Origin of the sequence: Leifsonia araucanica (genome assembly GCF_051161895.1) — a bacterium.
In the GTDB taxonomy this organism is placed as follows: domain Bacteria; phylum Actinomycetota; class Actinomycetes; order Actinomycetales; family Microbacteriaceae; genus Leifsonia.
Map to the genome: position 1 here is coordinate 3,430,255 of NZ_JBMBTW010000002.1, position 56,545 is coordinate 3,486,799.

At 70.0% G+C, this 56,545-nt stretch carries 52 protein-coding genes (2 of these 52 running past the window's edge); 32 read left to right on the plus strand and 20 right to left on the minus strand.

Annotation, left to right across the window (positions count from 1 at the left end):
* Positions 1–1,255, plus strand: the 3' portion of a protein-coding gene (locus ACN6M5_RS16605; protein WP_434951528.1) for an SdrD B-like domain-containing protein. Its footprint begins 2,573 nt before the window's first position; the window shows 1,255 of its 3,828 coding nt (coding positions 2,574–3,828); the start codon falls outside the window, past its left edge; the stop codon is at positions 1,253–1,255.
* Between the two features lie 98 nt (positions 1,256–1,353).
* On the opposite strand, the gene ACN6M5_RS16610 is transcribed toward ACN6M5_RS16605, so the two are convergent.
* On the minus strand, positions 1,354–2,871 hold the full coding sequence (locus ACN6M5_RS16610) for a PucR family transcriptional regulator (RefSeq protein WP_434951530.1): 1,518 nt from the start codon (positions 2,869–2,871) through the stop codon (positions 1,354–1,356).
* Between the two features lie 94 nt (positions 2,872–2,965).
* Between ACN6M5_RS16610 and gabT the strand changes: the two genes are divergently transcribed.
* Positions 2,966–4,321, plus strand: a complete 1,356-nt coding sequence (gabT, locus tag ACN6M5_RS16615; RefSeq protein ID WP_434951532.1) for a 4-aminobutyrate--2-oxoglutarate transaminase — start codon at positions 2,966–2,968, stop codon at positions 4,319–4,321.
* A complete protein-coding gene (locus ACN6M5_RS16620; protein WP_434951534.1) occupies positions 4,318–5,811 on the plus strand; it encodes an NAD-dependent succinate-semialdehyde dehydrogenase in 1,494 nt (497 codons plus the stop codon). The genes gabT and ACN6M5_RS16620 overlap by 4 nt, the downstream gene beginning before the upstream one ends.
* 85 nt (positions 5,812–5,896) lie before the next feature.
* On the opposite strand, the gene ACN6M5_RS16625 is transcribed toward ACN6M5_RS16620, so the two are convergent.
* From ACN6M5_RS16625 to ACN6M5_RS16650, 6 genes are read right to left on the minus strand one after another with little or no spacing between them, the layout of a single operon-like run.
* Positions 5,897–7,069 (minus strand): glycoside hydrolase family 1 protein, encoded by a 1,173-nt coding sequence (locus tag ACN6M5_RS16625; protein WP_434951536.1) that lies wholly within the window; start codon positions 7,067–7,069, stop codon positions 5,897–5,899.
* Between the two features lie 12 nt (positions 7,070–7,081).
* The gene (locus ACN6M5_RS16630; RefSeq protein WP_434951538.1) at positions 7,082–7,945 is read right to left on the minus strand and encodes an alpha/beta fold hydrolase; all 864 of its coding nucleotides are present in this window, start codon (positions 7,943–7,945) and stop codon (positions 7,082–7,084) included.
* Positions 7,942–9,630 (minus strand): ABC transporter ATP-binding protein, encoded by a 1,689-nt coding sequence (locus ACN6M5_RS16635; RefSeq protein ID WP_434951540.1) that lies wholly within the window; start codon positions 9,628–9,630, stop codon positions 7,942–7,944. Before ACN6M5_RS16635 ends, ACN6M5_RS16630 begins: the two co-directional genes overlap by 4 nt.
* Complete coding sequence (locus ACN6M5_RS16640; RefSeq protein WP_085368684.1) at positions 9,627–10,580, minus strand: ABC transporter permease; 954 nt, start codon at positions 10,578–10,580, stop codon at positions 9,627–9,629. The genes ACN6M5_RS16635 and ACN6M5_RS16640 overlap by 4 nt, the downstream gene beginning before the upstream one ends.
* A complete protein-coding gene (locus ACN6M5_RS16645) occupies positions 10,577–11,557 on the minus strand; it encodes an ABC transporter permease (RefSeq protein WP_085368683.1) in 981 nt (326 codons plus the stop codon). Before ACN6M5_RS16645 ends, ACN6M5_RS16640 begins: the two co-directional genes overlap by 4 nt.
* Positions 11,558–11,561: 4 nt before the next feature.
* Positions 11,562–13,229: an ABC transporter substrate-binding protein gene (locus ACN6M5_RS16650; protein ID WP_434951543.1), complete on the minus strand. Its 1,668-nt coding sequence runs from the start codon at positions 13,227–13,229 to the stop codon at positions 11,562–11,564.
* Positions 13,230–13,524: 295 nt separating this feature from the next.
* Between ACN6M5_RS16650 and ACN6M5_RS16655 the strand changes: the two genes are divergently transcribed.
* The gene (locus tag ACN6M5_RS16655) at positions 13,525–13,956 is read left to right on the plus strand and encodes a hypothetical protein (RefSeq protein ID WP_256921888.1); all 432 of its coding nucleotides are present in this window, start codon (positions 13,525–13,527) and stop codon (positions 13,954–13,956) included.
* A gap of 107 nt (positions 13,957–14,063) precedes the next feature.
* Here the strand turns inward: ACN6M5_RS16655 and ACN6M5_RS16660 are convergent, their stop codons facing one another.
* A complete protein-coding gene (locus ACN6M5_RS16660) occupies positions 14,064–15,167 on the minus strand; it encodes a LacI family DNA-binding transcriptional regulator (protein ID WP_434951546.1) in 1,104 nt (367 codons plus the stop codon).
* A gap of 82 nt (positions 15,168–15,249) precedes the next feature.
* On the opposite strand from ACN6M5_RS16660, the gene ACN6M5_RS16665 reads away from it, so the two are divergent.
* Both ACN6M5_RS16665 and ACN6M5_RS16670 read left to right on the plus strand, forming a co-directional pair.
* Complete coding sequence (locus ACN6M5_RS16665; RefSeq protein WP_085368679.1) at positions 15,250–15,957, plus strand: PhzF family protein; 708 nt, start codon at positions 15,250–15,252, stop codon at positions 15,955–15,957.
* Positions 15,954–16,859: a Vgb family protein gene (locus tag ACN6M5_RS16670; RefSeq protein WP_434951548.1), complete on the plus strand. Its 906-nt coding sequence runs from the start codon at positions 15,954–15,956 to the stop codon at positions 16,857–16,859. Before ACN6M5_RS16665 ends, ACN6M5_RS16670 begins: the two co-directional genes overlap by 4 nt.
* 121 nt (positions 16,860–16,980) lie before the next feature.
* Here ACN6M5_RS16670 and ACN6M5_RS16675 read toward each other — a convergent pair whose 3' ends face one another.
* From ACN6M5_RS16675 to ACN6M5_RS16690, 4 genes are all read right to left on the minus strand, one after another.
* Complete coding sequence (locus tag ACN6M5_RS16675; RefSeq protein ID WP_434951550.1) at positions 16,981–18,474, minus strand: catalase; 1,494 nt, start codon at positions 18,472–18,474, stop codon at positions 16,981–16,983.
* A 13-nt stretch (positions 18,475–18,487) separates the two neighbouring features.
* Positions 18,488–18,934, minus strand: coding sequence for a Fur family transcriptional regulator (locus ACN6M5_RS16680; protein WP_434951552.1), 447 nt, complete (start codon positions 18,932–18,934; stop codon positions 18,488–18,490).
* 91 nt (positions 18,935–19,025) lie between these two features.
* The gene (locus tag ACN6M5_RS16685) at positions 19,026–20,765 is read right to left on the minus strand and encodes a cation:proton antiporter (protein ID WP_085368674.1); all 1,740 of its coding nucleotides are present in this window, start codon (positions 20,763–20,765) and stop codon (positions 19,026–19,028) included.
* Between the two features lie 50 nt (positions 20,766–20,815).
* A complete protein-coding gene (locus tag ACN6M5_RS16690; RefSeq protein ID WP_168688621.1) occupies positions 20,816–21,379 on the minus strand; it encodes a TetR/AcrR family transcriptional regulator in 564 nt (187 codons plus the stop codon).
* A 132-nt stretch (positions 21,380–21,511) separates the two neighbouring features.
* Here ACN6M5_RS16690 and ACN6M5_RS16695 point away from each other — a divergent pair, with 132 nt between their 5' ends.
* Both ACN6M5_RS16695 and ACN6M5_RS16700 read left to right on the plus strand, forming a co-directional pair.
* Positions 21,512–22,993 (plus strand): MFS transporter, encoded by a 1,482-nt coding sequence (locus ACN6M5_RS16695; protein ID WP_434951555.1) that lies wholly within the window; start codon positions 21,512–21,514, stop codon positions 22,991–22,993.
* 52 nt (positions 22,994–23,045) lie between these two features.
* On the plus strand, positions 23,046–23,663 hold the full coding sequence (locus tag ACN6M5_RS16700; protein WP_168688623.1) for a hypothetical protein: 618 nt from the start codon (positions 23,046–23,048) through the stop codon (positions 23,661–23,663).
* Here ACN6M5_RS16700 and ACN6M5_RS16705 read toward each other — a convergent pair.
* Positions 23,660–24,343, minus strand: coding sequence for a GntR family transcriptional regulator (locus ACN6M5_RS16705; RefSeq protein ID WP_168688624.1), 684 nt, complete (start codon positions 24,341–24,343; stop codon positions 23,660–23,662). The genes ACN6M5_RS16700 and ACN6M5_RS16705 overlap by 4 nt on opposite strands.
* Before the next feature lie 257 nt (positions 24,344–24,600).
* Between ACN6M5_RS16705 and ACN6M5_RS16710 the strand changes: the two genes are divergently transcribed.
* From ACN6M5_RS16710 to ACN6M5_RS16780, 15 genes are read left to right on the plus strand one after another with little or no spacing between them, the layout of a single operon-like run.
* Entirely contained in the window at positions 24,601–25,875 is a 1,275-nt protein-coding gene (locus ACN6M5_RS16710) for a Gfo/Idh/MocA family protein (RefSeq protein ID WP_434951558.1), read from the plus strand.
* Positions 25,876–25,930: 55 nt separating this feature from the next.
* Positions 25,931–27,175 carry an extracellular solute-binding protein gene (locus ACN6M5_RS16715; protein WP_434951560.1) on the plus strand — a complete coding sequence of 415 codons (1,245 nt, stop codon included), beginning with the start codon at positions 25,931–25,933 and terminating at the stop codon, positions 27,173–27,175.
* 58 nt (positions 27,176–27,233) lie between these two features.
* A complete protein-coding gene (locus ACN6M5_RS16720; RefSeq protein WP_247597281.1) occupies positions 27,234–28,196 on the plus strand; it encodes a carbohydrate ABC transporter permease in 963 nt (320 codons plus the stop codon).
* A complete protein-coding gene (locus tag ACN6M5_RS16725; RefSeq protein ID WP_085368666.1) occupies positions 28,193–29,062 on the plus strand; it encodes a carbohydrate ABC transporter permease in 870 nt (289 codons plus the stop codon). The genes ACN6M5_RS16720 and ACN6M5_RS16725 overlap by 4 nt, the downstream gene beginning before the upstream one ends.
* A gap of 26 nt (positions 29,063–29,088) precedes the next feature.
* Positions 29,089–30,111 carry an NAD-dependent epimerase/dehydratase family protein gene (locus ACN6M5_RS16730; protein ID WP_434951562.1) on the plus strand — a complete coding sequence of 341 codons (1,023 nt, stop codon included), beginning with the start codon at positions 29,089–29,091 and terminating at the stop codon, positions 30,109–30,111.
* A gap of 1 nt (position 30,112) precedes the next feature.
* A complete protein-coding gene (locus tag ACN6M5_RS16735) occupies positions 30,113–31,189 on the plus strand; it encodes a dihydrodipicolinate synthase family protein (protein ID WP_434951564.1) in 1,077 nt (358 codons plus the stop codon).
* Positions 31,189–32,208, plus strand: a complete 1,020-nt coding sequence (locus tag ACN6M5_RS16740) for a hydroxyacid dehydrogenase (RefSeq protein ID WP_434951566.1) — start codon at positions 31,189–31,191, stop codon at positions 32,206–32,208. Before ACN6M5_RS16735 ends, ACN6M5_RS16740 begins: the two co-directional genes overlap by 1 nt.
* The gene (locus ACN6M5_RS16745) at positions 32,205–33,131 is read left to right on the plus strand and encodes a Gfo/Idh/MocA family oxidoreductase (RefSeq protein ID WP_434951568.1); all 927 of its coding nucleotides are present in this window, start codon (positions 32,205–32,207) and stop codon (positions 33,129–33,131) included. The genes ACN6M5_RS16740 and ACN6M5_RS16745 overlap by 4 nt, the downstream gene beginning before the upstream one ends.
* Positions 33,128–34,084, plus strand: coding sequence for a GNAT family N-acetyltransferase (locus tag ACN6M5_RS16750; RefSeq protein WP_434951570.1), 957 nt, complete (start codon positions 33,128–33,130; stop codon positions 34,082–34,084). The genes ACN6M5_RS16745 and ACN6M5_RS16750 overlap by 4 nt, the downstream gene beginning before the upstream one ends.
* Entirely contained in the window at positions 34,081–35,460 is a 1,380-nt protein-coding gene (locus tag ACN6M5_RS16755; RefSeq protein WP_434951572.1) for a hypothetical protein, read from the plus strand. Before ACN6M5_RS16750 ends, ACN6M5_RS16755 begins: the two co-directional genes overlap by 4 nt.
* Entirely contained in the window at positions 35,457–37,649 is a 2,193-nt protein-coding gene (locus ACN6M5_RS16760; RefSeq protein ID WP_434951574.1) for a peptidase C14, read from the plus strand. Before ACN6M5_RS16755 ends, ACN6M5_RS16760 begins: the two co-directional genes overlap by 4 nt.
* A gap of 19 nt (positions 37,650–37,668) precedes the next feature.
* Positions 37,669–39,837: a peptidase C14 gene (locus ACN6M5_RS16765; RefSeq protein WP_434951576.1), complete on the plus strand. Its 2,169-nt coding sequence runs from the start codon at positions 37,669–37,671 to the stop codon at positions 39,835–39,837.
* Between the two features lie 59 nt (positions 39,838–39,896).
* A complete protein-coding gene (locus ACN6M5_RS16770; protein ID WP_085368660.1) occupies positions 39,897–40,670 on the plus strand; it encodes an SDR family NAD(P)-dependent oxidoreductase in 774 nt (257 codons plus the stop codon).
* Positions 40,667–41,788, plus strand: coding sequence for a mandelate racemase/muconate lactonizing enzyme family protein (locus ACN6M5_RS16775; RefSeq protein ID WP_434951579.1), 1,122 nt, complete (start codon positions 40,667–40,669; stop codon positions 41,786–41,788). Before ACN6M5_RS16770 ends, ACN6M5_RS16775 begins: the two co-directional genes overlap by 4 nt.
* On the plus strand, positions 41,785–42,570 hold the full coding sequence (locus tag ACN6M5_RS16780) for an SDR family NAD(P)-dependent oxidoreductase (RefSeq protein ID WP_434951581.1): 786 nt from the start codon (positions 41,785–41,787) through the stop codon (positions 42,568–42,570). The genes ACN6M5_RS16775 and ACN6M5_RS16780 overlap by 4 nt, the downstream gene beginning before the upstream one ends.
* On the opposite strand, the gene ACN6M5_RS16785 is transcribed toward ACN6M5_RS16780, so the two are convergent.
* A complete protein-coding gene (locus ACN6M5_RS16785) occupies positions 42,560–42,895 on the minus strand; it encodes a nuclear transport factor 2 family protein (RefSeq protein ID WP_434951583.1) in 336 nt (111 codons plus the stop codon). The genes ACN6M5_RS16780 and ACN6M5_RS16785 overlap by 11 nt on opposite strands.
* A gap of 46 nt (positions 42,896–42,941) precedes the next feature.
* Positions 42,942–43,691 carry an SDR family NAD(P)-dependent oxidoreductase gene (locus tag ACN6M5_RS16790; RefSeq protein WP_434951585.1) on the minus strand — a complete coding sequence of 250 codons (750 nt, stop codon included), beginning with the start codon at positions 43,689–43,691 and terminating at the stop codon, positions 42,942–42,944.
* Between the two features lie 88 nt (positions 43,692–43,779).
* Here ACN6M5_RS16790 and ACN6M5_RS16795 point away from each other — a divergent pair, with 88 nt between their 5' ends.
* From ACN6M5_RS16795 to ACN6M5_RS16815, 5 genes are all read left to right on the plus strand, one after another.
* Positions 43,780–44,760, plus strand: a complete 981-nt coding sequence (locus ACN6M5_RS16795; protein WP_434951587.1) for a C-terminal binding protein — start codon at positions 43,780–43,782, stop codon at positions 44,758–44,760.
* Between the two features lie 37 nt (positions 44,761–44,797).
* Complete coding sequence (locus ACN6M5_RS16800) at positions 44,798–45,661, plus strand: fumarylacetoacetate hydrolase family protein (RefSeq protein ID WP_434951589.1); 864 nt, start codon at positions 44,798–44,800, stop codon at positions 45,659–45,661.
* A gap of 27 nt (positions 45,662–45,688) precedes the next feature.
* On the plus strand, positions 45,689–46,219 hold the full coding sequence (locus ACN6M5_RS16805) for a hypothetical protein (RefSeq protein WP_434951591.1): 531 nt from the start codon (positions 45,689–45,691) through the stop codon (positions 46,217–46,219).
* Between the two features lie 125 nt (positions 46,220–46,344).
* Positions 46,345–47,103, plus strand: a complete 759-nt coding sequence (locus tag ACN6M5_RS16810) for an SDR family NAD(P)-dependent oxidoreductase (protein ID WP_434951593.1) — start codon at positions 46,345–46,347, stop codon at positions 47,101–47,103.
* Positions 47,104–47,114: 11 nt separating this feature from the next.
* Positions 47,115–47,552 (plus strand): MarR family winged helix-turn-helix transcriptional regulator, encoded by a 438-nt coding sequence (locus tag ACN6M5_RS16815; protein ID WP_434951595.1) that lies wholly within the window; start codon positions 47,115–47,117, stop codon positions 47,550–47,552.
* Between the two features lie 69 nt (positions 47,553–47,621).
* Here the strand turns inward: ACN6M5_RS16815 and ACN6M5_RS16820 are convergent, their stop codons facing one another.
* From ACN6M5_RS16820 to ACN6M5_RS16835, 4 genes are all read right to left on the minus strand, one after another.
* Positions 47,622–48,884 carry an alpha-hydroxy acid oxidase gene (locus ACN6M5_RS16820; protein ID WP_434951597.1) on the minus strand — a complete coding sequence of 421 codons (1,263 nt, stop codon included), beginning with the start codon at positions 48,882–48,884 and terminating at the stop codon, positions 47,622–47,624.
* 8 nt (positions 48,885–48,892) lie between these two features.
* Positions 48,893–49,624, minus strand: coding sequence for a FadR/GntR family transcriptional regulator (locus ACN6M5_RS16825; protein ID WP_434951599.1), 732 nt, complete (start codon positions 49,622–49,624; stop codon positions 48,893–48,895).
* 107 nt (positions 49,625–49,731) lie between these two features.
* On the minus strand, positions 49,732–51,168 hold the full coding sequence (locus tag ACN6M5_RS16830; protein WP_434951601.1) for an MATE family efflux transporter: 1,437 nt from the start codon (positions 51,166–51,168) through the stop codon (positions 49,732–49,734).
* 64 nt (positions 51,169–51,232) lie between these two features.
* Positions 51,233–51,664 (minus strand): MarR family winged helix-turn-helix transcriptional regulator, encoded by a 432-nt coding sequence (locus tag ACN6M5_RS16835; protein ID WP_168688643.1) that lies wholly within the window; start codon positions 51,662–51,664, stop codon positions 51,233–51,235.
* A gap of 150 nt (positions 51,665–51,814) precedes the next feature.
* On the opposite strand from ACN6M5_RS16835, the gene ACN6M5_RS16840 reads away from it, so the two are divergent.
* From ACN6M5_RS16840 to ACN6M5_RS16855, 4 genes are all read left to right on the plus strand, one after another.
* Positions 51,815–52,813 carry an alpha/beta fold hydrolase gene (locus ACN6M5_RS16840; protein WP_434951603.1) on the plus strand — a complete coding sequence of 333 codons (999 nt, stop codon included), beginning with the start codon at positions 51,815–51,817 and terminating at the stop codon, positions 52,811–52,813.
* Between the two features lie 64 nt (positions 52,814–52,877).
* Complete coding sequence (locus ACN6M5_RS16845) at positions 52,878–53,825, plus strand: GlxA family transcriptional regulator (RefSeq protein WP_434951605.1); 948 nt, start codon at positions 52,878–52,880, stop codon at positions 53,823–53,825.
* 92 nt (positions 53,826–53,917) lie between these two features.
* Positions 53,918–54,913, plus strand: coding sequence for a type I glyceraldehyde-3-phosphate dehydrogenase (gene gap, locus ACN6M5_RS16850; protein ID WP_434951607.1), 996 nt, complete (start codon positions 53,918–53,920; stop codon positions 54,911–54,913).
* Positions 54,914–55,007: 94 nt separating this feature from the next.
* Complete coding sequence (locus ACN6M5_RS16855) at positions 55,008–56,183, plus strand: alcohol dehydrogenase catalytic domain-containing protein (RefSeq protein WP_434951609.1); 1,176 nt, start codon at positions 55,008–55,010, stop codon at positions 56,181–56,183.
* A gap of 2 nt (positions 56,184–56,185) precedes the next feature.
* Here ACN6M5_RS16855 and ACN6M5_RS16860 read toward each other — a convergent pair whose 3' ends face one another.
* Positions 56,186–56,545, minus strand: partial view of an alpha/beta fold hydrolase gene (locus ACN6M5_RS16860; RefSeq protein ID WP_434951611.1) — the 3' portion only. The gene runs 453 nt beyond the window's last position; only the last 360 of its 813 coding nucleotides appear in the window; its start codon lies beyond the right edge, outside the window; its stop codon occupies positions 56,186–56,188.

The following is a 56,545-nucleotide window of genomic DNA, read 5'->3' on the forward strand; positions in this document are numbered from 1 at the left end:
CGCGTTCGACGAGGACGACCGGGTGATCACCTGGGCGCTGGGCGACCTCGCACCGGGCGAGACGCGCATCCTCGAGGTGACGGCGACCGTCTGGGAAGACATCTCCCCGGACACGGAGATCGCGAACGTGGCGACCATCACCGGCACCTTCGACTGCGTCACGGCCTGCGCGGCCAGCGACGTCGACAGGACGCCGCCGAGCGTGAGCATCGTGAAGGACGACAACCGCACCACGGTCGGCAATGGGGAGACCCTCCGCTACGACCTGTTCGTCGAGAACGGTTCGTCGTCGGCCACCGCCACCGGCGTGACCGTGGTCGACACGCTTCCAGAGCACCTGGAGTTCGTCGACGCGTCGGACGACGGCGTGTACGACGAGGGTGCCAGGACCGTCACCTGGACCCTGGGCGACCTGGCGCCGGGCAGCGGACGGGTGGTGCAGGTCCACGCGACCGTCGCCGCCACGACGCCGGCCGGATCGACGATCACCAACACCGCGACCGTCGAGGCCACTGAGGGCTGCATCGTCGACGACGAGTGCCGCACCGAGGACGTCGACCACACGCCGGACGTCTCGATCGCGAAGGACGACAACGAAGAGGTCGTGGCGATCGGCCAGGACCTCACGTACGACCTGACCGTGACCAACGGTGCGGCCTGGGATGCGCCGCTCACCGTCGTCACGGACGTGCTGCCGGACACTGTCGAGTTCGTCTCGGCGACCGACGACGGTGCGTACGACGAGGAGACCAGGACGATCACCTGGGAGCTCGGAACCCTCGATGCCGGCAGCGAGCGGGTCGTCAGCGTGACGGCGCGAGTTGTGGACGGCCTGCAGGACGGGGACACGATCGTCAACACGGCGACCGTGACCACGGAGTACGGATGCGCCGACGACGCTCGGTGCAGCTCGACGGACACGGACACGGTCGAGGTCCTGGAGCCGGCGCAGCCGACGGAGACGACACCTCCGACCGCGCAGCCGACGGAGACGACACCTCCGACCGCGCAGCCGCCGGTGACGACACCTCCGGCTACGCAGCCGCCGGCGAACCCGACGGAGACGCCTGCCGTCAATGGTGGTGGATCGTCGAACGGCAGCCGGGATGGGTCGACCACGGCCGGGCAGAAGGACGGGCTGGCGAACACCGGTTCGACCGTGGCCACGCTGGCGGGATGGATCGGCGGGCTGCTCCTGCTCGCGGGTGCCGTGCTGCTGCTGATCCGTCGCAGGAAGGCATACGGAACGCGCTGATCCCGCGACGCCGAGCATGACCCTGAGCGGGGTGGACATTGAGCCGTCCACCCCGCTCAGTCGTGCGTCCGGAGGGCCGGTGAGGCTGGTCAGGCTGGTCAGGCGTGCGCGGCGCGGAGGGCGGCGTAGAGGTCGGCGCGGGCGGCGAAGCTGCCGAGGTCGACGCCGAGGATGCGCTCTGCCTCCGCGACGCGCGTGCGGAGGGTGTGCCTGTGCATCCCGAGCTCGCGGGCGGCCACGTCGTAGACGCCGTTGTGGTCCAGCCAGACGAGGAGCACGCGGGGGAGGTCGGCGTCGGCCGAGCCGAGCGGGGCGATGGCCGCCGTGGCGACCGCGCGGGCGTCCGGGGTGTCCAGCAGGGCGAGCATCCCGCCGCCGGCGATGTCGTCGAAGCCGCGGAGGGGCCGGTCGGCGTCCGCCCGGTCGCGCGCGGCGGAGGCCTGCGCGAGCGCCGACGCCAGCTCGGTGAGCGGTCCGGCCGCCGAGATGCCGCCGCGGAGGTCGAAACGGGCGGCGAGCTCCGGGAGGCCGGACGGGGCGGCGTCCTCCTCGAGCACGACTAGGTCGTGCCCGTCGCGGGCGAAGAACAGTCCGGGCCGCGACTCGAGGACGTCGGCGGCGGACGCGATGGCCGTGCCGCCGAGCACGGCCACGCGCACGGGGCCGGAGGGGAGCGCGCCGAGCACCGGCTCCGCCACCGTCTCCGCGAGCGCCCTGTCCCCCGCGAGCAGCGCCCGCCACACCGCGGTGCGCAGGCGGGTCCGCGCCGCATCCGTCGCCCTACTCTGTTCGAGAGCGAGACCGGCCAGTGCAACGACGCCGGTGACCACCTGCTGCGCGGCCTGGTCGAGCCCGGCGGAGCCGACGGCGAGCACCCCGCGCAGCCGCCCGGCGGCGCCGAGGGTCTGCAGGGCGAACGTCGCGCTCGCGCTCGCGCCGTCGTCGGCGTCGTCGTCTCCCGCCCCCGCGCCACCACCTGCGCCACCGCCCGCCGTCCCTGCCGCGCGGCGGCGCGCCCGCAGCAGCGGCTCGGCCGCCGCCGTGATCGCCGCGCGATCCTGCGCGGACACCCCGCCGGGCGGGTACGCCCTGTCCAGTTCGCCGTCGGCACCGACGAGGGCGACGGGGCGGTCGATCTGCCTGGCGAGTTCCGCGAGCACCGCGCCGAGCGCATCCGGTCGGAGCGCCGCGAGAGAGATGGCCCGGGATGTGCGGAGCGCCCAGGTGTTGCGGGCGTAGGTGTCCGCCGCCACCCGCTCGGCGACGAACCGCGCTATGGCGATGAAGGGCGTGCGGTACGGCACCTCGAACAGCGGCAGGCCGTGGCGGGTGCAGGCGTCGACCAGGGCGTCCGGCGTCCCGGCGCGCACCACCTCCGTGCCGAAGCCGAGGCCGGCGATGCCGTGCGCGACCAGGCGGGACACGTACGGCTCGACGTCGTCCGGCGCCCCCGTGATCAGGAGCACCTGGCCGGGAGCGAGGAACGGCGTCGGGTCTTCGAGGTCGGAGCTGTGCGCCCAGTGGATGCGCGCATCCAGCTCGGCGGTCCCGCTCGGTGTGAGCAGCCGCAGCCCGAGATCCTGCCGGGCGAGCAGCTGGGCGACGGTGGCGGGCACGAACGACTCCGATCCGCCAGTCTGTACAAAACCGGCGAGGCGATTGTACAACGTGGCTGATGGCCTGCGTCGGGCGCGTCCTTACGATTCCAGCATGAGCATCGTCGAGACCCCTTCCGCCGTCCTCGGCGGGCCATCGCTCCCTCAGGAGCGCAGGCTCGTCACGTCCATCCCCGGTCCGGAGTCGCGCAAGCGCGCCGAGCGCAAAGCCCAGGCCGTCGCGGCGGGTGTCGGCACCACGCTGCCGGTGTACACGGTCGCCGCCGGCGGAGGTGTGCTCGTCGACGTCGACGGGAACTCGCTGATCGACTTCGGCTCGGGCATCGCCGTGACCGGCGTCGGCAACTCGGCGCCGCGCGTCGTGGAGGCCGTCACCGCGCAGGTCGCCCAGTTCACCCACACCTGCTTCACCATCACCCCGTACGACTCGTACGTCGAGGTGGCAGAGGCGCTCAACCGGCTGACGCCCGGCGACCATGCCAAGCGCAGCGCCCTGTTCAACTCCGGCGCCGAAGCCGTGGAGAACGCGGTCAAGATCGCCAGGCACTACACCGGCAAGCAGGCCGTCGTCGCGTTCGACCACGCGTATCACGGCCGCACCAACCTCACGATGGGGCTGACCGCCAAGAACCAGCCGTACAAGAACGGCTTCGGTCCGTTCGCGCCCGAAATCTACCGCGCTCCGCTCAGCTACCCGCTGCGCGACGGCGGCCTGACCGGGGCGGAGGCCGCGAAGCGTGCCATCACCATGATCGAGAAGCAGGTGGGCGCCTCCAACCTCGCCGCCATCATCATCGAGCCGATCCAGGGCGAGGGCGGCTTCATCGTGCCCGCGGACGGCTTCCTCCCCGCGCTCGCGGAGTGGGCTGCCGCGAACGGCGTGGTCTTCATCGCCGACGAGGTGCAGACCGGGTTCGCCCGCACGGGCACGATGTTCGCCTCCGAGCAGTTCGGCATCGTGCCCGACCTGATCGTCACCGCCAAGGGCATTGCGGGCGGCCTTCCGCTGTCCGCCGTGACCGGCCGCGCCGAGATCATGGACGCCCCGCACGTCGGCGGCCTCGGCGGAACGTACGGAGGCAACCCGCTCGCCTGCGTCGCGGCGCTCGCCGCGATCGAGACGTACGAGACGGAAGACCTCGCCGGGCGCGCCCGTGAGATCGGCGCCATCCTGTTCGAGAAGCTCGGCGCGCTGCGCGACGCCGACCAGCGCGTCGCAGAGGTGCGCGGTCTCGGCGCGATGGTCGCCATCGAGCTGGTCGACGAGAACGGCGAACCGGATGCGGCACTCACCTCCGCCGTCGCGGCCGCGGTCCACGCTGCGGGCGTCGTGCTGCTCACCTGCGGGACCTACGGGAACGTCATCCGGTTCCTTCCGCCGCTGAGCATCCCGGACCACCTCCTCATCGAAGGACTCGACATCGTCGCGGAAGCATTGGAGAACGCATGAGCATCGCAGAGCAGACCACAGCATCCACCCTGTCCGAGTGGGAGAGCGACCTGCTCTCGCGCGTGCCGGACGGCCTGTACATCGACGGGCGCTGGGAGCAGGGGACGCGCGACCCCATCGAGGTCAGCGACCCGGCCACCGGACGTGTGATCAAGCGCATTGCGAACGCGACGCCGGAGGACGGCATCCGGGCACTGGATGCGGCGGACGCGGCCGCGGAGGCGTGGGCGGCGACCCCGCCCCGCACCCGCGCAGAGATTCTCCGGAAGGCGTTCGACCTCCTGCAGGAGCGTCGAGACGACTTCGCCCTGCTGATGACGCTCGAGATGGGCAAGCCGCTGGCGGAGGCCAACGGGGAGGTCACGTACGGCGGTGAGTTCCTGCGCTGGTTCAGCGAGGAGGCCGTGCGCATCGGCGGTCGCTACGGGCAGAACCCGGAGGGCACGGGCACGATGGTCGTCTCGCAGCGCCCGGTCGGGCCGTGCTTCCTGATCACGCCGTGGAACTTCCCGCTGGCGATGGCCACCCGCAAGATCGCGCCTGCGCTGGCCGCGGGATGCACGGTCGTGGTCAAGCCGGCGGAACTCACCCCGCTGACCACCCTGTTCTTCGCGCAGCTGCTCGAAGACGCCGGCGTGCCGGCCGGTGTCGTGAACGTGGTGCAGACGAGCACGTCGAGCACGGTGTCCGGTCCGATCATCGCCGACCCGCGCCTCCGGAAGCTGTCGTTCACCGGCTCGACCCCGGTCGGCCAGCGGCTGATCGCGCAGGCGGCGCAGAACGTGCTGCGCACCTCGATGGAGCTGGGCGGCAACGCGCCGTTCGTCGTGTTCGACGACGCCGACGTCGACAAGGCCGTGGAGGGCGCGATGCTCGCGAAGTTCCGCAACATCGGCCAGGCCTGCACCGCCGCCAACCGGTTCATCGTGCACGAGTCCGTCGCCGACGAGTTCGCGCAGAAGGTCACCGCCAAGGTGAACGCCCTGCGGCTCGGCCGGGGCACGGAGGACGGCGTGACCATCGGGCCGCTCATCGACGCCAAGGCCGTCGCATCCATGCAGGAGCTGGTGGGGGATGCGGTCTCCCGCGGCGCCCGCGTGCTCACCGGAGGAAACGCGCCGGAGGGCGACGGGCACTTCTTCGAGCCGACGGTGATCACCGACGTGCAGCCGGGCAGCACCATCCTGAGCGAGGAGATCTTCGGGCCGGTGCTCGCGATCACCACGTTCGCCACGGAGGAGGAGGGCGTCGCCCGCGCAAACGAGACCGAGTACGGTCTGGTCGGCTACGTCTTCACCGAGGACCTGGCGCGCGGTCAGCGCATGATCGACGCGATCGCCACCGGCATGATGGGACTCAACACGGGCCTCGTCTCCAACGCGGCGGCCCCGTTCGGCGGCATCAAGCAGTCCGGCCTCGGCCGCGAGGGCGGCGCGGAGGGCATCCACGAGTACCTCTCCACGAAGTACACCCTCATCCCGGCCAGCTAGACGCAAACGAGTCCGGACTTATGCACGGTCACGCTCGGCGTGTCGCGTGCATAAGTCCGGACTCGATTGTTGTGGAGGGGTGGGGTCAGAGGGCGTTGGCGCGCGCGACGGAGCCGAGCCAGGCCAGCGACGGCTTGGGGGTGCGGACGAAGGTCTCGCGGTCGACGGCGATCAGGCCGAAGGTCGGCCGGAAGCCGCTCGCCCACTCGTAGTTGTCGAGGGCGCTCCAGTGCAGGTAGCCCTCCAGCTGGATGCCGTCCTCGATGGTGGCGTGCAGCTCCCGCAGCGCGGCGTCCGTGTACGCGATCCTGCGCTCGTCGTCGCTGGTCGCGATCCCGTTCTCGGTGATCATCACCGGGACGCCGCCGGACAGCTCCCACGCGCTCCGCACACCCTCTGCGGCGGCGGGCGGGTAGAACTCCCAGCCGGTCAGTGTGGTCTCGACGTCGTCGGCCACCGGCAGCGGCCCGCTCGGGCCGATGAACGTGCGCGTGTACGCCTGCACGCCGACGAAGTCGTCGCCGGCCGACTGCTCCAGGTACCAGTCGTCGCGCGGGTAGCCGTACTCGCGCAGCATCTCCTCCGAGCCGGGCTCTCCGTTGGAGCGGAACGCCTGCGTCGCGATGGTCCAGCCCGACTTCAGCCCGGAAACCTGCGACAGCACCTCCCTGGAGCGTTTGTGCGAGGCGAGCAGCGCATCCGCGACCCCGAGGTCCGGGTTCGGCAGGCCGTACGCGACCAGGTTGGCCGCGTCCTCTCCGCCCGCGAGCATCGCAGCGATGTTCGGCTCGTTGATGGTGCAGACGTAGTCGACGCCGTCGGAGACGATGGGGAGCGCGAGCTCGGTGTACCTGGCGAACAGGTCCGCCGCATCCGGCGCCCGCCAGAAGCCGTCGCGGTCGAACCAGCGCGGCACGGTGAAGTGCATGAGCGTCACCACCGGCTTCAGGCCGAACTCGTGGGCGGTGTCCACCATGCGGCGGTAGTGGTCGATCTCCGCGCGGGAGACGAAGCCGCGCTCGGGTTCGATGCGCGCCCACTCGACGCTGAACCGGTAGGTGTTCAGTCCGGCGTCCGCCAGCAGCTTCATGTCTTCGCGGTAGCGGTGGTAGCTGTCCATCGCGTCTCCCGACGGTTCCACGATGGTCGTGCCCGGTGTGTGCTCGAGCACCCACCAATTGCTGTTGATGTTGTTGCCTTCGATCTGGTGCGCAGCGGTCGCAGCGCCCCAGAGGAATCCGTCGGGGAAGGTGAGCACAGTTCTCCTGTTTCAGTGGATGGTCGAGAGGAAAGCGTCCAGCGCGGAGACGGTGGCCTCCGGCGCTTCGAGCTGGGGGGAGTGGTGGCCGCCGGGGATCACGGCGTAGCTCGCACCGAGCCGTTCCGCCATGTGCTGCTGCATCGGGATGGGCCACGCGTCGTCGAACTCGCCGTGGGCGACGAGGACGGGGACTCCGGATGCGCGCAGCGCGTCCGTCGTGTCGCGGTCTGCGCGCAGGATCTCGGCCCCGGCGAGCAGGTTCTCGCTCGACGTGCGCTCCGCACGCAGGCGGAGGAAGGCCTCGTCGGCGGTGAGGGCGGAGTCCGGCTGCCCGACGGTGTGCGGGTTGTCGCGGTTCCACATCCCGATCGAGCCGGAGGCGGTGACCGTGTCCGTCGTCTCCTGGTGGCGGCCGGGCCAGCCGGTGGGGCCGGAGCAGAGCATGGTGTACGAGGCGAACGCCTCCGGTGCGGCGATGACCGCCTCGCGCCCGACGACGCCGCCGAGGCTGTGGCCGATCAGGTGGACGGGGCGGCCGTCGGCGATCAGGCGCGCCACCTCGACGGTGTCGGCGGCGAGGGCGTCGAGCCGGTAGCTGTCGACGCCGGAGGGGGCGGCGGAGTCCGCCTGGCCGCGCTGGCTGTACGCCCAGACGTCCCAGCCCTCCGCGGCGAGCAGGGGGAGGAAGGTGCGGAAGTCCTCTTTCGACCCCGTGAAGCCGGGGACGAAGAGCACCGTGCCCCGCGCATCCCGTGCCGGAGCGTGCAGCGCCGTGAGCGTGCCGACCGCGGCGGGGATGCCGACCACCTCGACGCCGTCCGGGATGGGCAGCGCACCGAACGCGGGGATCGGCGAGAACCGGGCGGCGGTCATGCGAGCGCCTCCCTGGCGCGGGCCGGGTTCGGGACGGCGTCGAGCAGCTCGACCGTGTACGGATCGGACGGGTGCCGCAGTACGTCCGCCGTCCTGCCCCGCTCGACGACGCGACCCGAGTTGAGCACCATGATGTCGTCGGTGACGAGCCGTGCGGAGAGCAGGTCGTGCGTGATGTAGAGCAGCGAGACGCCCCACCGCTCCCTGAGGTCTTCGAGCAGGGCGAGCACTCCGGCGCGCAGCGTCACGTCCAGCATGGAGACGGGCTCGTCGGCGATCAGCACCTGCGGGTCGCTGGCCAGGGCGCGCGCGATGACGACGCGCTGCCGCTGCCCGCCCGAGAGCTGGTGCGGCAGCTTGGAGGCGAACTGCTCGACCGGCGTGAGGCCGACCGTCTCGAGCAGTTCGAGCACGCGGGCGCGGGCGGCAGAGCCGTGCAGACCGGTGAAGTTGACCACCGGACGCGTCAGGGCGTACTCGACGGTGTGCAGCGGGTTGAGGGCCGCGTACGGATCCTGGAACACCATCTGCACGTTCTTGTGCAGGTCGCGCACGCCGCGGCGGCCGAGCTTCGCCACATCCGCGTCACCGAAGGTGACGGTGCCGGAGGTCGGCTTCTCGACGCCGGTGAGCAGCTTGGCGATGGTCGACTTGCCGGAGCCGGATGCGCCGACGAGCGCGAGCGACTGGCCCGGTTCGAGCGTGAACGAGACGTTGTCTACCGCGGTCACCTCGCTCTCGCCGCGGCGGGGAGCCGGGTACACCTTGGAGACGCCGTCGACCACGATGGCGGCCTGCGCTGCACGGCCGTCGCGCTCGCGCACCGCCGTGGTCGCGCCTGCGCCGGATGCGCCAGCACCCTCGCGCCTCGCGGGGAACCCCGGCAGCTCCACCACCTCGGCCCGCGGGTCGGCGTAGTGGCTCAGCAGCATCCGCGTGTACTCGTGCTGCGGCGCTTCGAGGATCTGTCTGCTCGACGCGTCCTCCACGATGCGTCCGTCGTGCATCACGAGCACGCGCTGCGTCGCTTCGAGCACGACGCCCAGGTCGTGGCTGATCAGGATGGCGGTGAAGCCCTCCGACTGCTGCAGTTCGGTGATCGTGTCCATGATCGCGTGCTGCACGAGCACGTCGAGCGCGGTGGTCGGCTCGTCGAACACCATCAGGCGGGGTTCGAGCGACAGGGCGAGCGCGATCGAGACGCGCTGGCGCATCCCGCCGGAGAGTTCGCCGGGGAAACGGGCGAGCACCTGCTCGGTGAGCCCGACCTTGCCGACGAGTTCGCGCATCCGGTTGTCCCAGCGCTCCTTCGGCACGTGGCCGTGGGCGCGGAAGATGTCGGCGAAGTGCTTGCGGATCGTGCGGACCGGGTTGAGGGCGTTCATGCCGGACTGCAGCACCATCGCGAAACCGCCCTGGCGCTGACGGCGCAGCTGCTCGGCGTCGAGCTCCCGGATGTCCTGCCCGCCGAACAGGATCTCACCGCCGTTCGTGCGCGCCGGCGGCTTCTGCAGCCGGGTGAGCGCGAAGCCCAGCGTCGACTTGCCGGAGCCGGACTCGCCGACCAGGCCGATGAACTCGCCGGCACCGACGGTGAACGAGACGTGGTCGACCGCCTGCACGGGCGTCTGCCCGGCCGACTCGTAGATGACGGAGAGGTCGCGGACCTCGAGAAGTTCGCTCATCGTGCGCTCTTTTCTTTCGCGGGGCGGCCTTCGCGGAGGCGCGGATTGCTGATGGCGTCGACGCCGAAGTTGATGAGCGTGAGGCTCATCGCGAGCAGCGCGATGCAGAGACCGGGGGCGAACAGCAGGATCCACTGGCCGGTGAGGAGGGCGTTGGAGTTCTGCGCCCAGTAGAGGATGGTGCCCCAGCTGACGATCGAGGAGTCTCCGAGTCCGAGGAACTCCAGACCGGCCTCCGCCAAGATCGCCGCCGTCGCCGCTCCGAAGAAGCTGCCGGTGATGAGCGAGGTCATGTTGGGCAGGATCTCGTTGAACACGATCCGGAACGGCCGGTCGCCGGAGAACCGGGCGGCGGTGACGAAGTCGCGCGACCGCAGGGACTGCGTCTGGCTGCGCAGCACGCGGGCGCCCCACGCCCATCCGGTGATCACGATCACCGTCACGATCATGAACAGGCCGCCGTTCTGCAGGTATGCGGCGATCACGATCATCAGCGGAAGGCCGGGGATCACGAGGAAGAGGTTGACGAAGAAGTTGACCACCTCGGCGCCGAAGCCCCGGATGTAGCCCCAGCTGAGTCCGATCAGCACGGCGACGACCGTGGAGAGGAAGCCGGCGATGAACCCGACGGCCACGCTCACCCGAGCGCCGTAGATGAGCTGGCTGAGCACGTCCTCTCCGGCGGCGGTGGTGCCGAACCAGTGCTCGGGGCTCGAGTCCGCGTTGCGGGGGAAGCCGTCCTGCGTCGCGCCGTACGGTGCGAGCAGCGGGGCGAAGATCGCGACGAGCACGAAGAACGCCAGGATGATGAGGCCGAGCCTGGACTTCCAGTTCGACCAGAGCGTCGACGCCGCCCGCCCGATGAATGCGAGCCTGTGCGGCGGCTTCGACCCTCCGGATGCGGAGGCCGCGTCCGTGGTGATGGACTTGAAACTCTGTGTCGTGGTCATCGGCGGGTCCTTGGGTCGAGTACGCCGTACAGAATGTCGACGAGGAAGTTGGCGACGAGAACGCTGACGGTGATGAGGAGGAACAGCGCCTGCATGAGCGGGTAGTCCTGGCCGATCACCGCGTTGAACAGCAGGAAGCCGATACCCGGGTATCCGAACACCTGCTCCACCAGGATGGAGCCGCCGACCACGCCGCCGAGGGCCAGCCCGAACCCGGTGAGGTTCGGCAGGATCGCGTTGCGGGCCGCGTACTTCATGGCGACCGTGCGGCCCTTGAGACCGTTGGCCTCCGCGAACGTCACGTAGTCGTCGCCGAGGGTGTTGATCATGGCGTTGCGCATCCCGAGGATCCAGCCGCCGATCGAGGTGATCAGGATGGTGATCGCGGGAAGCACGGCGTGGTACGCGACATCGACGATGAAGTCCCAGCTCCACGCCGGCGTCGCCGTCGGGCCGAACGCCCCGGAGGTGGGGAACCAGTGCAGCACGTAGCCGAGGAAGAACAGCAGGAGCAGCGCCGTCCAGAAGTACGGGAACGTGCTGGCGAACGTGCCGGTCAGGGTCGGCAGCGAATCGAGCCAGGTGTTGCGGCGCCAGGCGGCGAGCACGCCGAGCAAGGTGCCGAGCACGAAGGCGACGATGGTCACGATGCCGAGCAGCACGATCGTGTACGGAAACGCCTGGCCGACCAGCTCGGACACGCTCTGCGGATAGAACGTGTACGAGACGCCGAAGTCGAACGTGACCACCTGGTGCAGGTAGCTCACGTACTGGTCCCAGAGGTTGCCGCCCGGGACGCCGAGCTGGGCTTCGATGGCCGCGCGGGTGGCGGCGGTGACAGGGCCGTTCTGCGAGAGCTTCGCGATGGCGGCGTCGGTGGGGGAGCCGGGCATGAGCCTCGGCAGGATGAAGTTCAGCGTGACCGCCGCCCACAGGGTGAGGACGAACAGGCCGAGCTTGCGGAGCGCGTACGCCATCGGCCTACTCACCGTCCTTCCGGAGCTTCAGATGGGTGAACACGAGCAGCGGGGTCTGGTCGTAGGTCTGCGGCGGTGCGTACGGGTTCTTCGCATCCGGCCAGCCGGTGAACTTGGCGTCGTTGTACAGCCCCCAGAGGCCGCCGTAGTAGAGGCCGATCACGGGCAGCTGGTCGTAGACGACGCGCTGCAGTTCGTGGCTGAGCTGCAGGCGGGCGGTCTCGTCGGTGGTGACCTTGTACTCCTGGAGCAGCTGGTCGGTCGCCGGGTTGCTGTATCGGCCGTAGTTGCTGGCGGTCGCCTTGCCCATCGGGGTGGCGAACTCGCTGGAGAGCAGGCCGTTGAACGCCTGGAAGATGATGCCACCACCCATGCCGCCCATCGCGACCTGGAAGTCGCCGTTCTGGATGGCCTGCTGATATCCCGGCGGCTGCGGCTGCTTGATCGAGACGTCGATGCCGATGGCACCGAGCTCCTTGCGGACCTCCTGCACGGCACGCAGCCAGTCGGAGTATCCGTTCGCGGTGGTGATGGAGAACGAGAACTGCTTGCCGGTCGCATCCACCAGCTTGTCGCCCTGCTTGGTGTATCCGGCCTTCGCGAACGCCTCCAGCGCCGCCTGGGTGTTCTGGGAGATGATCCCCTGGTCCGGGATGCTCGGGTCGAGTTCCGCCTGCTGGTTGGGCAGCATGAGCCCGGTCTGTCCCGCCGCCTTCATGTAGCCCTCGGTGGCGGAGTCCGCGATCTTGTCCCTGTCGAGGGCGAGCGCGATGCCGCGGCGCACATCCAGGTTGTCGAACGGCTTCACCGTGAGGTTGGGCATCAGGCTGATGACGCCGCCCGGCGGGAACCAGTACTTGTTGTTCTTGTTGGCGGACACCCAGGTGCCCTGCACGTCGCTCATGAAGGCGTACGCCCAGTCGAAGCCCTTGGTGGCGATGTCGAGCTCGCTGGTGGCGGAGGGGAGCACGAGGTGCTTCACCTCGACCTTGTCCGCCTGCCAGTACGACTCGTTCTTGTCCATCGTGTACTGCTGCGAGGAGAAGTTGCCGAGCGTGTACGGGCCGGTGCCGACCGGGTTCGGGTCGCGCCAGGTGTCCGGGTTCTTGACGTCCTTCCAGATGTGCTGGGGCACGATGAGCGTCTGGGAGATGATGTCGGATGCCGGGGCGTCCGCCTCCTTGAGGTGCACGATCAGGTGGTCGCCCTTCACCTCCAGGCTCTTGATGTGCTGCCAGGCGCCCTTGAGGTCGAGCGTCGGGAACTTCTTGATGAGGTCGAGGGTGAACTTCACATCCTGGACGGTGAACGGTGTGCCGTCCGACCAGGTCGCACCGCTCCGGATGGTGTAGTCGATCGTCTGCGGGTCGGGGAGCTCGATCTTCGAGGCCAGCCAGGGCGTGCCTTTGCCGTCGAGCACGTTGATGACCACGAGGGGCTCGTAGATGTAGCTCGACGCCGCCCGCTTGTTGACGAGGTACGGGTTGAAGTTGCGCTCCATCATCGGAGTGCCTTTGTCTGCGGCCAGCAGCATGGTGTCCGCCGGGATCGACGGGTCCTGCTGGCTCTGGATCTTGATGCTGCAGCCCGAGAGGGCCAGCGCGGCCGCGGCCAGCGTCGCGAGCATCGCGAGTCCCCGGCGCCGGGCGCCGGTGTGTTTCGTGTGCGTCATTGCCACCATCCTTGTTGGTACGCCGACCACTGTAAGCGCATACATTAACTTTTGCAAGATGCCCCCGAATGGGGGTCCGCACAATGGAGGACAGACCGCTATAGTCGGGGTACGTCATCGGCTTCCCGAAAAGCCGGTGGAGTCCTCTCGGCACCGTCGAGAGCGTTTACCCGCTTCGTCTGTTCGATGCGGTGCATGGGGGAACGTGCTAGGGAAGCGCCTCCGTGACCCATCAATCGGCGTGAATTCGATGGAAAGTACCCGAACTTCCATGTCCACAATCTCTGACACCCCTATGCCCGCACCCCTCCTGTCCGTGGTCGACGACGTCGCCCCCGGCCGGTGGATCGCCATCTCATCGCTCGACGCCTCCCGCGGCGCCGGGCTCGCGAGCGGCGTCTCGATCGAACGGCTGACGGCCGCACTGTTCCCCGTCCTCCCGATCAGCGCCGCGACGGCCACGCCGCTCGTCGGCTGGCTCGCCGACCCGAGCGACGACGCCAGCGTCGACGCGTTCTACACGGTGCAGGGCACCGCGCGCGACGCCGAACGGCGCTCGTTCGAGATGCTCAGCCTCGCCGCCCTGCCCGAGGACGTCTGGCACGCCGTGGATGCGGTCATCACCGTCGACGCGCAGGAAGACTTCGTCTTCTTCGTCTGCGTCGGCGGCCGCACCCCGCACACCGTCACCGACCTCCTCCTCGAAAGCGTCGTCCTCGCCGCCTGACCCTGTCTCGGGCCCCCACACAATCGAGTCCGAAGTTGTTCACGCCTCCGCCCGGCGTGTCGCGTGAATAACTTCGGACTCGATTGTTTGGGGACGGGAGGGGCGCGTCAGGCGGGCTCGGAGCTCTCGCGGAGGTAGACCTCGACGGGGAGACGGACGGAGCCCGCAGGGCGCGTGGGGTCGGCGAGTCGCCGCACCAGGAGCTGCACGGCCGCGCGGCCGAGCAGCTCCATCGGCTGCTTCACCGTGGTGAGGCGCGGCGTGGAGAGCCGGCCGGCGTCGATGCCGTCGAAACCGGTCACGATGAGGTCGGCCGGCACCTCCACGCCGCCGATGCGCGCAGCGTCGATGACGCCGAGCGCCATCTGGTCGTTGGCGCACACCACAGCGCGCGGCAGCGTGCCGGAGGCGAGCAGTTCGCGGCCGACCCTGCGGCCGCCGTCGCGGGTGAAGTCGCCGCGGAGCAGCGGGGCGTCCGGCACGGGCATCCCGCGCTCAGCGAGGGCCGACCGGTAGCCGTCCCAACGTTCTGCGTCGTCCGGCGAGTCGATGCTTCCCGCGACGTACACGAGATCGTGCACGCCGAGGTCGTCGACGAGGTGGCCGACGAGGGCGCGCATCCCCTCGCTGTTGCTGACGGAGACGTGGTCGAACGTGTCGCCGCCGCGGGCCCCCGCCATCACGACGACCGGGATGCGCCTCGCCAGCTGGGTCAGCTCGTCCTCGCTCGCGCTCCCCGCCAGCACCACCAGCCCGTCGACCCGGCCGGCCATCTCCCTGACCGTCTCGGCCGACGTGGTGCCGCGGCCGACGCCGACGAGCAGCACGAAGCCGTTGCGCCACGCCTCCAGCTCGCTCCCGCGGAGCACTTCGTCGAAGTACAGGTTCAGCGGCCTGGTGTCCGCGACGCCGCCGACATCCCGGATGATCGTGGTGCGGCTGGCGTCGTCGTCCTCGCCGTCGATGGGCACGTCGGAGATGTCGTCCATCGCGTCGAGGCCGGGGAAGAACAGGCCGAGCACGCCCGTCTTGCGGGCGGCGAGACCGCGGGCCGCTCCGCTCGGGACGTAGCCGAGCGCATCCACGGAGGCCTGCACGCGTTCGCGCGTCTCCTGCTTCACGGTGTCCGGGCGGCTGAACACGCGCGACACCGTCGCGATGGACACACCGGCGTGCGTCGCAACATCGTAGACGGTCGGATTCCGGCCCATGTATGCGCTTCCTCACTGCTTCGAGCACCCCCACTATACGCAGGAGCATCCGCACGCGCCGGGTTCGTGGGAGGCTGGCTGCATGGACGAATCGATCGAGGTAGTGGTGGTGCGCGTCTTCACGGACGATCGTGGCGCGAACGGCAACGAGCTGGGCATCGTGCGCAGTTCGACGGCGACGGCCGGGCGGGAGCAGGCGATCGCCTCTGCGCTCGGTTTCAGCGAGACGGTGTTCCTGGATGCGCTGAGCGAGGACGGCGAACTCGGGCGCGTCGCGACCATCCGCATCTTCACCCCGGCCGCCGAGCTGCCGTTCGCCGGTCACCCGAGCGTGGGCACCGCCTGGTGGCTCTCCGAGCAAGGCACGCCGATCACGATGCTGCGTGAGCCCGCCGGGATCGTGGATGTGACGTACGGCTCGGAGGACGAGCCCACCTGGATCACGGCGGAGGCGGAGTGGGCGCCGACGTTCGAGTGGCTGCCGCTGGAGTCCCCGGCCGATGTGGATGCGCTCGACGCGTACGCGTTCACCGAGGGCAAGCACTACGCGTACGCCTGGATCGACGAGTCGGTCGCCCACCTGCGCTCGCGCATGTTCGCCCCGGCGATGGGCATCATCGAGGACGAGGCCACCGGCGCCGCTGCCATCGCACTGACCGCGCGGCTCGGCCGCGACCTGCACATCAGCCAGGGCGAGGGCTCCGAGCTGGTCACCGCCATCGAGGGCGACGACCGCATCGGCGTCGGCGGACGCACGGTGTACGACCGCACGATCACCGCGACGCTGTGACGGCGGAGGTTTCGGCGGTGCGCGTGATCGAGCATCCGGTCGGCGAGCCGGGCGACGGCCCGTACGGCGTCGCCGTCACGCGCGACGGTGGTGTGTGGTTCACGCTCGTGCACGGCGGCAGGGTGGGGAGGCTGTCCCCGGACGGCACGGTCGCGTACCTGTCGCTCGGCGACGGGTCGCAGCCGTCGCTGCTGGCCGCCGCCACCGAGTCGACGGTGTGGGCGACCGACAGCACGGGCAACCGCCTGGTGCACCTCGGGGTGCGGGATGCGCGGGTCGAGCTGATCGGCGAGGTCGCCGTCCCCACGCCGGATGCTCAGCCGTTCGGCGTGGTCGCGCTCGACGACGGCACGGCCTGGTTCACCGAGCTGGGGGCTGACGCCCTCGGCCGCATCGACATCCTCGGCAGGGTGGAGGAGTTCCCGGTGGGGCGGGAAGGCTCGTTCGTGTCGATGATCGCGACGACGGGGGACAGCCTCTGGTTCACCCTCAACGCCGCCGGGCTGGTCGGCCACGTGCGCGGAGGGGATGCGGCGATCGCGTTCACCGAGCTGCCGGGTGACCCGTCCGGTCCCGTCGGGATCGCGGTCGCCTCGGACGGCGGCGTGTGGGTGGCGCTGATCCTCGGGGACGCGCTGGCGCGCATCCATCGGGGCGACCTAAGCACGGTGCAGCTGAAGCAGGGCGCGAAGCCGCACGCGGTGGCCGCGGACGGCGACGGCGGCGTGTGGGCGACGCTCTGGGGAGCGAACCAGCTCGCGCACGTCACGGCAGCGGGCGCCCTGACGCTGCACGACCTGCCGACCGCGGACTCCGAGCCGCACGGCCTGGCCGTCGCGGCGGACGGCACGGTGTGGGTCGCGCTCGAATCCGGGGCGCTCGCCGAGGTCGTTCCCTCCTAGTCGCACCGGTCGCAGACGGGAACGGCCCCGGACCGCCGTGGAGGCGATCCGGGGCCGTTCCGGTGGATGCGCTGGAGGCGCTGGAGGCGCTGGAGGCGCTGGAGGCGCTGGAGGCGCTGGACTAGCCGGCGACGCCGACGTACTCCGCGGACTCGTCCGGGGTCGTGCCGCCGTTCTCCAGGTTGGCGCGGAGGGCGGCGCCGAGCGTCGCATCCACGTTGGTCCAGTACTGGATGGCGCGCTCGCGGATCTCGGCGCTCTTCACGCCGCCGACCGCTCCCGTGATGGTTTCGAGGAAGCGCTCCTTGGCCGCGGCGTCGTAGACATCGCGGTAGAGCGTTCCCGCTTGGCCGAAGTCGGAGTCCTCGGCGTGCAGGGTCGCCGCCGCACGCACCAGGGCGCCGTCCGACTCCCACGAACCCTCACCGGCGCGGTCCGCGTCGGCGACGGGTCCGCCCTTCGAGTTGGGCGCGTACACCGGGGCGGTCGCGGCCTTGAAGCCGTGACGGCCCGCGCCGTCCTGCGAGTAGTTGTGCACGGGGGCGACCGGGGCGTTGACCGGCAGCTCGTTGTAGTTGGTGCCGACCCGGTATCGCTGGGCGTCCGGGTAGGAGAACACGCGAGCCATCAGCATCTTGTCCGGGCTGATGTCGATGCCGGGGACCGTGTTGGCCGGCGAGAACGCCGCCTGCTCGATCTGGGCGAAGAAGTTCTCCGGGTTCTTGTTGAGCGTGTGAACGCCCACCTCGATCAGTGGGTAGTCGCTGTGCGGCCACACCTTGGTGAGGTCGAACGGGTTGAACCGATAGGTCTTCGCGTCCTCGAACGGCATGACCTGCACGGACACCTTCCACGCGGGGAACTCGCCGCGCTCGATCGCCTCGTAGAGGTCGCGGCGGTAGTAGTCGGCGTCCGCACCGGCGATGGCCTCCGCCTCCGCACCGTGCATCTCCTCGTTGCCCTGCATGGCGTGGAAGTGGTACTTGACCCAGAAGCGCTCACCGGCCGCGTTGATCCACTGGTAGGTGTGCGAGCCGTAGCCGGGCATGTGCCGCCACGAGCGCGGGATGCCGCGGTCGCCCATCAGGTAGGTCACCTGGTGCGCGGACTCGGGGGAGAGGGTCCAGAAGTCCCACTGCATGTCAGCATCCCGCAGCCCGGAGCCCGGCAGGCGCTTCTGCGAGTGGATGAAGTCGGGGAACTTGATGCCGTCGCGGATGAAGAACACGGGGGTGTTGTTGCCGACGATGTCGTAGTTGCCCTCGGAGGTGTAGAACTTCACCGAGAAGCCGCGGACGTCGCGCCAGGTGTCCGGGGAGCCCTGCTCGCCGGCGACCGACGAGAACCGCTGCACGGTCTCCGTGGTGGTGCCCGGCTGGAACACGGCGGCCTTGGTGTACTGCGAGACGTTCCCGGTGACCACGAAGGTGCCGAACGCTCCGCCGCCCTTGGCGTGGACGATGCGCTCCGGGATGCGCTCCCGGTTGAACTGCGCGAGCTTCTCCACCAGGTAGCGGTCGTGCAGCGCGGTGACGCCGTTCTCTCCTGCGGTCAGCGAGTGTGCGTCGCTGCCGACCGGGGTACCGGTCTGGGTGGTCGTGTAGTTCTCCGACATGCAATCTCCTTCGTCACTCGACGCGCGACGGGGCTTTCGCCGCGCGCTCCTGGCAGGACGGGCACAGCCCCCAGAACGTCACCTCGGCCGTGCTCACCGCGAAGCCGGACGCATCCGACGGGGTGAGGCACGGCGCGTGGCCGACGACGCAGTCCACATCGGCGACGGCTCCGCACGAAGTGCAGACGACGTGATGGTGGTTGTCGCCGATGCGCCGCTCGTACAGCGCCGGCGAGCCGGCGGGCTCGATGCGCCGCACGAGTCCGGCTTCGGTCAGGTCGCCCAAAACGTTGTGCACGTTCTGGATCGACGTCCCCGGCAGCACGTCGAGCACACTGCGGAAGACCGTATCGGCGTTCGCGTGGGGGTGAGTGGCAAGGGTCCCGAGAACCGCGACGCGGCCCGCCGTGACCCGGAGCCCGGAGGCGCGCAGTGCGCTCTCGAGCTGTGCCGTGTCCATGCGAACGAGCCTAGCGGGTTAATTTGAATGATTCAAAGAAATGCTGGCATACATTCGGTGAACACCAGGTCGTCCCTCCCGGGCCGACCGCTCAGTGCCGCACGTTGCGGGACTGCAGCCTGGTCTCCTCCAGGTCGAGCATCGACTCTGCCTCTTCCAGGATGCGCGAGGGGTATGCGCCGCGCGTCCGCTCTTCGAGGAGCCTGTCGCGTTCCGCGTTGACAACGGCGAGGCGCAGGGTGCGGTAGAGCTGGTGCGGGCGGCTGTCTGCCGGGACGTCGTTGATCAGGATGCGCTCCCAGGCCGACTCCGCCCGGAGGTAGGAGGACTGGCGCACGCGTTCGACCACCTCGGGGTCGATCGGGTCTGCGACGCCGGCGGCGCCCTCTGGGTCGTCGAGCACCGCGAGGCCGTCGTTGCTGAGGTCGTCGAGCAGGCGGGCGAGTTGCTGGCGGTCCGACTTGGTGTCGATGCCCTCGATCTTGAGCAGGCGGATCAGCCAGGGCAGCGTCCCGCCCTGCACCACGAGGCTGACCACCGCGACCGTGAACGCGATCAGGATGAGCTGGGGCCGGTACGGGATGCTGCCGTCGTCCGGCAGGGACTGGGCGGCGGCCAGGGTGACCACTCCGCGCATCCCGGACCAGCCGAGCACGACACCGCCGCGCCAGTCGATGTCTTCCTGCCTGAGCTGTTCCAGGTCGGCGCGGCGTCGCGCGTACCGGGCTTCGAGGCGCTGCTTGCGGAAGGCCTCGCGCCTGGTGCGCACCGGATGGTCGCGGAAGTAACTGATCATCAGCCACTCCCGGAAGGTGGCGTTCTCCGCCAGCCGTGCGCGTTGCCGGAGCGCGAGCACGAGGGGACCGATCAGGATGTACCGGATGATCACGAGGGCGAGCGTGGCGAGCAGGCCGATGCCCACCGCATCCCAGACACTGAGGATCTCGGGGTGCTCGACGTCGGCGACGAGGGTGCGGATCTCGAGGCCGATGAGCAGGAAGACGCCGTTCTCCAGCAGGAACTGGATGGTGCGCCAGTTGATGCGGTCGGTGATCCTGGCCTGGGCGGTGAAGTGCTTCGGCGCGGAGTGGCCGGTGTACAGGCCGGCGATCACCACGGCGAGCACGCCGGAGCCGTGCGCGGCCTCCGTGGGCATGAACGCCGCGAACGGCACGGCGATCGACAGCGCGGTGTCGAGCACGGGGTCGTTCAGCTTGGAGCGCACCCAGACCGAGACGATGCCGGCCACCAGGCCGATCACCAGGGCGACCACCACGGCGTAGAAGAAGTCGAAGACGCCGGCCCAGGGGGTCGCCAGTGCGCCGACGGCCGCGGCGATGGCGGTGCGCAGCAGCACCAGGGCTGTCGCGTCGTTGACCAGTCCCTCGCCTTCGAGCACGGTGAGGAGGCGCGGAGGGAGCCCGAGCTTGCGTCCGATCGAGGTCGCGGCCACCGCATCCGGAGGGCTGATGATCGCACCGAGCGCCACGGCGGCGGCGAGGTTGAGGTCGGGCAGCATCGTGTAGAGGAGGAAGCCGGAGGCGAACGCCGTGATGATCACCAGGATCACGGAGAGCCCGGCGATCGGCGCGAGGTTGCGCCGGAAATCGGTGAGCGGCACGCTGATCGCCGCCGCGTAGAGGATGGGCGGAAGCAGTCCGTCGAGGATGATCTCGTGCGGGACCTCGATCTCCGGCACCCCGGGCAGGTAGGAGAGCCCGACACCCACCAGGACCAGGATGATCGGCGCGGCGACGCCGAGCTTCCTCGCGAACGCGGCGACCCCGACGATCACTGAGATGGCAATGACCGCGTAGAAGCCGAGTTCCATATATCCAATCCTAGAGGGTCACCTCAGCGGCCGACGGCCCGCAGAGGGGGTCAGCGGGGTCGGAGACCGTCCATCGCGATGGCGATCACGCGGTCGCGCTGCTCGTCGTCGTCGAACGCGACGCTCGCGATCCCGGAGAGCATGCGGACCACATCCTGGATCTGCGCGTCGTCGCGCATCTCGCCGGCCTGCTTGGCGCGTTCGAGGAGCGGCTCGCCGGCGTCGTACAGGGACGTGCGGCAGGTGAGCAGCACGGGGGAGTCCTTGTTCAGGCCGTCGACCAGGGCCTTCTTGGTACCGATGTAGCTGACGAACCTGCGCACCCAGGTCTCGACGGCCGCCCACGGTTCGAGGGAGGTGGTGGCCTCCGCTGCGGCGACGACCGCATCCACTTCGTCGACGTAGACGGCCTCGACGAGGGCGTCGCGGGTGGGGAAGTTGCGGTAGAGGGTGCCGATGCCGACCCCGGCCCTGCGCGCGATGTCTTCGAGGGATGCGCTGGTGCCATTGGCCGCGAACGCCTCACGCGCGGCGGCGAGCAGCGCGTCGAAGTTGCGGCGCGCGTCGGCCCTGAGCGGGCGGTTCGACACGGCGGTCGGGGTGGTGCTGGCCAATTTCTCCTCCGGGAGGGTTGCAAAGTGGAGGGGCCCTCCGCTAATGTCGTTAAAGCGGAGGTTGCCTCCGATCGGAGCCAGCCTCCATTCTAGCCGAAATCTCGGCACATCCCTCGAGAACGGAAGAACTCAATGTCTCGAACCCGCCCCAGCCTCACTTTCGCCGTCCTGGCGCTGAGCGCAGGCTCCTTCGCCACTCTGCAATCCCTCGTCGTCCCCGTGCTGCCCGTCATCCAGACCGACCTCGGCACCACCACCTCCGGCGTCACCTGGACGATGACCGCCTGGCTCATCTCGGCCGCCGTCGCCACCCCGCTGCTCGGCCGGGTGGGAGACATGGTCGGCAAGCGCCGCATCCTCGTCCTCGCCCTCCTGGCCGTCGCGCTCGGAAGCGTGGTCGCCGCCGTCGCGCCGACCATCGGCGTGCTGATCGGCGCCCGCATCATCCAGGGCCTCGGCGGCGCCATGTTCCCGCTCGCCTTCGGCATCATCCGCGACGAGTTCCCCGCACACCGGCTGCCGTCCGCCATCGGCGCGATCGCCTCCATCATCGCCATCGGCAGCGGGCTCGGCACCGTCCTCGCCGGGCCGCTCGCCGACGTCCTGAGCTGGCGCGGGCTGTTCCTGGTCCCCGCGGTGTTCACCGTCACGGGCGCCGTGCTCGCCATGCTGTTCATCCCCGAATCGCCCACCCGCGCAGCGGGAGGGGTCAACCCGTGGTCGGCCGTGCTGCTGTCCGGCTGGCTCGTCGCCCTCCTGCTCCCGCTCAGCATGGGAGCGCAGTGGGGCTGGGGATCGCCGGCCGTGATCGGCCTGCTCGTGCTCGCCGCCGTGCTGCTCGCCGCCTGGATCCTCGTGGAGCTGCGCTCCCGCACGCCGCTGGTCGACATGCGCCTGATGCGCGAGCACGGGGTGTGGACGATGAACGCGGCAGCCGTCTTCGTCGGTGCATCGATGTTCGCGGTGTTCGCCTTCTTCCCGCGCTTCGTGCAGACGCCGGTCTCGACCGGGTACGGGCTCGGCGCATCCGTCGCCGAATCCGGGATGCTCATGCTCCCGATGCTCGTCACGATGGCGATCACCGGGTTCCTCAGCGGACCGCTCGCCCGGTGGGTGGGCTTCCGCGCCCAGATCGTGATCGCCGCCGGGCTGATGGCCGTGGCCGCGGTGTCGCTCGGCCTATTCCACAGCAGCCTGGCCGAGGTGGCGGTCGCATCCGGAGTGTTCGGCATCGGCCTCGGGCTCGTCTACGCGGCGATCACCAGCGTGGTCGTGCAGAGCGTCCCTGCGACCCAGACCGGGGTGGCCAGCGGGATGAACGCCAACCTGCGCACGGTCGGCTCCGCCATCGGCGCTGCTGTGATGACCGCGCTGGTCACCGGGTCGACGGCGGCGGACGGACTGCCGACCGAGGCCGGGTACAGCGACGGCTTCGTCGTGGCCGGGCTGCTGTCCGCCGGGGCGCTCGTGGTGACCGTGGTGGCGATCGTGCTGATGCGGGCATCGCGGATCGCGGCGACGGCTGACGATCACGCGGCGGTTCCCGTGCCGATCGCCGCGGAGCAGGCGCAGGACGCACCGAAGCCGGAGCAGGAGCTCGTCCCGGCGGCCTGACGCCGGTCGCGCATCCGGTGCCACACTGGATGCAGCGATAGAGGGGGTTCCGATGGGCATCTTCCGCCGGGGCCGCCGGGTGGACATGCGGCCGTTCGATGCGGCAGCCATCGAATCGCCGCGGCCCACCACCCTGGAGCACGCGCTCGAGGAGGGGCTGCTCATCGCCGACTACGCGGTGCGCATGGCCGTCCGCAACCGGATGATGACCGAACTCCTCACCACCGACCGCGCCTTCGACGCCGAGCACTACCGCGAGGTCGCAGCGGAGGCCGTGCTGCGGCTGGCGGAGGAGGCGGACGCCTCCGAGGCCAGGATCGTGCGCGAGCAGGCGTGGGCGGAGGTGCAGGACGGCCGTGCGGAGCACACCCACGACTACCGCACGGCGGACTCGCTCAACCTCCGCAGGCGCGAGGCCCTCGCGAAGGCGACGGCGCGGGCCCTCCGCTCACGCGCAGCGGACCCCGACTACCTCGCAGACATCGTCGAGCACTCCCGCCAGGACGCCTGGCGGGAGTTGTCGTCCGTGGTGGAGGAGACGGTGCGCGTGCAGTCGGTCGGCGGCGACGAGCGTGGGCGGCAGCAGCGGATGGATGCGCTGCGCTCCGACATCGAGGCGCTGCGGAAGTCGCGCACGGCGCGCAAGCGGCGCCGGCCGGCCCACGGCTAGCTCGCCGGATTTCCCTCGTCGTCCACCACGCTCGTCGTGATGCGTCGCGCGGCGATCTCGACGTGGTCGGCCATCGCCTGGGCTGCACGGTCGGTGTCGCCGCTCGCCAGCGCATCCACGAGGGCGTCGTGCGAGCGGGCGTGGGCCACGAGCTCGTCGGGGGCGAGGCTGGCGTTCGCCGCGCGGAGGAACCCGTTGATCCTGCTGCGGAGCTGGGAGGCGATGGTGAGGAGCGTGCGGTTGTCCGCCATCTCCCAGAGCGTCTCGTGGAAGCGGCGGTCGAGGGCGAACATCGTGTCGATGTTCTTGCGCTCCGCGGCGGCGACCATCGAGTCGACGACCTTGCGGAGCTGCGCTTCCGTCTTCGGGGTCCAGGTCTGCTGCACGCGCTGGGCGACGTACTGTTCGAGCACGATGCGGAGGCTGGAGATCTCGGCGAGCTCCTTGTCGGTGAGCAGCGCGACGCGGGCTCCCCGGCGGGGCGTCCGTTCGATCAGTCCCTCCTCGGCGAGCTTCGCGAGGGCTTCCCTGACCGGGATGTGGCTGACGCCGAGCCGGTCGGCCAGTTTGCGTTCGACCAGTCTCTCGCCGGGTTCGAACGTGCCGTTCTGAATGGCCTCGCGCAGTTCGTCGGCCACCTTCGCCGAGATGTTCCTGTCGGAAACGCTCCCGAGTGTCATCGTTCTCCTCCGTTGGCGGACGCCGGCCGACGGCCTGTTCCTGCGAACCACCGTGATTATGCTTTGCTACAAGCTATAGGACGCGAGGATGGATTCGCGCCATCTCTCTCTGCGCCTTCTCAATGTTTCGAGCGGGTAAATCTTGCTTCCCGATCTTTTCATTTGCTACATGCTATAGCAATAATGCTATCGTGGGAGCGTTCGACGGCGAACCCTCCCGGGCACAGCCGCAGCGATGAAGAGAAGGCCTAGGAGCGATGGAAAACACCCCAGAGAGCACACGACCGGTGCGCATCGCACTGATCGGCGCCGGCAACAGGGGGCAGTCGTACACGCGCTGGATCCACGCCAACCCCGAGAGGGCGCAGCTCGTCGCCGTCGCAGACCCGCGGGCGTTCCAGCGCGAGCTCGTCTCGCACGGGGACGAGGGCATCCGGCAGTTCGACGACTGGCGTGAGCTGCTCGCCCTGCCGGAGCGGATCGCGGACGCGGTCATCATCGCCACCCAGGACAGGCAGCACGTCGAACCGGCCATCGCCTGCGCCGAGCGCGGTTACGCGATCCTGATGGAGAAGCCGCTCGCCCCCACCGAGGAGGAGAGCAGGCGCATCGTCGATGCCGTCGAGGCGAGCGGAGTGCTGTTCGGCGTCTGCCACGTGATGCGGTACATGCCGTACACCGATCTGGTGAAGAGCATCGTGGACACCGGGGTGCTCGGGGACATCATCAACGTGCAGCACCTCGAGCCCGTCGGCTGGTGGCACATGGCCCACTCGTACGTGCGCGGACCGTGGCGCAGGGAGGACCTGGCGGCCCCGATGCTGCTGGCGAAGTCCAGCCACGACCTCGACTGGATCAGGTACGTCACGGGCAAGCGCATCGCCGGCGTCGCGAGCTTCGGCTCCCGCCACCACTTCCGGCACGAGAACCGTCCGGCGGAAGCGGCGGACCGCTGCCTCGACTGCCCGCTCCAGAACAGCTGCCCGTACGCGGCGCAGAAGCTCTACCTTCCGGTCGTGCGCGACGAGGGAGCGGTCTGGCCGGTCACCGTCATCACCGACGACGCGACGGAGGCCGGAGTGATCGAGGCACTCAGGACCGGTCCGTACGGCGTCTGCGTCTACGCCGCGGACAACACGGTCGTCGACAACCAGGTCGTCGCCCTGCAGTTCGAGGACGGCACAGCCGGCACCTTCGTCATGACCGCGTTCAGCGAGCAGGAGCACAGGAGGACCCAGCTCTTCGGCTCGCACGGGATGCTCGACGGCGACGGGGAGCGGGTCACCGTCACAGACTTCCGCACCGGAGAGTCCGTCGTCTACGAGACGGCGCCGACGGGTGCGGCCAACGCCGGGGGAGACCACGGCGGAGGAGACGGCGGCGTCATGAACGCCTTCGTCGCAGCGGTCGCCACCGGCGACCCGTCGTACATCCGGTCAGGACCGCGCGAGTCGCTCGACAGCCATCTCGCCGTCTTCGCCGCAGAGCGGTCACGGCACCACGGCACCGTGGAGTCCGTTCCCCGAGCCTGACAGCGTTCCACCCCACCCGAGCGACATCCGTGTCGCGCCACCGAGAAGGAGCAGCATGCGGTACAAGAAAATGATCACGGCGACCGCCGTGGCAGCGACGGCAGCGATCGCTCTGGCGGGCTGCAGTGGAGGGTCCGGCGAGTCCGACACCTCCAAGAAGACCGTCACGATGTGGATCTACCCGGTCATCGCCGACGAGAAGGCGCACAAGACCTTCTGGGACTCGACGATCAAGGCGTTCGAGGCCGAGCACAAGAACATCACCGTCAAGTACGAGATCTACCCCTGGGCCAACCGCGACGAGTCACTGGCGACGGCGATCGCGGCAGGCAAGGGGCCCGACCTGGTGTACCTCATCCCGGACCAGCTCTCCACGTACCAGAAGTCGATCGAGCCGATGGACGCGTACCTTCCCTCCGCACAGAAGAAGGACATCCTCGACAACGTCACGAAGTCGATCACCATCGACGGCAAGCTGATGGGGGCGCCGATCCTCACCAGTGCCAACGCGCTGATGTGCGACGCCAAGGCGTTCGACGCCGCAGGCATCACGGAGTACCCCAAGACCTGGGACGACCTCGAAGCCCTCGCCCCGAAGTTCAAGGAGAAGGGCATCTACGTCACCAACTACTTCGGCTCGCCGGATGTGACCCTCAACATGACCTTCTACCCGCTGCTCTGGCAGGCGGAAGGCTCCGTCTACAACAAGGACGGAAGCAAGGTCGCCTTCGACAGCGCGGCGGGAGAGAAGGCGCTCAGACTGATCTCCGGCTTCGCCAAGGACGGCTACATCGAGAAGGACCTCATCTCCACGATGCCGAGCCTCGAGCAGACCGCGCTGGCGAGCAACAAGGTCGCGTGCACCTGGCAGTCCGGCCCGGCGGACGTCACCTCGTTCTGGGGTGAGGACGCGATCAAGATCCTCCCGCCGCTCACAGACAAGGAGTCGGTCTCGTATGGCACCGTCGGCTCGCTGGCGATGCTGAAGGGCGCGACGTCGAAGGATGCGGCCGGCGAGTTCGCCGCGTACGCGACCGACGCGGAGAACTCCAAGAAGTTCGACCTGGCGTCCAACTTCTTCTCCCCGCTGAAGTCCACCGGCGAGCTCTACGCGGACGACCCCATCCAGAGCGCCATCGAGAAGACCATCCCGACCAGCAGGGTCGGCGAACTGCAGCCGAGTGCTCGCGCGGTGATGGGTGTTCTCGCACCGGAGATCCAGGCGGCGCTGCTCGGCACCAAGACGCCGAAGCAGGCGCTGAAGGATGCGGCAGCCGCCGCCCAGCCGCTCATCAAGTAACAAGCCCTTTGCTCGGGGCGGGGAGCGATCCCCGCCCCGAGAAGGAGGAGGAATCCCCGTGACAACGACCAGACCGGCCCCGGCGGCGTCCAGACCGCCGGAGCAGCGCGAGCAGCGTGAGCAGCGCAGAGACGCCGGGCGACCGCCCGGCCTGACCAAGCGCATCCTGGCCAGGCGTGAGGCCCGCATCGGTCTCTTCTTCGTGCTTCCCGCGTTCCTGCTGTTCCTGGCGTTCCGCTTCGGACCGGCGCTGGCCGGCGTCGGCCTGAGCTTCTTCGACTACGACATCTCCGGAGAACTCGACTGGAAGGGCGTCGGCAACTTCCAGCGGATGTTCGCCGACCCGGTGTTCTGGCAGGCGCTGCGGGTCACGCTGATCTACTCCGTGCTGGCCGTGCCGATCTCGGTGGCCCTGTCGATCGCGATGGCGCTCGGTGTTCGCAGGGCGTTCCGCGGCTCGCGGATCTTCCGCTCGGTCTTCTTCCTCCCGGTGATCACCTCGCTGGTGCTCGCGGGAGCCATCTTCAAGTGGATCTTCTCCAGCGACGGCCCGTGGTCGACGCTGATGACGCCGCTCGGTCTGGGCGGCTCGTGGCTGAACTCGACCGTCCTGGTCATCCCCGCGCTGGTGATCGTGGGCGTGTGGTCCCGGTTCGGCTACGGGATGCTCATCGTCATCGCCGCGCTCCAGGACGTGCCGAGAGAGCTGGAGGAGGCGGCGCTGATGGACGGGGCGAGCGCGTGGGCGCGGTTCAGGTTCATCGTGCTCCCGTACCTCAAGCCCACCGTGTTCTTCCTCGCCGTCATCGAGACGACGGCGTCGTTCCAGGTGTTCGACCTGGTCTACGTGATGACCCAGGGCGGCCCGGCGCACGGCAGCTACTCACTCGTCTACATGCTCTACGACCAGGGCTTCAAGTACACCGACTACGGGTACGCCGCCGCCATCGGCGTCGCCCTGTTCGTCATGACACTCGTCGTCGCGCTCATCCAGCGCCGCGTGATCGGGAGGCAGAAATGACCGCCGCGACCCAGCGCATCCCGCGCACCAGGCGTGCGTACCGGGCGCTCGAGCCGAGCAGGATGGGCCTCGTCGTCCGCTACATCTGGCTGACGATCGCCGCCGTCGTGTGCTTCTTCCCGTTCTACGCGATGGTGATCCTCAGCCTGAAGCCCGGCCTCGCCGTCGACTTCCCCGCGAGCCTGATGCCGTGGAACCTGTCGACCGCGTCGTACGAGCAGGTGCTCGGCGGGCAGAACATCCTGGTCTGGGTGGGCAACACGCTGATCTACGCCCTGGTCAGCGTCGTCGCCGTGCTGCTGCTGTCCGCGATGGCGGGCTACGCGTTCGCGAAGAAGCGGTTCAGAGGCAAGGAGACGATGTTCTGGTCCTTCCTCGCCATGGTGATGGTGCCGTTCCACGTGACCCTCATCCCCACGTTCATCGTGCTGGCGAAGCTCGGCGGCGTGGACACGTACTGGGGCCTGATCCTGCCGACGCTCGCGAACGCGCAGGCGGTGTTCCTGATGCGCCAGTTCATCCAGGGCCTCCCGGACGAGCTGTTCGAGGCGGCGAGGATCGACGGCGCAGGCGAGTTCCGGATCTTCCTCACCATCGTGCTCCCGCTCTGCAAGCCCGTGCTCGCCACCCTCGGCGTCTTCATCTTCCTCTGGCACTGGAACGACTTCCTCTGGCCGCTGATCATGGCCAAGAGCTCCGACATGTGGACGCTCACCGTCGGCGTCGCGTCGCTGCAGCAGCAGAACGTCCCGCTCAGCGTGATGCTCGCCGGCTCGGTCGTCGCGCTCGTCCCCATCTTCTTCGCCTATGCCGTGGCTCAGCGCTACGTGCAGGAAGGCGTCACATCGGCGGGCATCAAGGGATGACCGGCCGTCCAGCAGGAAAGGCAGCCATGTTCACCTCAGAGATCGAGCTCGAAGACGCCCTCGCCACCCCGCGCCCCGAGCTGGTCGCCGACCTGGCGGAGTCGTCCGGCGACATCGTCATCCTCGGCGCAGGCGGCAAGATGGGCCCCAGCCTGTCCAGGCTCGCCCGCAACGCCCTCGACCAGGCCGGCCGCTCGTCCGACACCGTCTACGCCGTCTCCCGGTTCTCGAACCAGGAGGCGCGCAGCGGCCTGGAGGAGAAGGGGGTGACGACGGTGCCGTTCGACCTGCTCTCCGACGACGACTTCGCCGCGCTGCCGGATGCGCAGAACGTGGTGTTCATGGTCGGCGCGAAGTTCGGGGCGGCGACCAACGCATCCTGGGCGTGGGAGGTCAACGCCGCGCTTCCCGACCGGGTGGCCAGGCGGTACAGGGACAGCGCGATCACCGCGATGTCCACCGGCAACGTCTATCCGTTCGTGTCGCCGGCGAGCGGAGGGTCGGTCGAGACCGATACGCCAGCTCCCGTCGGCGAGTACGCCATGTCGTGCCTCGGCAGGGAGCGCGTGTTCGAGTTCGCCGCGCTCACCCGCGCGACGCCGGTCTCCGTCGTGCGGCTCAACTACGCCATCGACCTCCGCTACGGGGTGCTGGCGGACATCGCGTCGACCGTGCTCGCCGGAGAGCCGGTGTCGCTGACGACGGGAACGGCGAACGTGGTGTGGCAGGGCTACGCCAACGAGGTGGTCCTCCGGTCGATGCGGCACGCGAGCGAGTCGGTCTTCACCGTCAACCTGACCGGGCCGGAGCAGCTCTCCGTGCGGGCGGTCGCGCAGCGCTTCGGCGAGCTGTTCGACCGCGAGGTGCAGTTCGACGGCACGGAGGCGCCGACAGCGCTGCTCAACAACGCCGGCAGGTGCTTCGAGCTGTTCGGCTACCCGTCCGTTCCGGCCGGCACACTCGTCGAGTGGCAGGCTGACTGGCTCTCCCGCGGGCTCCCCACCTCCGGCAAACCCACCAAGTGGGCCGTCAGGGACGGGAGGTTCTGACGTGCAGGGCACACCGCTCACCGCTCCCGCCCTCCCGGAGGAGATCGCGGCGCTACTCGCGCGCGGCACGGTCGTCCCCGCGCATCCACTGGCTCTGGATGCGCACCGCAGGCTCGACGAGCGCCGCCAGCGCGCGCTCACCCGCTACTACCTCGCTGCCGGAGCAGGCGGCATCGCCATCGCCGTGCACACGACCCAGTTCGAGATCCACGAACCGGAGCGCGGACTGCTCGAACCGGTGCTCGCTCTCACCGCCGACGTGCTCGACAGGGAGGCGGACCGCCCGCTGGTCAGGATCGCCGGAGTGGTCGGGGACGCCGCCCAGGCGGTGCGCGAAGCACAGCTGGCCGCCGGGCTCGGCTACCACGCCGTGCTGCTCAGCCCCCGGGTCGCCGGGGCGGACGAGGACGCGCTGATCGAACGCGCGCGCGCCGTGGGCGAGGTGCTGCCGGTGGTCGGCTTCTACCTGCAGGAGGCCATCGGTGGGCCGGTCCTGTCCCGCTCGTTCTGGCGGAGGTTCGCCGATCTGCCGTCGGTGGTGGCCGTCAAAGCCGCTCCGTTCGACCGCTACCGCACCGCCGAACTCGTGCGCGGTGTGTCGGAGTCCGACCGTGCGGACGCCGTGAGCCTCTACACCGGCAACGACGACGCGATCGTCGCCGACCTCACCGCCGTCCACCACGTCGAGACGCCGTCCGGGATGCGCGAGGCGCGCTTCGTCGGAGGGCTGCTCGGGCAGTGGGCGGTCGGCACGCGTGCGGCGACGCAGGTGCTGGCGCTCGCCCACCGGGCGGCGGACGGCGACCGCGAGGCCGGAGCGGAGCTCAGCGGCCTGGCTGCCGACCTCACCGACCTCAACTCCGCCGTTTTCGACCCGGCCAACGGGTTCGCCGGAGTGATCGCCGGGGTGCACGAGATGCTGCGCCAGCAGGGGCTGCTCGACGGCATCTGGTGCCTCGACGAGCACGAGACGCTGTCGCCGGGGCAGGCGGAGGAGATCGAACGGGTGCGGCGGCAGTACCCGCACCTCAACGACGACGCGTTCATCGCGGAGCACCGCGACGAGTGGCTGCGCTGATGACCGCATCCCCGTCCGTCATCGTGGCCGTGCCCTCCGGGCTCCGCGCCGAGTTCCTCACGAAGGACGACCTCGCACTGCTCGGTGCGGCCGCGGCAGGTCTGGCCGGCGACGGTCTCGCGGTCGCCGAGTCCGTCGAGGCCGCCGCAGGCCGGTTCGACCTGGCCGCCGTGCAGGTGGTCGTCATCGCCTGGGGCGCACCGCGCTTCGACGACGGACTGCTCGACCGCCTGCCGTCGCTGCGGCTGATCGCGCACACCGGGGCGAGCGTGAAGCCGTTCGTGTCCGAGGCGTGCTTCGAGCGCGGCGTGGCCGTGACGCAGGCCGGCGCGGGCATGGCCAGGTCGGTCGCGGAGGTCTCGCTGGCGTTCACGCTCGCGCTGCTGCATCGCATCCCGCGGTTCGATCACGCGCTGCACGCCGGCGCGGAGTGGGCGGACGCCGAGGACGCGCCGGCCAGGCACGAGCTGCTGGATGCGCCGATCGGCGTGGTGGGGGCATCGCGCACCGGGCGTGCCTACCTCGGGATGCTGCGGGCGCTCGGCGCACGCGTGCTGCTGGCCGACCCCACGATCGACGACGCCGAGGCGGAGGCGCTCGGCGCGACCCTCGTTCCGCTGTCCACGCTGCTCGCGGAGAGCAGGATCGTCGCGCTGCACGCCCCGTCGCTCCCGGAGACCAGGGGGATGATCGGCGCGACGGAGCTCGCGACGATGCCGGATGGCGCAGCACTGGTCAACACGGCCAGGTCGTGGCTGGTCGACGAGGACGCCATGATCGCCGAACTGCGCTCCGGCAGGATCGACGCGGCCCTCGACGTGTTCGACGACGAGCCGCTGCCCGTCGGCCACGAACTGCGAACGCTTCCGAACGTGCTGCTCGTACCGCACAAGGCGGCGGGGACAGTCGAAGGGCGGCTGCGGCAGGGACGGATCGTGGTCGACGAGGTCGGCCGCTTCTGCGCGGGGGAGAGCCTGCTGCACGCGGTCTCCGCCGCCGACCTGGAACGGATGGCGTGAGCGTGCGCGTGGCGTTCGCCGGGGTCGCGCACTCGCATGCCTTCACGGATGCGGCGAACCTCACCGCCCTGGGCGCCGAGTTCGCCGGGGTCTGGGACGCGGACGACGCCGACCGGCTCTCCGCCTTCGCCGAGCGCTTCCGCGCGCCCGTCGTCGCCGACCTCGACGCGCTGCTCTCCCTCCGCCCTGACGTGGTCGTCGCGACCCCGCGCACCGCCCGCGCGGCGGACGTGGCGACCGCCTGCGCGGCCGCCGGGGTGCCGGTCTTCCTGAACAAGACCATCGCGACCTCGGCGGCCGGCCTTCGCAGGTTCGACGACTTGGGAGACGCCGCGCGCTGGGCCAGCTCGTCCGTGCTCCGGTTCGCGCCGGAGGCCGTCGCGTTCGCCGACCGGATGCGCGCGGAGCGCCCGCTGTCCATCCAGGTCGCCGCGCAGCACGACATCGGCGGGTTCCTGACACCGGAGCGTCGCTGGCAGGACGAGCAGGACGGCGCGGGCGGCACCCTGCTCAACATCGGCATCCACGCGTTCGAACTGCTCGACCTGGTGACCGGCGGCGACGGCATCGAGATCGTGGGCGGCACGGCGGAGCGCGGGGCGCTCGACACACGCTCCGAGTCGGCCGGGCTGGTCTGGGCGCGCACGTCGGGCGGTGTGCCGGTGACCGTCTCCGTGAGCGGTGTGCCGGGCCCGGACGAGTACAGCGTGCGGATCGTGGCGGAGAGCGGTGTGCACACGCTCGCGCTCGGCGAGGCGTCCGACCTCGGGTACGCGGCGCTCGCCGAGGCAGTGGTCCGGTTCGCGGCGGGCGCGGATGCGCCGGTCGGCCGGGAGCGCACGCTCGCCGTGTACCGCACCGCTCTCCAGGCGGCCGCCGTCGCGCGCGGCGCGCTGCCGGAGACCGTGGGAGCGCCGGCATGACGGGCACGGTGACGCTGCGGACAGCATCCACGTCGGACGACACGGCGATCGCTGCACTCTGGGCGGAGGCCTTCGCGGAGCCGGGGATGCTCGCCCAGTGGGAGCTCGATCCGAACAGGCACGCCTCCACCATCGTCGCCGAGGACGGCAGCGGGGTGATCGGGAGCGTGTATCTGCTCGATCACGGCCTGCGTGGCGCGGGCGGAAGGATCGCGCGCGTGCTCGGGCTCGCGAACGTCGCCGTCGCCACGCGGGCACGCGGCAGGGGCGTCGCGCGGATGCTGACCGACGAGGCCGTGGCGTACGGCAGGCGCACCGGCTACGACTGGGCGCTCCTCTTCACCGGGACACCGCACGTCTATCGGGGGGCCGGATTCGTGGTCTTCCAGCAGCGCAGGCGCCGGATCGGGTCGCTCGCGTCCCGTGACGGCGACGCTGGGCGCCAGGGCAGGATCAGCAGGCGGCCCATCTCCGACATCGCGCCGGACCGCCTCTCCGCCCTGCACGACGCGGCGACGGCGGCGCTGCCGCTCAGCGCGGTGCGCGACGAACTCGGCTGGCGGCGCGCATACGGCTGGTATGCGGGCGCCGACGTCTACCTCGCGACCGGACGCGACGCCAGGGAGGCGGCGTACGCGATCGTCCGCACGGCGGGCACACAGCACGGGGGCGCCGACGCTGCCGTGCTCGAAGCGGGCGGCAGCGTCGAGGCGCTCTCCGCGATCGGCCGCACGGTGCGCTCCGATCTCGCAGCGGCCGGGGTCGTCACGACTGTCGAATTCGACCTGCCGGGCGGCCAGCCGTTCGACGCCTTCGTGGATGCGGTCAGCGGCGACGCCGCCTGGCAGCCGGACGGGACCGGCATGATCCACCCGCTCGACGGGACGCTCGCCGACGCGCTCGCGACAGCCGAGCATCCATCGGCCCACCACTGGACGGGAGACTACCTGTGACAGCACTCGGAGCACGGCAGGCTGTGCCGCACACGGACGCCGCCATCGGCATCGCCCGGCGCGACATCACGCCCCCGGCCGGGATCAGGGCGAAGAACTGGGGACCGGCGGACTGGGAGCGCTCGGAGGGAGCGCACCGTCCGATGACGCTGACGGCGCTCGCCGTGGGCGGCGCAGAGCCCGTGCTGCTGATCGCGGTCGACGGGACGTGGTGGCGCAGGGTCGACGACGAATGGTCGGTGCGCTCGCGGGTGCTCGACGCGCTGGGCCTCCGCGACGACCAGCTGATGATCGCCCTGTCGCACACACACGCCGGTCCGGTGCTCTGCTCCGCAGACGCCGACCTCGACGGAGGCGACCTCATCCCCGGCTACCTGGACAGGCTCGCCGAGGCCGCCACGGATGCGGGCCGGGAGGCGCTGCAGTCCGTGGAGCCCGCCAGCATCGACTGGACCAGCGGACGGTGCTCGCTCGCGGCCGACCGCGAACTCGACCTCGACGGACGCGCGCTCGTCGGGTTCAACCCCGACGCGGAGACCGCTGACGACACGGTGCTGGTGGGCAGGGTCAGCGCGGCGGACGGCACGGCGCTCGCGACCATCGTCAACTACGCCTGCCACCCGACCACGCTGGCCTGGCAGAACAGGCTGGTGTCTCCGGACTACGTCGGCGCGATGCGCGAACTGGTCGAAGAGCAGACAGGCGCGGCGTGCCTCTTCCTGCAGGGCGCATCCGGCGAGCTGGCCCCGCGCGAGCAGTACACGGGAGACCTCGGCGTCGCCGACCGGCACGGCAGGGCGCTCGGGCACGCGGTGCTCTCCGCTCTCGACCTCCTCCCTGCGCCTGGGCACGAACTCGAACTGTCCGCGGTGGTCGAGTCCGGCGCCCCGCTCGCGATGTGGACAGAGACCAGGCAGACGCAGAGCGACGCTATCGCGACCAGCAGGGATGCGGTGCTCCTCGACCTCGCGCCCCTCCCCACCATCGAGGAGCTGGAAGAGCGGTGGGCGGACATCGACCCGCGCAGCAGGGCCGAACGTCTCGGCAGGGCGCGCAACCTGCGCGACGGGTATGTCACGGGCGACCGGGTCGAGCATCCGGTGTGGACGTGGCTGCTCGGAGACGCTGTGGTCGTCGCGCATCCCGGAGAGGCGTACTCGCGGCTGCAGCGCACGCTTCGCTCCGCGTTCCCCGGCCGCCCCGTCGTCGTGATGAACCTCACCAACGGGCCGGGCTTCGTCTACCTCCCCACCCGCGACGCGTACGAGCGCGGCGCGTACCAGGCCTGGCAGACCCCGCTCGCCCCCGGCTCCCTCGACAGGCTCGAGGACGCAGCCGTGTCCGCCATCCGCACGATCATCGAGGAGCAGCAATGACAGCGTCACCCGTTCCACCTCGCACCCCCGCAAGCACGCGCCGCGGGCTGATCGTCGGTCTGAGCGCGGCTGCGCTCGGCGGCGTCGGCGTGCTCAACGCCGCCGCTCCGGCGGAGGCGACCGCGCCGCAGAAGCCGGGAGCGTCCGGGGAGGTGCAGCAGGCCAGGACGGTCGCCGATCTCGGCAGGATCCAGGCGAAGGACGGCCAGCTCGCCATCGCGGCCGGATACCGCACGCCCGGCGACGCAGGACGCCTGATCTACCGGGGCGCCAGCGCGAAGGGCTCGAAGGTCAACGGCGGCACCGTCGTCCCCGGCAAGAACGGGACCGTCTGGGTGCTGCAGCACGACGGCACCCTCGACTTCCGCGTCTTCGGCATCGGCGGGCCGGGCCGGGCGGCGGACGACGCGCTCGACGCGATGGTCGGCGACCCCACCGTCGAGCGGATCGAGGCGCACACCGACCTCAACTTCGTACGGCGCCACGTCTTCACCCGCTCCCGCATCGAACTCGACTTCGGCGGCCATCTCATCACCACGGAGGGCATCGCGGCGAACAGCCACGACAACCCGTTCGGTGCCGTCCTCTTCTTCACGGGAACGCCGGAGGGTGCTGCCGTGCAGTACGCGCTGGCGGAGGCGTGGCCGGAGCTGACAGACGCGGTCTCCGTGCCGGACGCCTCGGCGTTCCCCGTCGACAGCTGGTGGGCGGTGCAGTGCGCACCCGTCGCGGGCGGAGGAGGGGACGAGCGGGAGCTGCAGCGCTTCGTCCGCGTGACGCAGCAGCTCGACGCCACGCACATCCGGGTCGACTACCTGAACGGCTGGCCGCTCGAAGCCGGCCGCAGCCTCAGCTGGCGCAAGGTCGCGCCGGTGGAGCGCGTGCGGGTGCGCAACATGCGCTTCGTGGGGTCGGGGCCGTACACCGGGCCGACCGACGGCTCGCTCCCCGACGCCCGCGAACTCACCGGATCGCACCCGACGGCCTTCGAGTACGCCGTGCACTGCGACGTGTCCGACATCCACGCGACGCATACCTGGTGGCCGGTGGTGATGCGCCGCTGGAACACCCACTTCGTCACGGAACGCTGCTCGATCGAGAACCCGCCGACCGTCTTCTACGGCGGCGCCGGCTACCTCACCCAGCAGATCTACTGCCTCTACGGGCACGTCCGCGACTGCACGTCCTCGAACGCCAGGCACCTCAACGACCTCACCGCGAGCGCATACTGCATGGTGGAGAACTGCCACGGCGACGGCGACGACCAGGGCGGCAACCCGTTCACCACGCACGGCCAGTACGAGCACGACCTCACGTTCATCGGATGCTCGGGGCTGATGGACATCGCCAACTCCGGCGCGCAATGGGGCACGTCGGCGAAACGCATCACGGTGCGCGACCATGTCTGCTCCTGGTTCGTCGCCGGTACCAAGATCACCGACCTGACCCTCGAGAACGTGCGGGTCATCGGGCGGTCGACCTTCGACCCCCAGGCGACGCTCACGATCAACGCGGACGGCGCCCAGCTGCGCGGATGCACGGCAGGGCTGTTCGCTGTCGGCCAGCGCAGCGCGCGCTCCACCCGCCCGACGGTGATCGAGGACTGCACGTTCTCGCTGCCGAAGGGGCAGGTGCTGGTGCAGACGCCCGTGACGGCGACCGTCTCGTTCGTGCGCTGCCGCATCGACGGTATCGACGGCACCGTCGCCAGGGGGAGTGGGGCCGTCCGCTTCCACGACTGCGACCTGAGCGGCCCGGCGAAGGGCGACCCGTTCCAGCTCGCGGGAGCGGAGGTGACCGTGCGCGGAGGGACGCTCACCGGGGTCGCGCTGGTCGCGACGGCGGCGAAGGATCAGGTCGTCACCGTCGATGGCGCCCGGCTGAGCACAGACCGCACCGGCGGTGCGACGCTGAGCAGGGCGGCGGGGGCCGGCGTGGTCACCTGGCGGATCGACGGCGTGACCTCCTCAGCGCCGACGGGCACCCCGCACCTCGCGATCGAGTCCGGCATCAACCACGCCAGAATCGTCGGCTCCCAGTTCGGCGGGGGACGCATCCAGTTGCCGGACGCCGGCTTCGCAGCACCATCCACCCTGCTCTACGACGCGGCGATCGAGCGTGCCGTGGAGCGAACCGTTCCCGAACAGACGAAACGCATCATCGTCGGCGACAGCATCGTCGTCGACTGACACGAAAAGGAATCCACGGATGAACAGTGTTCAGGGCACCACCACCGATGCAGCATCCACCGCGGGCGCGCCGGCGTCCGGCACGAGACGCGGCCTGATCGTCGGCCTCGGCGCCGTCGTGCTCGGCGGCGCGACCGCGATCGGCGCGGCCACCCCGGCCGACGCGGCCGTCGTGGCGAAGAGCAGCAGCTCCGGCTCGATCCGCCAGGCGCGGCTCGTGCGCGACCTCGCCGGCGTCAAGGCGTCCGACGGCGAGCTGATCGCGGTCGCCGGGTACAGCGTGCCGGGTGACGCGGGCGATCTCGTCTACCGCGGAGCGTCGCGCTTCGACGGCAAGCCGAACGGCGGCACCGTCATCGCGGGCAAGAACGGCACGGTCTGGCTGCTGCAGCACTCCGGCACCGTCGACTTCCGGCAGTTCGGCGTCTTCGGGCCGGACAAACCGGCCGACGACGCTCTGGATGCGATGGTCGGCGACCCGGCCGTCTCGCGCATCGAGGCGCACACCGACCTGAACTTCGTGCGCAGGCACACCTTCACGCGCTCCGGCCTCGAACTCGACTTCGGCGATCATCTGATGACCACGGAGGGCATCGCCGCCAACACGTACGACAACCCGTTCGGCGCCGTGATGTTCTTCTCCGGGACGGTGACCAAGGACGTCCAGGTGGCCACTCTCACCGAGGCCGTGCCCGATCTCGGCGACATCTTCCCGGTCGCCGACGCCAGCTGGTTCGCCGTGGACTCCTGGTACGCCGCCGACGTGAACGCGCTCAGCGGGCGCTGGGAGAAGGAGCTGCAGAAGCTCGTCCAGGTGACCCAGATCGTCGATCAGACCCACATCCGGGTGAACTACAAGAACGGCTGGCCGCTCGCTGAGGGACGCACCATCACCTGGACCCGCGTCGAGCCCGTGCAGAACATCCGGATCAGCAACCTCGTCTTCCGGGGCAAAGGCACCGACCAGTACACCGGCTCGCACCCGATCGCGTTCGAGTACGCGGTGCGCTGCGACGTGGAGAGGGTGGTCGGCTCCCTCACCTTCTGGCCGCTGATCATGCGGCGCTGGAACACCTTCTACTCGACCATCGAGTGCACCCTCTCGAACCCCACATCCGTGACGTACGGCGGGGCGGGCTACCTGACCCAGCAGATCTACTGCCTCTACGGCTACGTCGCCAACTGCCACACCTCCAACGCCAGGCACCTCAACGACTTCACCGCGAGCGCGTACTCGATGGTCGAGAACTGCCACGGCGACGGAGACGACCAGGGCCCGTTCGTCACGCACGGCCAGTACGAGCACGACCTCACGTACACCGGCAACTCGGGGCTGATGACGTTCGCCAACTCGGGAGCGGCCTGGGGCTCGGCGGCCAAGCGCATCACGGTGCGCAAGCACGTCTGCTCCTGGTTCGTCGCGAGGGTCCGCATCACCGACCTCACCCTCGAAGACGTCAAGGTCATCGGGAAGCCGTCGCTCGCGGGATCCGGGATGCTCTGGATCAACGCAGACGGCGCCCAGCTCACCGGATGCACGGCGGACAGCACGCTGGTGATCACGCAGTCGTCGTCCGCGTCGTCGCGGCCCACCGTGATCCGGGACTCCTGGTTCCGGTTCGCGGCGCCGGGCAATCTCACCGATGCCAGCGTGAAGGCTCCCGTCCTGTTCGACGCGACGACGCTCGAGAACGTGGGCGGCGTGAAGATCCTCGGCGCGGGCGACGTCACCTTCCGCGACAGCAGGCTCGGCGCGGCGGCCGGTGCCGACGCCCTGCAGACCTCCTCTGCGAACACCCGTTTCGAGGGCACCGTGCTCGACGGAGTCTCCGTGCTCGCCGCCGGGACGGCCGCCCAGACCGTCGAGGTCGTCGGCGGGAGCCGCGTGTCCGGTGCGGGAGGGACGGGCATCGGCCGCGGCGGCAGCGCAGCGGTCACCGTGCTCTTCGCCGACAGCACCTTCGCCCGCTCGGACAACGGGGGCGCCCACGTGTCGCTGACCGGAGGGACGAACCACTACCGCGCATCCGGTTGCCGCTTCGACGGTGGCAAGCTCGAGTTGTCCGCCGCGGGCTTCGGGTCGGGATCGACCCTGCTGCACACGGCGAACGTCGAGACATCGGTGAAGCGCGTCGGCTTCCCCGACGACTCGGACCGGGTCATCACCGCGGGCAACATCTCCGTCTGACCGGCACCGGCTCCAGCACGGCACGCACCAGCACATCAGCTCCACCAGAAAGGATCACCATGACCGCAACCCCCGCATCCACCCCCGTCGCCGTCGTCACCGGAGGGGCGGCCGGGATCGGCTGGGAGATCGGCCGCCGCCTGGCAGCGGACGGATACACGGTGGTCGCCGCCGACCTGGTGCCCGGCTTCACCGAGTCTGCACCGGTCGACGGGATCGTGCACCGCAGGCTCGACGTGACCGACCCGGAGGACGTCGCAGCGGTCTTCGACGGGATCGCAGCCGAGTTCGGCAGGATCGACGTGGTCGTGAACAACGCGGGCATCCAGCGTCACCGTGCGATCGAAGACCTGGCCTGGGACGAGTGGCGCGCGGTGGTCGACGTGAACCTGCACGGCGTCTTCCTCAGCCTGCAGGCGGCCGGACGGCACATGCTCGCGGCGGGAGGCGGACGCATCGTCAACATCTCCTCGATCTCGTCGCGCGGCTCGGCCGGGCGCGCGCCGTACGCGGCGACGAAGGCGGCGGTGATCGGCCTCACGGCCACGGCGGGCGCCGAGTGGGCGGCGCGGGGAGTCCGGGTGAACGCGGTGGCGCCCGGCTACGTGGACACCGGCGTCTTCCGCCAGGGGGTCGCGGCAGGCACCCTGAACGAGCAGACGATCCTCGCGCGCATCCCGGCCGGTCGTCTCGCCCAGGCAGAGGAGATCGCGGCGGCGGTGTCGTTCCTCGTCTCCGATCAGGCGTCGTACATGAACGGCCAGACCATGTACGTGGACGGCGGCTTCATGGTCGACTACGGGGTGCCGCTGGCCTCGGTGCCGAAGCCGTGAGCGCCGTCGTCTCCTCCGCACCGGATGCGGTGGTGCGCGACCTCCGCACCTCCACCGTCTCCCTCCCGCTCGCCCGGCCTCTGCAGCTCGGCGCGATGACCGTCACCCGGCGCGAGTACGCCGCCGTGCGGGTCTCCGACGGCGATGGCAGCACCGGGATCGCGTACGGGCTCACCCGCGAGGCCCCGATGGCCGAGCTGGTCGAGCGGCTGATCGCGCCGCACGTGGTCGGCGGAGAGCTGGATGTGCCGGCGCTCTGGGAGCGCGCACTGCGGGGGAGCGCCATCGTGGGGCGCGTCGGACTCGTGCGCCGGGCGATCGGCCTCGTGGACATCGCGCTCTGGGATCTGCTCGGACGCCGCAGCGGACGCCCGGTCTGGCAACTCGTCGGCGCAGACGACAGCCCGCGCCAGGCGATGCTGGTCGCCGCGTACCCGACACCGGGGCGCACCGTGAACGACCTCGTGGACGAGGTCGTCTCGCAGGCCGCCGACGGCTGGCCGCTCGTCAAGCTGTCGCGCTCGCCGGACACGGCGCTGATGCGCGAGCTGCTCTCCACGCTGCGCAGGGAACTGCCGGCGACCACGGGCATCGTCGTGGACGTCGGCTTCGGCTGGCCGGACGCCGACACGGCCATCGCCGAGGTCGCCGAATGGGGCGACCCGGAACTCGCCTGGCTGGAAGACCCCCTGCTGCCGGAGGACGTGACCGGATGCGCGCGCCTGCGCAGCGCGACCGGCCTCCGCGTCGGAGTCGGTGACGAGGTCACGGACCCCGGCGTCCTCAAAGCTCTCGCCGATGGCGGCGCCATCGACCTGGCGCGGCTCGACGTCGTCGCCATCGGCGGGATCACCCCTGCGCTCGAGTTCGCCGTGTGGGCGGAAGACAGGGGGCTCCCGGTGTCCTGTCACATCAGCCCGGAGACGAGCGTGCACCTCGGCCACGGCGTCGGCGTCGAGACGTTCGGGCGCGGGCCCGGCGGCAACCCGTACGACCCGTCGCCCCAGCTGGTGGTCGGCGGTCCGGTCTTCGAGGACGGCACGGCACGGCCGACGGCGGAGCCCGGCCTCGGGTTCTCCTTCGCGCCGGGTACCTTCGACTTCGGGAGGAACGCATGAATCGCAGCGTCGTCGTCACCGGGAGCGGCAAAGGCATCGGCCGAGGGATCGCGGGACGGCTCACCGCGGACGGCTGGACCGTCGTGGGGGTCGAGCGGAGCGCATCCCGGTCGGTGGAGGACGGCGTCTGCGCGGCCGTCGTCATCGGCGACAGCGCGGACAGGGCCACCCACCTGCGCGCGGCCGACGAAGCGCGAGCTCTCGCGCCGCTCGGCGGCTGGGTCAACAACGCCGGGATCACCCGCCGCACCCCGCTGCACGACCTGGACGAGGCCGCCGTGCGCGAGCTCGTCGACATCAACGGCCTCGGCTACCTGTGGGGATGCTCGGCCGCGGTCTCCGCATTCGTCGACCAGGGCACGCCGGGCGCCATCGTCAACGTCGGCTCCATCCACGGCCGCGCGAGCTTCGTCGACCACGCGGCATACGAGTTCACCAAGGGCGGCATCGACGCCCTGACCCGCAGCGTCGCCGTGACCTACGGGCCGTACGGGATCCGTGCGAACACCGTCGCCCCCGGCGGTGTGCGCACGCCCCACCTGGATGCGCAGATCGCCGCGGCCGCCGACCCGGCCGCCGAGGAGCGCGCCCTCGCGGACGGCCCGCCGATGCGCAGGATCGCCACCGTCGAGGAGGTCGCGGCGCTCGCCGCGTTCCTGCTCGGAGACGAGGCGTCGTATCTGAGCGGCCAGTCGATCGCGGTGGACGGCGCCTGGACGGCGGCGTTCGGCGCACCGCAGGCCGACGCCGCCATCGCGGAACGGTTCGGGCTCAGGCCTTGAGCATGGAGGCGCGGCGGATCAGGCCGCCGTGCACGTCGAATGTCGCGATGGTCTCCGTGGAGACGCCGTCGTTGACAACGTTCTCCCTGGCCACCACCCAGCGGTCGCCGAACAGGGCGGTCGCGTCGATGCTGCAGCTCAGCAGCGGGTTGTCGAGGCGTCCGGCGTAGAACGCGCGGATGGCCTCCCTGCCCACCAGCGGCGCGTCGGCGACGCCGGTCACCACCGCATCGTCGGCGTACGTGGCGACGAAGGCCTCGAGGTCGTGCGCGTTGAACGCATCCACCTGTGCTGTCACGGTCTGAAGCGCGGCGAGTGCCGTCATCCGGTGTCTCCTTCTGTGTGCGGGTCGCGCGGTCGTCGGCTGTCGGTCAGTCGATGCGGACGCCGCCGTTGACGTCGTAGGTCGCGCCGGTCACGAAGCCCGCCTTCGGGGATGCGAGGGTGCCGATGATCCAGGCCACGTCGTCCGGCGCGCCGAAGCGACCGAGCGGGATGGAGGATTCGAGCGCGTCGTGCCCGTCGTCCGAGAGCTGGTCGGTGATCGCGCTCGTCACGGGTCCGGGGGTCACGGCGTTGACGCGGATGCCCTCGGCGGAAAGGTGCCTGGCGAAGCTGCGCGTGATCGCCAGGATGGCGCCCTTGCTCGCCGCGTAGTGCATCCCGGTCTGCAGCGCGCCGACCTGGCCGGCGATGGAGGAGAGGTTGATGACGGAGCGGTCGCCCTCGGCCGCGCGCAGCAGGGGGAGGGCAGCCCTGGTGAGCAGGAAGGTGCCTCGGCCGTTGGTCTCCATGACCGCATCCCACTCGTCGATGTCGATGTCGTCGAAGTGGCGGTACGGGCAGACGCCTCCGTTGTTGACGAGGACGTGCAGGTCTCCCCACGCCTCCGCGACCTCCGCCACGAGCGCGTCGATGGATGCGGGGGAGCGGAGGTCGAGCCTGTTGACGCGCACCTCCGGTGCGCCCGCCGCGGTGCAGAGCTCGGCGACGCGGAGCGCTGCCGCCTCTCCCGAGGTGTACGTGAGCCAGACGGCGTTGCCGTCCGTGGCGAGTTGCACGGCGGTCGCCGCGCCGATTCCGGAGCTGGCCCCTGTGACGAGTGAACGGCGAGGATTCATACCCAGAACGCTATAGCATTTCGTCCGGATCTGCCGCGAAGAGCGTGGGGATGTGGCGATAAAACGCTAGATGCTATAGCGTTTTGACATGACTTCCGACCTTGTCGTGATCACCGACTACGACCTGCCGGGCAGCGCTGCGGACGACACGCTGCGCGCCGCGGGCCTGACAGCGCGCCGGGCGGCCTCCGCCTCCGCCGACGACATCGTCGCCGCGGCGGAGGACGCATCCGCCCTGATCGTGCAGTGGGCGCCGATCACCGCCGACCTGCTCGACCGCCTCCCCTCCGTGCGCTTCATCAGCAGGCTGGGCATCGGCTACGACATGATCGACGTCGCAGCGGCGAGCGAGCGCGGCGTGCTCGTCGCCAACACCCCGGCGTACTGCATCGACGAGGTCGCGACGCACACCATCGCCATGATCCTCACGCTCGGCCGCGGCCTGGTCGGCTACGACCGCGCCGTGCGCAACGGCGAATGGTCGGCCGTCGCCGCATCCCCGATGGCCATGCGCCCGTCGGCGACCACCGTCGCCGTGGTCGGCTACGGCCGCATCGGCTCCCTCGTCGCCCTCCGCTGCCGGGCGCTCGGCTTCCGGGTGATCGTGGCGGACCCGGTCGTCCCTGCCGCGCGCATCCTGGCGGACGGCCTGGAGCCCGTCACCCTCGCCGACGCCGTCGCCCAGGCCGACGTGCTCACGCTGCACGCCCCGCTCACCGCCGCGACGCACCACCTCATCGGCCAGACGGCGCTCTCGTCGATGAAGCAGGGAAGCGTCATCGTCAACACCTGCCGCGGCCCGCTCATCGACGAGGAGGCCCTGGCCGACGCGCTCGAAGCCGGCAGGCTCGCCGGGGCGGCCATCGACGTCTTCGCGACAGAACCGCTCCCGTCCAGCAGCAGGCTCAGGATGCTCGACAACGTCCTGCTCACCCCGCACGCCGCCTGGTACTCTCCTCAGGCGCTCGCCGACCTGCCGGTGCACGCAGCGAACAACATCATCGACCACTGGGCAGGCCGTCCCGTGCCCGCCGTCGTGAACGCGGCGGCCGCGCAGCCGGTGCGCTGAACGCCCGCCAGACCCGCTCGAACGAGGAGACAACCGGATGCGCTTCCTGCGACTCGGAGACCACGGCGCCGAACGCCCCCACCTGCGCGACACGGACGGCACCGTGTACGACCTGAGCGGAGTGACAGACGACGTCGACCCTGCGTTCTTCGCCGCGGACGGCGTCGCCCGCGCCCGCGCCGCGCTGCAGGCCGGGGAGCTCCCCGTCGCGACCGGCTGGCAGGATCTCCGCGTCGGCGCGCCCGTCGCCCGCCCGGCGGCGATCGTCTGCATCGGCCAGAACTACGCGGCGCACGCCGCAGAGTCCGGGGCCGAGCCGCCCGAGCATCCCATCGTCTTCTTCAAGCACCCCAACACGCTCGTCGGCCCCGACGACGACGTGCTGCTGCCGCCGGGCGCCCAGCGCGCGGACTGGGAGGTGGAGCTCGCCGTCGTCATCGGCCGCAGGGCGCGCTACCTCTCCTCTCCCGCCGATGCGCTCGACCACATCGCCGGCTTCGCCGTCTCCAACGACGTGTCAGAGCGCGAATACCAGCTCGACGTCTCCGGCGGCCAGTGGTCCAAAGGCAAGTCGAGCGAGACGTTCAACCCGTTCGGCCCGGAACTGGTCACCCCGGACGAGGTCGACCACCGCGCACTCCGCCTCCGCTCCTCGGTGAACGGATCGCCCAGGCAGGACTCGACGACGGCCGACATGATCTTCGGCGTCGAGCACCTGATCTGGCACCTCAGCCAGTTCATGGTCCTCGACCCGGGCGACATCATCAACACGGGAACGCCGCAGGGCGTCGCGCTCTCCGGACGCTTCCCGTACCTCGCAGACGAGGACACGATGGAGCTGACGATCGACGGGCTCGGAACGCAGCGCCAGCGGGTGCGCAGGGTGGTGCTCGCCGACTAGGTCTGCTCCGGGACACACAATAGAGGCATGACCTTCCACGCCTCCGACCGGGTGGTGCCCGTCACGGTGAACCGCATCGAGATCACGGCGCACGTCCCGTTCGAGACGCTGCGCCGCGCGTTCGAGGCCGAGGTGCCGCTCGTCGACGCAGCCCGGTTCGAGCAGCTCGTCGCATCCGGGGCGGAATGGAAACGGTTCGCGCAGGAGGCGGAAGGCTCGGGCATCCACCGGTTCGTCGCGTTCTGGCGCAACTACCCGACGCCGATCATGCGCGTGGGCGGTGCGGACATCCCGAGTGCCGTCTACCTGATCGGCGACTACATCACGGCATCCAGAGTCTTCCGGCACGACCCGGCCGCGATGCTCTACACGCCGACCAGACTCGAACTGCACGCCGGCCGCGACGGAGGAACCATCCTCACCGTCGACCAGCCCAGCTCCCAGCTGATCAGCCTCGGCAACAACAAGATCACCCAGGCGGGCTTCGAACTGGACAGGATGCTCGGCGACCTGCTCGAAGAGCTGGGCCTGCCGCGGCCGGAGGCGCTGCGGCGGTAGGGCTCGCTGCACGGGCCGTGGTGGCGAGCCCGGACGGCGCCCGACCAGGCAGTCGGGCGAAGACTGCTTGACAGACGTTTGGTACCAAATGAAAATAGTATGGTACCGAACAGACGGGAGCAGGCATGTCACACGAACGCATCGCGCTCATCACCGGCGCCAATCAGGGCGTCGGATTCCAGGTTGCGAAAGAACTGGTCGCCGCGGGCGTCACGGTCCTGCTGGGGTCGCGGGACCTCGCGCGCGGGCAGGCCGCTGCCGCTCAGATCGGCGACGGCGCGATCCCCGTCCAGATCGACGTGACCGACACCGACTCCATCGCGGCGGCGGCGCGCCGGGTCGACGACGAGTTCGGGAGGCTGGACCTGCTCGTCAACAACGCCGGGATCTCCCGCGCCGTCCAGACCGAAGGCGACTTCCTAGCGGACTACGAGACCAGGAACAGGGCGAGCACCGCATCGCTGGCAGAGATCAGGACGGTGTGGGAGACCAACGTCTTCGGCACGCTCGCCGTGTATCAGGCCATGCTGCCGCTCCTGCGGAAGTCGCAGGATGCACGCATCGTGAACGTCTCGAGCGGCGTAGGGTCACTGACCGCGAACGCCGATCCCTCCTACCCGTATCACTCGATGTTCGGCCCGGTCTATCCCGCATCGAAGGCAGCAGAGAACGCGATCACGCTGGCGATGATGGTCGAGCTCGAGTCCACCGACATCAAGATCAACCTCGTCTCGCCGGCCTTCACGGCGACCAATCTCAACGGGTTCGCGGGCACGGAATCGCTCGAAGACGGCTCGCGCGAGGTGGTCCGCGTGTGCCTGCTCGGTCCTGACGGGCCGAGCGGCACATTCACCCGCTGGGAGAACACGCCCATCCCCTGGTGAATACTGGGCCCATGACGGATACCGGGGAGCCGACGCTCGGCTCGTGGGCCAAACGCTACTACTACGCCAACCGGGCGGCAGTAGACGCGGTACTGCGCACTCACGGGATCGGCTCCACCCAGTGGGCGGTGCTCTACGAACTCGCCGGCAACGGCACCATGGCTCAGAGCGAACTCGGCCGCGCCCTGCACCTGGAGCGCGCGAGCCTCAGCGGAATCGTCACAACGCTCGTCCGCAAGGGTCTCGTCGAGCGGTCCCCTTCCCCACATGACCAGCGCCAGAGACTCCTCACCATGACCGCCGCAGGGCACGACCTGTGGAACGCCGTGCCCGACCCGTTCGCCGACGTCCGCGCCGTCGCCCTCGACGGCATCGACCCCGCGGAGATCGCCACGGCGATCCGCGTCCTGCGCCAGGCGACCACCACCCTCGACAACCACGCGTTCTGACCGGACTCCGTCGCCCGTTTCGATGGTGTCGAGGCCGCCCAGGATGAGCAGGCCTCGAAGCGGTAGCCCCTACCCCTCCGCCAGCACCCCCGCATCCGGCGCCGCCACCGGCACCAGCCGCCGCAACTGGGTCACGTGCTTCGGACTCAGTTCGTCCAGGCTCGCCACTTCGAGGAGCTGCATCGTGCGCACGATCTGGTCGCGCAGGATCTCGATGGTGCGGTCGACGCCGGCGCGGCCTCCGGCCATCAGGCCGTAGAGGTATGCGCGGCCGATGAGGGTGAACTTCGCGCCGAGCGCGTAGGCCGCCACAATGTCTGCGCCGTTCATGATGCCGGTGTCGATCGCGATCTCGGTGTCTGCTCCGACCTCGCGCACCACCTGGGGGAGCAGGTGGAATGGGATGGGCGCTCGGTCGAGCTGGCGGCCTCCGTGGTTGGAGAGCACGATGCCGTCGACGCCGAGGTCGACCAGGCGGCGGGAGTCTTCGACGTTCTGGACGCCCTTGATGACAATTTTGCCCGGGAACAGGTCGCGGATGATCGCGAGGTCGTCGAAGCTGATCGAGGGGTCCATCGCCGCGTTGAGGAGGTCGCCGACCGTGCCGCCCGTCGCGGAGAGCGACGCGAATTCGAGTTTCGGCGTCGTGAGGAAGTCGTACCACCACCAGGGGCGCGGGATCGCGTTGACGATCGTGCCCAGCGTCAGCTGCGGCGGGATGGAGAAGCCGTTGCGCTTGTCGCGGAGGCGGGCGCCGGCAACCGGGGTGTCGACGGTGAAGAACAGGGTGTCGAAATTATTCGCGGCCGCACGGCGGACGAGTTCGTAGGAGATCTCGCGGTCGCGCATCACGTACAGCTGGAACCAGTTGCGGCCGTGCGGGTTGGCGGCCTTCACATCCTCGATCGAGGTGGTGCCCAGCGTCGACAGCGTGAACGGGATCCCGGCGGCGGCAGCTGCTCCCGCCCCGGCCGTCTCGCCCTCCGTCTGCATCAGCCGGGTGAAGCCGGTCGGCGCGATGCCGAACGGCAGCGCCGACGGGCCGCCCCAGATCGTGCACGACGTGTCGACCGTCGACACGTCGCGGAGGATCGACGGGTGGAACTCGATGTCCTCGAACGCCTGGCGCGCGCGGGCGAGCGAGAGCTCCCCTTCCGCAGCGCCCTCGGTGTAGTCGAACGCGGCCTTAGGTGTGCGGCGCTTGGCGATCGTGCGCAGATCGCCGATGGTGAGCGCGCCCTGCAGGCGGCGCTTCTTCGCGTCGAGTTCCGGCTTCTTGAACTTCATGAGCTCCAGAAGCTCGGCGGGCTTGGGGACCTGGCGAGTGACCATGATGCCGCCTAACGGGGTTCGTGGTGGACGGGAACGGGGAGAACGGGGGAGGCGTCGCGGTAGTAACCGCTGATGTGGTCGTGGATCCTGGACTGCGCACCGGCCCTGTCTCCGGAGGTGATCGCCTCCACGATCGCGCGGTGCTCGCCGCGCAGCCGGGCGGCCATCGCCTCCCAGTCCTGGATGCGGCCGAGCCCGGAGACGACGTAGCTCTCGATGGAGGTGCGCAGCCCGGCCATCATCGCGGCGACCACGGAGTTTCCGGATGCGTCGGCGAGCGCCAGGTGGAACTGCGCGTCGAGCGCGAGGAACTCCTCGGGCGTGAGCGTCGGGTCGTCCATCGCATCCAGCAACTGCTCTGCGTCGTCGAGCCGGATGCCGGACGGTCGCTCGGCGAGGTCGACCGCCACGGCCGTCTCTAGCAGGAGACGGGTGCGCACCACGTCGGCGACGGGGAAGTTGCTCGCGGCGACCTGCAGCCGCATGAGGGCCTGCATCCCGCCGACCGGGCGCGCGACGATGATCGCGCCGGAGCTCGGGCCGGAGCCGGTCTGGGTGCGGACCAGTCCCATCGCTTCGAGGACGCGGATCGCCTCGCGCACGCTCGACCTGGCCACGCCCAACTCGGCCGCGAGGGTGCGCTCGGGCGGGAGGTGGTCGCCGACGCGCAGCTCGCCGTCGACGAGCCGCGCTTCGATGGAGGCGAGCACGCCCTCCCAGGCGCGGGGCTCGGTGGTCATCGCGCTCTCCCTCGTGTGGTCAGACCATGTGGTCCGTCCACACTAGCGACGAGCCGCCCGGATGTCCAGGCGGCCCGTCGCGGTCAGGCGGTCACGCGGTCACGCGGTCACGCGGTCACCGCCGCGCCCTCCTCCGCCACCGCAGCGCTCGCCGCGGCCACCGCATCCTGTGACGGCGCGGAGGCCAGCGCCTTCCGCGACCCGAGGAACAGCACGGCGCCGAGCGCGAACGTGAGCAGTTCGGTCGCCGTCATCGCCCAGATCACGCCGTTCAGCCCGAAGACCGCATTGCCGACCAGCACCACCGGGATGAACAGGATGCCCTGCGACACGGCCATGATCGTCGCGTTCCTGATCTGCTCCGTCGCCTGGAACACTGCGATCACCAGACCGGTGAACCCGTTGAACAGGGTGGAGATGAGCATGGCGGTGAGGATGAGCGTGCCGTCGGCGATCACGGACGGGTCCGCGCTGAACAGCGCGAACACCTGGTCGCGGAACAGGAACACGATGGACGAGAACACAAGCGTGATCCCGGCGATGGCGACGGCGCTGCCGACGATCGCGCCGCGCAGCCTGGCGTGGTTGCGGGCGCCGTACGCGTAGGCGAACAGCGGGATGGCTCCCATGAACACGCCCATGCAGATCATCTCCGGCAGCTGCACGATGCGGAGGGCGACGCCCATCGCCGCCAGCAATGCGTCTCCGTATGCGATGGCGATCCAGTTCATGACGAGGGTCGTCACGATGAGGAACGACGACATCAGGAGCTCGGAGGCTCCGACGCCGAACACGGTCTTCAGCATCTCCGGGTCCGCCCGGAAGTGGCGAGGGGCCAGCGAGACCGCGCTGCTCTTCTTCGTCAGCCACCAGATGTAGTAGCCGACGGTCACCACGTTGGACAGCCCGAGCGCGATGCCGGCGCCGAGCACGCCCCAGCCGAGCACGAGGATGAACAGCACGTCCAGCACCAGGTTGGCGACAGTGGATGCGATGAGCCCGGTCATCGAGGCGACGGCCGCGCCCTCCGCGCGCACCAGCTGTTCGAGCGCGAACGCGGCGACCAGCACCGGCGCGAAGCCGAACATCGCCCCGATGTAGAGCGCCGTCGGTTCGAGGGATGCCCCGCTGGCGCCGACCGCCGTGGCGAGCGGCACGGCGAAGATCACGCCGAGCACGCCGATGACGACGCCGGCCGCCAGCGCACCCCACAGGGTGAACGACGACACCTGCTTGATCCTGGTGGCCGCACCGGCGGCGGACGCTTGGTCCGCATCCGGGTCGTCCTGCATCCCGAGCAGCCGCGAGACGAAGGTGCCGCCGCCGACGCCGAAGACGCCGCCGATCGCCATCACGAGGGCGAACACCGGGAGGGAGAAGGTGAGGGCGGCGAGCAGCGGTGTGGAGTGCAGTGCGCCGATGAAGCCGGCGTTGATGATGTTGTAGACGACGCCGACGGAGAAGCCGGCGACCATGGGCACGCAGAGGTGCACCAGGGAGCGCCAGATGGGCGCAGAGGCGAGGTAGGTACGGTTCGAGGACATGACGGAACCTCCGTTCCGGGTAACGGCTTTTTTCGGTGGGTGTGAGGGTGGGGGAGGGTGCGCGCTACGAGTCGAGCGTGTCCGTGACGCGTCGGAGGAGCGCGATGAGGCGATCCTGTTCCTCGGTGTCGAGAACGGAGAAGGTGCGTTCCTGCTCGGCGGCGAGGTCGTTCTGGAACCCAGCGACGACCTCTGCTCCCTCCGGGGTGACGCTGATGAGCTTCACCCGCGAGTCGTCCGGGGACGGCGTGCGCGTGATGTAGCCGCGTTCTTCCAGTCCCTGCAGGAGGCTGGCGACACTGGCCGGGGTGGTGCCGGACATCTCGGAGAGTTCCCGGGCGATCACGCCGTTCTCCTGATGCTCTTCGATGTATCCGAGCGTGAACGCCTGCGACCTGCTCAGGCCGCTGGTGCGCACCCAGGCGTCCGCCGTCGCTCGCTGGGCGAACGAGAGCGTGCGGATGAGGGCGGTCAGCTGTTCCGATCGGGATGACATAGTTAGAAACCTAATAGTTAGAAATCAAACTGTCAAGCAACGGATGAGCAGCCCGTCGCGATCAAGATGGTGCCCCGGTCCCACACCGCCTCCGCGGCGCTGGCACCGCCGCCCGATTCGCCGGAGACGCCCGGCCCGTAGCGTCGAAGCATGAGCGACAACACCCGTCCGACCACCGAGTCCGCCGCCCAGAATCCCCCGCCGAGGAAGCGGGGACGGAAGTTCCTTCGCGTCACCATCGTGACGATCGTCAGCATCGTGTCCATAGTGGTGATCGCCCTCGCGACCACCACGACGATCAACGCCATCGCCACCGCCTCCGAGGCGAAAGAGATCAGGAAGTACGGCCGGCTGGTCGACGTCGACGGCAAGAAGATGAACGTCGACATCCAGGGCGCGGGCGCCCAGACCATCGTGCTGCTGCCCGGCTTCGGCACCGGCTCCCCGGTCATCGACTTCGCGCCGCTCGTCGACAAGCTGAAGGCGAACTACCGCACCGTCGTCGTCGAGCCGTTCGGATACGGTCTGAGCGACGAGACCGACCGGCCGCGCACCAACGCGAACATCGCCAGGGAGGTGCACAGTGCCCTGCAGGCGCTGCACATCGACCGGTACGTCCTGGGCGGCCACTCCATCGCCGGGATATACGGACTCCAGTACGTGAACACCTATCGCGACGAGGTGACCGCCTTCGTCGGCATCGACACCAGCGTGCCCACCCAGCCGGGCATCGACGAGGAGCTCAACGTCGCGGGGCTCCGCACCCTCAAGACCCTCGGTCTCGTCCGGGTCCTGACCGCGCTGGGCGACGACCCGTACACCGGGCTCCCGTACACCGACGCGCAGAAGTACCAGTCGAAGATCATCTCCCTCCGCAACGGGTTCACCGACACGTACGCCGACGAAATGGAGCGCTTCGGCTCCAACTTCCACGACGCCCAGAAGCTGGCCTTCCCGAAAGACCTCCCACTCCTGCTGTTCGTGCAGTCGGACAACACCGACGTCGAGGGCTGGATGACGCTGCACAAGGAGCAGGCGGCCAGCGTCGAGCGCAGCGAACTCATCCCGCTCGACGCCGACCACTACCTGCACCACACGAAGTCGGCGGAGATCGCATCGGCGATGAACGCCTTCCTGACGGCCGGCTGACGCGCATCCGGCGACCTCGTGGCAGGATGCTTGCGATAGGCATCCACATCGCCAGGAGGTCGCCATGCCGTCCAGCAACCACCGCGTCGCCGTCCTCGTCCTCGACGGAGCGAAACCCCTCGACGTCGGTATCCCGGCCCAGGTGTTCTCGCACCGGCCGAGCATGCCGTACGAGGTGCGCGTCTGCGGGGCGGCGCCGGGGCTCGTGACCGGCGGGGACGGCCTCTCGTACCACGTGGCAGACGGCCTCGACGCCCTCGCGGAGGCGGACACGGTGTTCGTCCCCGGATACCGGGAGCCGGCGACCACGGAGCCGTCCGCAGCGGTCGTGGCGGCGCTCCGGGCCGCCAACGAGCGCGGGGCGCGCCTCGCCGCGATCTCGACGGGAGCGTTCGCGCTCGCCGCAGCCGGGCTCCTCGACGGCAAGCGCGCCACCACGCACTGGCACTACACGAGGGCGCTCGCCGCCAGGTACCCGCTCGTGCAGGTGGACGAGAACGTGCTGTTCGTCGACGAGGGCGACGTGCTCACCTCGGCGGGCGCGGCGTCCGGGATCGACTTGAGCCTGCACCTGGTGCGGCGCGACCACGGCGTCGGCCTGTCCAACCACGTCGCGCGCCGGCTGGTCGCCGCCCCGTATCGCAGCGGCGGGCAGGCGCAGTACGTGCCGCGCAGTGTTCCCGAGCCGCTCGGCGACCTGTTCGCGACGACCAGGGCGTGGGCGCTGGAGCACCTGGCCGAGCCGCTGACACTGGATGCGCTCGCCCGCAACGCCCGCGTGTCCCCGCGCACGTTCTCCCGCCGCTTCGTGGAGGACACCGGGTACACCCCGATGCAGTGGGTGCTCCGGGCGCGCGTCGACCTGGCCCGCGAGCTGCTCGAACGCAGCGACCTCGGCGTCGAGCAGATCGCCGACAGCGTCGGCCTCGGCAGCGGAGCGAACCTGCGGCTGCACTTCCAGCGCATCCTGGGCACGTCGCCGACGGAGTACCGGCACACGTTCTCCGCCTAGGCGAGATCCTTGCGCACGCTGTCTTTCGAGCCACTGTCGCATCCCGTCGCGGCGATCGAGCATGGAAGGCGGAACGAAAGGAACCCCTCCCCATGACCCGCATCGCCATCAACGGCTTCGGCCGCATCGGACGCAACACTCTCCGCGCACTGCTGGAGCGCGGCAGCGACCTGGAGGTCGTCGCCGTCAACGATCTGACCGCTCCGGAGACGCTCGCCCACCTGCTGAAGTACGACAGCACCCTCGGCCGTCTGGGCCGCACCGTCGAGGTGGACGGGACGGACCTCGTGGTCGACGGCCGCCGCATCCGGGTGCTGGCCGAGCGCGAGCCCGCCGATCTGCCCTGGGCGGAGCTGGGCGTGGAGCTCGTGCTCGAATCGACCGGGCGCTTCACGTCTGCGGACGCCGCGCGCGCCCACCTGCGCGCCGGTGCCAAGCGCGTCCTGGTCAGCGCACCCTCCGACGGCGCGGACGTCACCCTCGCCTACGGCGTCAACACCGACGCGTACGACCCGGAGAAGCACGTCATCGTCTCCAACGCCTCCTGCACGACCAACGCGCTCGCGCCGCTCGCCTCCGTCCTGGACGACCTGGCCGGCATCGAGCACGGCTTCATGACCACGGTCCACGCGTACACCCAGGAGCAGAACCTGCAGGACGGGCCGCACCGCGACCTCCGCAGGGCGCGCGCGGCCGGCGTCAACATCGTGCCGACCACCACGGGCGCGGCGAAAGCGATCGGCCTGGTGCTTCCGAATCTCGACGGCAAGCTTTCCGGGGACTCCATCCGCGTGCCCGTCCCCGTCGGCTCGATCGTGGAACTGAACACCACCGTCTCGCGCGAGGTGACGCTCGACGAGGTGCTCGCCGCCTACCGCGACGCGGCGGACGGACCGCTGAACGGCGTGCTCGAGTACGCGGACGAGCCGCTGGTCTCCTCCGACATCACGGGCCAGCCCGCCTCCTCGATCTTCGACTCCGCGCTCACCAGGGTGAGCGGAAAGCACGTGAAGGTGGTCGCCTGGTACGACAACGAGTGGGGTTTCTCGAACCGGGTGGTGGACACGCTGGAGCTGCTCGCAGCGTGAGCGCCGCATCCTGAGTCGCCGCATCCCGTCGCGCACGGAACGGCCGAGCCCGCAACCGGTGGTGCCCGGCCGTTCCCGCGCGTAGAACGCAGGTATGAAAGCACTCACCTGGCAAGCGAACAAGCGCGTCGACGTGGTCGACGTGCCCGACCCGCGGATCGAGCAGCCCACCGACGTCGTCATCCGCATCACCTCGACGGCCATCTGCGGCTCCGACCTGCACCTGTACGACGTGCTCGGCCCGTTCCTCTCCAAGGGGGATGTGCTCGGTCACGAGCCGATGGGCATCGTGGAGGAGGTCGGTCCGGCCGTCCGGTCGCTCAGCGTCGGCGACCGTGTCGTCATCCCGTTCGTGATCGCGTGCGGCGACTGCTACATGTGCAGGCTCGGGCTGACGACGCAGTGCGAGACCACCCAGAACCGCGAGCATGGCACCGGGGCGTCCCTCTACGGCTACACCGAGCTGTACGGCTCGGTCCCCGGCGGCCAGGCGGAGCGCCTGCGCGTGCCGATGGCCGACTTCAACGCCCTCCGCGTCGGCAGCGAACTGCCGGACGACCGCTACCTCTTCCTCAGCGACATCCTGCCGACCGCCTGGCAGGGGGTGCAGTACGCGAACGTTCCGGAGGGCGGGACGCTCGGCGTGATCGGGCTCGGCCCCGTCGGCCAGTTCGCCAGCCGCATCGGCACGCACCTCGGCTACCAGGTGGTCGCCGTCGACCCTGTGCCGGAGCGCAGGGCGATGGCCGAACGCCACGGCATCGACACCTTCGACCTCAGCGACGACGCGGCGGCCTGGCTCCGCGAGGCGACGGACGGCCGCGGGCCGGACGCCGTGGTCGACGCGGTCGGGATGGAGGCGCACGGCAACACGGTGGCCGGTGTCGCCCAGTCCGCCGTCGGCCTGCTGCCGGACCCGGTGGCCAAGAAGCTGTTGACGACCGTCGGCGTCGATCGCCTCTCTGCGATGATGCTCGCCTTCGACGCGGTGCGCCGCGGTGGCACCGTCTCCCTCAGCGGCGTCTACGCGGGCGTTGCAGACCCTGTGCCGTTCATGAATCTGTTCGACAAGCAGATCGCCATCCGGATGGGCCAGTGCAACGTGCACGCCTGGCGCGACGACATCCTCCCCCTGGTCGAGGATCCAGCAGACCCGCTCGGCACGGAAGACCTCGTCACCCACCGCGTCGGCCTGGAGGAGGCGCCGAGGATGTACGACCTGTTCCGCGACAAGGAGGACGGCTGCATCAAGGTGGTGCTCACGCCCTGAGGTCAGCGCTCGGCCTCGGGAGTCACCCGCCCGAGCGCCGCGACCTCGCGGACGGCGGCCGCGACTGCAGCGTGGTCCTTCCGCAGGATCGCCCCGTGGTTGCTCCGCACCTTGGCGCTGATCGCGATGTTGGGGTTTCTGGCCACCACCTCGGCGAGGCCGGCGCGGATCACCTCCTGCTCGTCGCCGCGGCTGCCGAGGGAGGTGCCAGAGGCGACCACGTGCCGGGTGGGCACCACGATCCCGTCGAGCACCGGGCCGAGTTCGCCGGTGCTGCCGAGCCTGCCGAGTTCGATGTTGCTCTCCGCCTGCTGGGCCGCGCTCATCCTGGGTGTGAGTCCGGTCGGGCGGAGGAGCGGGGT

Coding starts and splice junctions, on each gene's coding strand:
- gabT (WP_434951532.1), top strand. CDS start 2,966: ATGAGCATCGTCGAGACCCCTTCCGCCGTCCTCGGCGGGCCATCGCTC.
- ACN6M5_RS16620 (WP_434951534.1), top strand. CDS start 4,318: ATGAGCATCGCAGAGCAGACCACAGCATCCACCCTGTCCGAGTGGGAG.
- ACN6M5_RS16630 (WP_434951538.1), bottom strand. CDS start 7,945: ATGACCGCCGCCCGGTTCTCGCCGATCCCCGCGTTCGGTGCGCTGCCC.
- ACN6M5_RS16635 (WP_434951540.1), bottom strand. CDS start 9,630: ATGAGCGAACTTCTCGAGGTCCGCGACCTCTCCGTCATCTACGAGTCG.
- ACN6M5_RS16640 (WP_085368684.1), bottom strand. CDS start 10,580: ATGACCACGACACAGAGTTTCAAGTCCATCACCACGGACGCGGCCTCC.
- ACN6M5_RS16645 (WP_085368683.1), bottom strand. CDS start 11,557: ATGGCGTACGCGCTCCGCAAGCTCGGCCTGTTCGTCCTCACCCTGTGG.
- ACN6M5_RS16650 (WP_434951543.1), bottom strand. CDS start 13,229: ATGACGCACACGAAACACACCGGCGCCCGGCGCCGGGGACTCGCGATG.
- ACN6M5_RS16655 (WP_256921888.1), top strand. CDS start 13,525: ATGCCCGCACCCCTCCTGTCCGTGGTCGACGACGTCGCCCCCGGCCGG.
- ACN6M5_RS16660 (WP_434951546.1), bottom strand. CDS start 15,167: ATGGGCCGGAATCCGACCGTCTACGATGTTGCGACGCACGCCGGTGTG.
- ACN6M5_RS16665 (WP_085368679.1), top strand. CDS start 15,250: ATGGACGAATCGATCGAGGTAGTGGTGGTGCGCGTCTTCACGGACGAT.
- ACN6M5_RS16675 (WP_434951550.1), bottom strand. CDS start 18,474: ATGTCGGAGAACTACACGACCACCCAGACCGGTACCCCGGTCGGCAGC.
- ACN6M5_RS16680 (WP_434951552.1), bottom strand. CDS start 18,934: ATGGACACGGCACAGCTCGAGAGCGCACTGCGCGCCTCCGGGCTCCGG.
- ACN6M5_RS16685 (WP_085368674.1), bottom strand. CDS start 20,765: ATGGAACTCGGCTTCTACGCGGTCATTGCCATCTCAGTGATCGTCGGG.
- ACN6M5_RS16695 (WP_434951555.1), top strand. CDS start 21,512: ATGTCTCGAACCCGCCCCAGCCTCACTTTCGCCGTCCTGGCGCTGAGC.
- ACN6M5_RS16700 (WP_168688623.1), top strand. CDS start 23,046: ATGGGCATCTTCCGCCGGGGCCGCCGGGTGGACATGCGGCCGTTCGAT.
- ACN6M5_RS16705 (WP_168688624.1), bottom strand. CDS start 24,343: ATGACACTCGGGAGCGTTTCCGACAGGAACATCTCGGCGAAGGTGGCC.
- ACN6M5_RS16710 (WP_434951558.1), top strand. CDS start 24,601: ATGGAAAACACCCCAGAGAGCACACGACCGGTGCGCATCGCACTGATC.
- ACN6M5_RS16715 (WP_434951560.1), top strand. CDS start 25,931: ATGCGGTACAAGAAAATGATCACGGCGACCGCCGTGGCAGCGACGGCA.
- ACN6M5_RS16725 (WP_085368666.1), top strand. CDS start 28,193: ATGACCGCCGCGACCCAGCGCATCCCGCGCACCAGGCGTGCGTACCGG.
- ACN6M5_RS16730 (WP_434951562.1), top strand. CDS start 29,089: ATGTTCACCTCAGAGATCGAGCTCGAAGACGCCCTCGCCACCCCGCGC.
- ACN6M5_RS16740 (WP_434951566.1), top strand. CDS start 31,189: ATGACCGCATCCCCGTCCGTCATCGTGGCCGTGCCCTCCGGGCTCCGC.
- ACN6M5_RS16750 (WP_434951570.1), top strand. CDS start 33,128: ATGACGGGCACGGTGACGCTGCGGACAGCATCCACGTCGGACGACACG.
- ACN6M5_RS16760 (WP_434951574.1), top strand. CDS start 35,457: ATGACAGCGTCACCCGTTCCACCTCGCACCCCCGCAAGCACGCGCCGC.
- ACN6M5_RS16765 (WP_434951576.1), top strand. CDS start 37,669: ATGAACAGTGTTCAGGGCACCACCACCGATGCAGCATCCACCGCGGGC.
- ACN6M5_RS16770 (WP_085368660.1), top strand. CDS start 39,897: ATGACCGCAACCCCCGCATCCACCCCCGTCGCCGTCGTCACCGGAGGG.
- ACN6M5_RS16780 (WP_434951581.1), top strand. CDS start 41,785: ATGAATCGCAGCGTCGTCGTCACCGGGAGCGGCAAAGGCATCGGCCGA.
- ACN6M5_RS16785 (WP_434951583.1), bottom strand. CDS start 42,895: ATGACGGCACTCGCCGCGCTTCAGACCGTGACAGCACAGGTGGATGCG.
- ACN6M5_RS16790 (WP_434951585.1), bottom strand. CDS start 43,691: ATGAATCCTCGCCGTTCACTCGTCACAGGGGCCAGCTCCGGAATCGGC.
- ACN6M5_RS16795 (WP_434951587.1), top strand. CDS start 43,780: ATGACTTCCGACCTTGTCGTGATCACCGACTACGACCTGCCGGGCAGC.
- ACN6M5_RS16800 (WP_434951589.1), top strand. CDS start 44,798: ATGCGCTTCCTGCGACTCGGAGACCACGGCGCCGAACGCCCCCACCTG.
- ACN6M5_RS16805 (WP_434951591.1), top strand. CDS start 45,689: ATGACCTTCCACGCCTCCGACCGGGTGGTGCCCGTCACGGTGAACCGC.
- ACN6M5_RS16810 (WP_434951593.1), top strand. CDS start 46,345: ATGTCACACGAACGCATCGCGCTCATCACCGGCGCCAATCAGGGCGTC.
- ACN6M5_RS16815 (WP_434951595.1), top strand. CDS start 47,115: ATGACGGATACCGGGGAGCCGACGCTCGGCTCGTGGGCCAAACGCTAC.
- ACN6M5_RS16820 (WP_434951597.1), bottom strand. CDS start 48,884: ATGGTCACTCGCCAGGTCCCCAAGCCCGCCGAGCTTCTGGAGCTCATG.
- ACN6M5_RS16825 (WP_434951599.1), bottom strand. CDS start 49,624: ATGACCACCGAGCCCCGCGCCTGGGAGGGCGTGCTCGCCTCCATCGAA.
- ACN6M5_RS16830 (WP_434951601.1), bottom strand. CDS start 51,168: ATGTCCTCGAACCGTACCTACCTCGCCTCTGCGCCCATCTGGCGCTCC.
- ACN6M5_RS16835 (WP_168688643.1), bottom strand. CDS start 51,664: ATGTCATCCCGATCGGAACAGCTGACCGCCCTCATCCGCACGCTCTCG.
- ACN6M5_RS16840 (WP_434951603.1), top strand. CDS start 51,815: ATGAGCGACAACACCCGTCCGACCACCGAGTCCGCCGCCCAGAATCCC.
- ACN6M5_RS16845 (WP_434951605.1), top strand. CDS start 52,878: ATGCCGTCCAGCAACCACCGCGTCGCCGTCCTCGTCCTCGACGGAGCG.
- gap (WP_434951607.1), top strand. CDS start 53,918: ATGACCCGCATCGCCATCAACGGCTTCGGCCGCATCGGACGCAACACT.
- ACN6M5_RS16855 (WP_434951609.1), top strand. CDS start 55,008: ATGAAAGCACTCACCTGGCAAGCGAACAAGCGCGTCGACGTGGTCGAC.